General features: G+C 42.3%; 40 protein-coding genes, 1 tRNA gene and 3 pseudogenes (1 of these 44 cut by a window edge). 23 read left to right on the top strand and 21 right to left on the bottom strand.

Annotation, left to right across the window (positions count from 1 at the left end):
- The 8 genes from murD to QVP90_RS18250 all read left to right on the top strand — a co-directional run.
- On the top strand, nt 1-770 hold the 3' portion of the coding sequence (murD, locus tag QVP90_RS18285; RefSeq protein WP_021937215.1) for a UDP-N-acetylmuramoyl-L-alanine--D-glutamate ligase. 565 nt of this gene lie to the left of the window's left edge; only the last 770 of its 1335 coding nucleotides appear in the window; the start codon falls outside the window, past its left edge; the stop codon is at nt 768-770.
- 47 nt (nt 771-817) lie between these two features.
- A complete protein-coding gene (locus QVP90_RS18280; protein ID WP_007479194.1) occupies nt 818-2116 on the top strand; it encodes an FtsW/RodA/SpoVE family cell cycle protein in 1299 nt (432 codons plus the stop codon).
- 17 nt (nt 2117-2133) lie between these two features.
- Nucleotides 2134-3255: an undecaprenyldiphospho-muramoylpentapeptide beta-N-acetylglucosaminyltransferase gene (murG, locus tag QVP90_RS18275; protein WP_005927213.1), complete on the top strand. Its 1122-nt coding sequence runs from the start codon at nt 2134-2136 to the stop codon at nt 3253-3255.
- A 144-nt stretch (nt 3256-3399) separates the two neighbouring features.
- A complete protein-coding gene (murC, locus tag QVP90_RS18270) occupies nt 3400-4779 on the top strand; it encodes a UDP-N-acetylmuramate--L-alanine ligase (RefSeq protein ID WP_044093834.1) in 1380 nt (459 codons plus the stop codon).
- A 45-nt stretch (nt 4780-4824) separates the two neighbouring features.
- Nucleotides 4825-5559 (top strand): cell division protein FtsQ/DivIB, encoded by a 735-nt coding sequence (locus QVP90_RS18265; RefSeq protein ID WP_005927219.1) that lies wholly within the window; start codon nt 4825-4827, stop codon nt 5557-5559.
- 139 nt (nt 5560-5698) lie between these two features.
- Nucleotides 5699-7126, top strand: coding sequence for a cell division protein FtsA (gene ftsA, locus QVP90_RS18260; protein WP_021937214.1), 1428 nt, complete (start codon nt 5699-5701; stop codon nt 7124-7126).
- Between the two features lie 59 nt (nt 7127-7185).
- Nucleotides 7186-8484, top strand: coding sequence for a cell division protein FtsZ (gene ftsZ / locus QVP90_RS18255; protein WP_021937213.1), 1299 nt, complete (start codon nt 7186-7188; stop codon nt 8482-8484).
- A gap of 61 nt (nt 8485-8545) precedes the next feature.
- Nucleotides 8546-8995, top strand: coding sequence for a GatB/YqeY domain-containing protein (locus tag QVP90_RS18250; RefSeq protein WP_021937212.1), 450 nt, complete (start codon nt 8546-8548; stop codon nt 8993-8995).
- A gap of 374 nt (nt 8996-9369) precedes the next feature.
- Here the strand turns inward: QVP90_RS18250 and recO are convergent, their stop codons facing one another.
- On the bottom strand, nt 9370-10098 hold the full coding sequence (gene recO / locus QVP90_RS18245; RefSeq protein WP_005927232.1) for a DNA repair protein RecO: 729 nt from the start codon (nt 10096-10098) through the stop codon (nt 9370-9372).
- 288 nt (nt 10099-10386) lie between these two features.
- Between recO and QVP90_RS18240 the strand changes: the two genes are divergently transcribed.
- The 5 genes from QVP90_RS18240 (at nt 10387) to QVP90_RS18220 (ending at nt 14628) form a co-directional block, all read left to right on the top strand.
- Nucleotides 10387-10458, top strand: a tRNA-Glu gene (locus QVP90_RS18240).
- Between the two features lie 39 nt (nt 10459-10497).
- Entirely contained in the window at nt 10498-10752 is a 255-nt protein-coding gene (gene rpsT, locus QVP90_RS18235) for a 30S ribosomal protein S20 (RefSeq protein WP_005927235.1), read from the top strand.
- 203 nt (nt 10753-10955) lie between these two features.
- The gene (gene gyrB, locus QVP90_RS18230; RefSeq protein ID WP_007479204.1) at nt 10956-12923 is read left to right on the top strand and encodes a DNA topoisomerase (ATP-hydrolyzing) subunit B; all 1968 of its coding nucleotides are present in this window, start codon (nt 10956-10958) and stop codon (nt 12921-12923) included.
- Nucleotides 12924-13137: 214 nt separating this feature from the next.
- Nucleotides 13138-13575 carry a hypothetical protein gene (locus QVP90_RS18225; RefSeq protein WP_021937211.1) on the top strand — a complete coding sequence of 146 codons (438 nt, stop codon included), beginning with the start codon at nt 13138-13140 and terminating at the stop codon, nt 13573-13575.
- Between the two features lie 24 nt (nt 13576-13599).
- Complete coding sequence (locus QVP90_RS18220; protein WP_005927244.1) at nt 13600-14628, top strand: acyltransferase family protein; 1029 nt, start codon at nt 13600-13602, stop codon at nt 14626-14628.
- Nucleotides 14629-14914: 286 nt separating this feature from the next.
- On the opposite strand, the gene QVP90_RS18215 is transcribed toward QVP90_RS18220, so the two are convergent.
- From QVP90_RS18215 to gpmI, 3 genes are all read right to left on the bottom strand, one after another.
- The gene (locus QVP90_RS18215; RefSeq protein WP_007479209.1) at nt 14915-16954 is read right to left on the bottom strand and encodes a hypothetical protein; all 2040 of its coding nucleotides are present in this window, start codon (nt 16952-16954) and stop codon (nt 14915-14917) included.
- 163 nt (nt 16955-17117) lie between these two features.
- Nucleotides 17118-17699, bottom strand: a complete 582-nt coding sequence (locus QVP90_RS18210) for a DUF3109 family protein (RefSeq protein ID WP_007479211.1) — start codon at nt 17697-17699, stop codon at nt 17118-17120.
- Between the two features lie 61 nt (nt 17700-17760).
- Entirely contained in the window at nt 17761-19275 is a 1515-nt protein-coding gene (gpmI, locus tag QVP90_RS18205) for a 2,3-bisphosphoglycerate-independent phosphoglycerate mutase (RefSeq protein ID WP_021937210.1), read from the bottom strand.
- A 313-nt stretch (nt 19276-19588) separates the two neighbouring features.
- Between gpmI and QVP90_RS18200 the strand changes: the two genes are divergently transcribed.
- The 3 genes from QVP90_RS18200 to QVP90_RS18190 all read left to right on the top strand — a co-directional run bounded on the left by QVP90_RS18200 (nt 19589) and on the right by QVP90_RS18190 (nt 24110).
- Nucleotides 19589-20515, top strand: a complete 927-nt coding sequence (locus QVP90_RS18200; protein ID WP_005927257.1) for a magnesium transporter CorA family protein — start codon at nt 19589-19591, stop codon at nt 20513-20515.
- 318 nt (nt 20516-20833) lie between these two features.
- A complete protein-coding gene (locus tag QVP90_RS18195) occupies nt 20834-22606 on the top strand; it encodes a hypothetical protein (RefSeq protein WP_021937209.1) in 1773 nt (590 codons plus the stop codon).
- 28 nt (nt 22607-22634) lie between these two features.
- On the top strand, nt 22635-24110 hold the full coding sequence (locus tag QVP90_RS18190) for a DUF5723 family protein (protein ID WP_005927263.1): 1476 nt from the start codon (nt 22635-22637) through the stop codon (nt 24108-24110).
- On the opposite strand, the gene QVP90_RS18185 is transcribed toward QVP90_RS18190, so the two are convergent.
- The 3 genes from QVP90_RS18185 to QVP90_RS18175 all read right to left on the bottom strand — a co-directional run bounded on the left by QVP90_RS18185 (nt 24099) and on the right by QVP90_RS18175 (nt 27749).
- Nucleotides 24099-24701 carry a ribonuclease HII gene (locus tag QVP90_RS18185; RefSeq protein ID WP_055293628.1) on the bottom strand — a complete coding sequence of 201 codons (603 nt, stop codon included), beginning with the start codon at nt 24699-24701 and terminating at the stop codon, nt 24099-24101. The genes QVP90_RS18190 and QVP90_RS18185 overlap by 12 nt on opposite strands.
- Before the next feature lie 97 nt (nt 24702-24798).
- Nucleotides 24799-25218 carry a lipocalin family protein gene (locus QVP90_RS18180; RefSeq protein ID WP_005927269.1) on the bottom strand — a complete coding sequence of 140 codons (420 nt, stop codon included), beginning with the start codon at nt 25216-25218 and terminating at the stop codon, nt 24799-24801.
- Nucleotides 25219-25544: 326 nt separating this feature from the next.
- Complete coding sequence (locus tag QVP90_RS18175; RefSeq protein ID WP_007479222.1) at nt 25545-27749, bottom strand: sodium-translocating pyrophosphatase; 2205 nt, start codon at nt 27747-27749, stop codon at nt 25545-25547.
- A gap of 354 nt (nt 27750-28103) precedes the next feature.
- Here QVP90_RS18175 and QVP90_RS18170 point away from each other — a divergent pair.
- Together QVP90_RS18170 and QVP90_RS18165 are read left to right on the top strand one after the other, a co-directional pair.
- Nucleotides 28104-30058: pseudogene (locus QVP90_RS18170) on the top strand (heavy metal translocating P-type ATPase).
- Between the two features lie 86 nt (nt 30059-30144).
- Nucleotides 30145-30561, top strand: coding sequence for a Fur family transcriptional regulator (locus QVP90_RS18165; RefSeq protein ID WP_005927275.1), 417 nt, complete (start codon nt 30145-30147; stop codon nt 30559-30561).
- A gap of 134 nt (nt 30562-30695) precedes the next feature.
- On the opposite strand, the gene QVP90_RS18160 is transcribed toward QVP90_RS18165, so the two are convergent.
- The 11 genes and pseudogenes from QVP90_RS18160 to rimP form a co-directional block, all read right to left on the bottom strand.
- Complete coding sequence (locus QVP90_RS18160; protein ID WP_005927277.1) at nt 30696-31016, bottom strand: heavy metal-binding domain-containing protein; 321 nt, start codon at nt 31014-31016, stop codon at nt 30696-30698.
- A 49-nt stretch (nt 31017-31065) separates the two neighbouring features.
- The gene (locus tag QVP90_RS18155) at nt 31066-33303 is read right to left on the bottom strand and encodes a RagB/SusD family nutrient uptake outer membrane protein (protein ID WP_005927280.1); all 2238 of its coding nucleotides are present in this window, start codon (nt 33301-33303) and stop codon (nt 31066-31068) included.
- Between the two features lie 45 nt (nt 33304-33348).
- On the bottom strand, nt 33349-34560 hold the full coding sequence (locus tag QVP90_RS18150) for a cysteine desulfurase (protein ID WP_005927282.1): 1212 nt from the start codon (nt 34558-34560) through the stop codon (nt 33349-33351).
- A 47-nt stretch (nt 34561-34607) separates the two neighbouring features.
- Nucleotides 34608-35951, bottom strand: a complete 1344-nt coding sequence (gene sufD / locus QVP90_RS18145; RefSeq protein WP_005927285.1) for a Fe-S cluster assembly protein SufD — start codon at nt 35949-35951, stop codon at nt 34608-34610.
- 30 nt (nt 35952-35981) lie between these two features.
- Complete coding sequence (gene sufC / locus QVP90_RS18140) at nt 35982-36737, bottom strand: Fe-S cluster assembly ATPase SufC (RefSeq protein WP_007479224.1); 756 nt, start codon at nt 36735-36737, stop codon at nt 35982-35984.
- A gap of 111 nt (nt 36738-36848) precedes the next feature.
- Nucleotides 36849-38303 carry a Fe-S cluster assembly protein SufB gene (gene sufB, locus QVP90_RS18135; RefSeq protein ID WP_021937206.1) on the bottom strand — a complete coding sequence of 485 codons (1455 nt, stop codon included), beginning with the start codon at nt 38301-38303 and terminating at the stop codon, nt 36849-36851.
- A 3-nt stretch (nt 38304-38306) separates the two neighbouring features.
- Nucleotides 38307-38810 (bottom strand): CvpA family protein, encoded by a 504-nt coding sequence (locus QVP90_RS18130; protein ID WP_021937205.1) that lies wholly within the window; start codon nt 38808-38810, stop codon nt 38307-38309.
- 130 nt (nt 38811-38940) lie between these two features.
- Nucleotides 38941-41991, bottom strand: a complete 3051-nt coding sequence (gene infB, locus QVP90_RS18125) for a translation initiation factor IF-2 (RefSeq protein WP_005927298.1) — start codon at nt 41989-41991, stop codon at nt 38941-38943.
- Nucleotides 41992-42134: 143 nt separating this feature from the next.
- Nucleotides 42135-43328 (bottom strand): annotated as a pseudogene (gene nusA / locus QVP90_RS18120) (transcription termination factor NusA); the annotation flags it as partial.
- Nucleotides 43329-43343: 15 nt separating this feature from the next.
- Nucleotides 43344-43514 (bottom strand): annotated as a pseudogene (locus QVP90_RS19935) (NusA N-terminal domain-containing protein); the annotation flags it as partial.
- Between the two features lie 2 nt (nt 43515-43516).
- On the bottom strand, nt 43517-43984 hold the full coding sequence (gene rimP / locus QVP90_RS18115) for a ribosome assembly cofactor RimP (protein ID WP_021937203.1): 468 nt from the start codon (nt 43982-43984) through the stop codon (nt 43517-43519).
- 970 nt (nt 43985-44954) lie between these two features.
- Here rimP and QVP90_RS18110 point away from each other — a divergent pair.
- From QVP90_RS18110 to QVP90_RS18090, 5 genes are all read left to right on the top strand, one after another.
- Complete coding sequence (locus tag QVP90_RS18110; RefSeq protein ID WP_288204909.1) at nt 44955-47444, top strand: hypothetical protein; 2490 nt, start codon at nt 44955-44957, stop codon at nt 47442-47444.
- A gap of 85 nt (nt 47445-47529) precedes the next feature.
- Nucleotides 47530-50334, top strand: a complete 2805-nt coding sequence (locus QVP90_RS18105; protein ID WP_021937201.1) for a hypothetical protein — start codon at nt 47530-47532, stop codon at nt 50332-50334.
- 222 nt (nt 50335-50556) lie between these two features.
- On the top strand, nt 50557-52155 hold the full coding sequence (locus tag QVP90_RS18100) for a glycoside hydrolase family 2 protein (RefSeq protein ID WP_264380824.1): 1599 nt from the start codon (nt 50557-50559) through the stop codon (nt 52153-52155).
- A gap of 18 nt (nt 52156-52173) precedes the next feature.
- Nucleotides 52174-52566, top strand: coding sequence for a DUF4982 domain-containing protein (locus QVP90_RS18095; protein ID WP_021937199.1), 393 nt, complete (start codon nt 52174-52176; stop codon nt 52564-52566).
- A 46-nt stretch (nt 52567-52612) separates the two neighbouring features.
- Nucleotides 52613-54850, top strand: a complete 2238-nt coding sequence (locus QVP90_RS18090; RefSeq protein ID WP_005927316.1) for a GH92 family glycosyl hydrolase — start codon at nt 52613-52615, stop codon at nt 54848-54850.
- A 163-nt stretch (nt 54851-55013) separates the two neighbouring features.
- On the opposite strand, the gene QVP90_RS18085 is transcribed toward QVP90_RS18090, so the two are convergent.
- The 3 genes from QVP90_RS18085 to QVP90_RS18075 form a co-directional block, all read right to left on the bottom strand.
- Nucleotides 55014-56867 carry a discoidin domain-containing protein gene (locus tag QVP90_RS18085; RefSeq protein ID WP_229108883.1) on the bottom strand — a complete coding sequence of 618 codons (1854 nt, stop codon included), beginning with the start codon at nt 56865-56867 and terminating at the stop codon, nt 55014-55016.
- 128 nt (nt 56868-56995) lie between these two features.
- A complete protein-coding gene (locus QVP90_RS18080; RefSeq protein WP_021937197.1) occupies nt 56996-57358 on the bottom strand; it encodes a hypothetical protein in 363 nt (120 codons plus the stop codon).
- 78 nt (nt 57359-57436) lie between these two features.
- The coding region (locus QVP90_RS18075; protein ID WP_288204908.1) for a hypothetical protein at nt 57437-57671 on the bottom strand (235 nt) is incomplete at its 5' end.

Genomic DNA, 57671 nt, shown 5'->3' with positions numbered 1-57671 from the left:
GCATGCAAAACTATATAGATGCGAAATTCCGTATCACCCGGAACCAGACGCAGGACGACGCCTTCATCTTCTGGAACGATGACCCTATCATCAAACGGGAGTTGGAGAAACACGGACTGAAAGCACACCTATATCCATTTGCCGCAGTAAAAGAAGACGGAGTCATTGCCTATGTAGAAGATCATGAGGTAAAGATCAACGAACCGATTGCCTTCAATATGGAACAGGAGAAGCTGGCACTGACCGGACAGCACAATCTATACAACTCACTGGCAGCAGGTATCTCGGCCAATCTGGCGGGAATCACGAAAGATGATATCCGCAAAGCATTGTCCGACTTCAAAGGAGTGGAGCACCGTCTGGAGAAGGTGGCCCGTGTAGGAGGAATCGATTTCATTAACGATTCTAAAGCAACCAATGTCAACTCCTGCTGGTACGCCCTGCAAAGCATGACCACCAAGACAGTCCTCATCCTCGGTGGGAAGGACAAAGGCAACGACTATACGGAAATCGAAGACCTGGTACGCGAAAAATGCTCCGCATTGGTGTACTTAGGATTACATAACGAAAAGCTGCACGCATTCTTCGACCGTCTCGGATTGCCGGTAGCCGATATACAGACCGGCATGAAAGATGCAGTGGAAGCGGCGTACAAGCTGGCCAAGAAGGGCGAGACTGTCTTATTGAGCCCCTGTTGCGCCTCGTTCGACCTCTTTAAGAGCTACGAAGACCGGGGAGATCAATTTAAAGAGTATGTGAGAGAATTATGATTCATAAATCTTCTCTCATAATTCATAAATTATAATTCATAAATCAAGTGGACTTATTAAAAAACATATTCAAAGGCGACAAGGTAATCTGGATAATCTTCCTTTGTCTCTGCCTCATCTCGATTATCGAGGTGTTTTCGGCAGCGAGCACGCTTACCTATAAAAGCGGAGATCACTGGGGCCCTATCACACAACACTCCATCATACTGATGGTGGGAGCGGTGGTAGTGGTACTCATGCACAACATCCCTTACAAATGGTTTCAGGTGTTTCCGGTCTTCCTGTATCCTGTCTCGGTAGTGCTGTTGGCTTTCGTCACTCTGATGGGAGTTATCACGGGCGACCGTGTCAACGGTGCGGCGCGTTGGATGTCGTTTATGGGTTTACAGTTCCAGCCTTCCGAATTGGCAAAAATGGCGGTGGTCATTGCCGTCTCCTTTATCCTGTCGAAAAAACAGGATGACGAAGGAGCCAATCCGAAAGCATTCAAATACATCCTGATTATTACAGGAATCGTCTGCCTGCTGATTGCCCCGGAAAACCTTTCTACAGCCATGTTGTTATTCGGAGTAGTATTCCTGATGATGTTTATAGGCAGGGTGGCAGCCCGAAAGCTGCTGATGCTGGTAGGTTCACTCGGATTGGTGGGTGCGGTAGGTGTCGTATTCCTGTTGGCTATCCCGAAAGATTCGGACATTCCCTTCCTCCACCGTTTTGATACCTGGAAGAGCCGTATCGTCAACTTCACCGAAAAAGAAGAAGTGCCGGCTGCCAAATTCGACATAGACAAAGATGCCCAGATTGCTCACGCCCGCATTGCGATCGCCACGAGCAATGTCGTAGGGAAAGCACCGGGAAATTCCGTTCAACGTGATTTCCTGAGTCAGGCATTCTCCGACTTCATCTTCGCCATCATCATAGAAGAACTCGGACTGGTAGGAGGTATATTCGTGGTATGTCTCTATATATGGTTATTGGTACGTGCGGGGCGTATCGCGCAAAAATGCGAACGAACCTTTCCCGCTTTCCTCGTAATGGGGATTGCCTTAATGCTGGTATCGCAAGCCATCTTGAATATGATGGTGGCCGTCGGCCTGTTCCCGGTAACCGGGCAGCCTTTGCCACTGATCAGTAAAGGAGGTACTTCGACACTGATAAACTGTGCATATATCGGTATGATACTGAGTGTGAGCCGTTACACTGCCTACCTTGAAGAGCAGAAAGAGCGCAATGCCCAGCTACAAATGCAGACAGAAGCAACCGGCACAACAGAAGCGCAGACAGCCGCCGAACCGACTGCACAAGTACTGAACAGTGACGCAGAATTCGAAGAAGAAAAGAAATAGGAAAATTACGAGTTACAATGGAGAAAGAACTTAGAATCATTATCAGTGGCGGAGGTACGGGAGGACATATCTTTCCGGCCGTATCCATCGCCAATGCCATAAAAGAACAATGTCCGGATGCCAAAATATTGTTTGTAGGAGCCGAAGGACGGATGGAAATGCAACGTGTCCCCGATGCCGGTTATGAGATTATCGGATTGCCGGTAGCCGGATTCGACCGCAAGCATTTATGGAAAAACTTTGCAGTACTCGTAAAGCTGGCTCGCAGCCAATGGAAAGCAAAGAGTATCATCAAAAAGTTCCGTCCGCAGGCAGCAGTGGGAGTTGGCGGCTATGCCAGTGGTCCGACATTGAAAATGGCCGGTATGATGGGAGTTCCGACATTGATACAAGAACAGAATTCGTATGCCGGAGTGACGAATAAATTGTTGGCAAAGAAAGCGCAAAAGATATGTGTAGCCTATGACGGAATGGAAAAATTCTTTCCGGCAGAAAAGATTCTGATGACCGGCAATCCGGTACGTCAAAATTTACTTGACCATGCCCTGAGCCGCGAAGATGCGATACGCGCTTTCGGTCTGGATCCGAATAAGAAAACCATATTGATCTTGGGAGGCAGTTTGGGGGCACGTACTATCAACAACACGCTTATTGCCGGACTGCCGACTCTAAAAAAGAATAACGACATCCAATTTATATGGCAAACCGGTAAGATATACCATCAGCAGGTGATGGAGGCCGTCGGTAGTGCAGGAAGCATTCCGAACTTATACGTAGCGGACTTTATCAAAGACATGGCTACCGCCTATTCAGCTGCCGATCTGGTCATCTCACGCGCAGGCGCCGGTTCCATATCGGAATTCTGCCTATTGAGCAAACCGGTCATCCTGGTGCCTTCGCCTAACGTTGCGGAAGACCATCAAACTAAAAATGCACTTGCACTGGTAAATAAAGGGGCGGCCATCTACGTAAAAGATGCAGAAGCCGAAACAAAACTTTTGCCCGCAGCTTTGGAAACGATAGCCGATACGGCAAAGCTAAAAGACTTAAGCGATCGGATAGCCAAGCTGGCCTTGCCGGACTCGGCAACTATAATAGCGAAAGAGGTTATTAAATTAGCGGTGAGAGAGCAAGAGTAAGGGAGAAGGGAGAGGGGAGAAGTAAAAAAAGAGATGAGAAACGGGCGATGATATCTCGCTACTGCATAAAAGAAATGTGAACAAAAAATGGTGAACAGTTTAATGGTGAATAGTTTAATGTAAACAGTAAATAAGATGGTGAATATCAATATAGATAATATTAAATCGGTGTATTTTGTCGGTGCCGGAGGTATCGGAATGAGCGCACTCGTACGTTATTTCCTCTCTAAAGGGAAATTGGTGGCCGGTTATGACCGTACACCCAGTGAACTGACGGAATGCCTGATAGCTGAAGGGGCGCAGATACATTATGAGGAAGACGTTCATCTGATTCCGGAAGCGTGTAGAGACAGAGAGAATACGCTCGTCGTGTTGACTCCGGCCGTTCCACAAGAGCATGAAGAACTAACCTACTTCCGTGACAATGGTTTTGAAATTCAAAAACGGGCACAAGTGTTGGGTACAATCACGCACTCCAGCAAAGGACTTTGTGTAGCGGGCACGCATGGCAAAACCACCACTTCGTCTATGGCTGCCCATCTGCTATATCAGTCGCATGTCGGCTGTACGGCTTTTTTAGGAGGTATCTCCAAAAATTACGGAACCAACTTACTGCTTTCGCAGACAAGCCCTTATACCGTAATCGAAGCAGACGAATTCGACCGTTCTTTCCATTGGCTATCTCCTTATATGTCTGTTATCACAGCCACAGACCCCGATCATCTGGACATTTATGGAACAGCCGAAGCATATCTGGAAAGTTTTGAGCATTACACCACCCTTATCCAACCGGGCGGGGCACTGATTATCCGCAAAGGAATTTCCCTGCATCCTCAAGTGCAACCGGGTGTAAAGGTGTATACTTACTCTCGCGATGAGGGTGATTTTCACGCAGAAAACATCCGTATCGGAAACGGTGAGATCTTTATTGATTTTGTCGGGCCGGAGGTACGCATCGAGGATATCCGGTTGGGAGTTCCTGTAAGCATCAACATTGAGAACGGGGTGGCTGCTATGGCCTTGGCGCATCTGAACGGGGTGACGGATGAAGAGATCAAACAGGGAATGGCAAGTTTCCGGGGAGTGGACCGCCGTTTTGATTTTAAAATCAAAAATGACCGCATTGTGTTCCTCAGTGATTATGCCCATCATCCGTCGGAGATCAAACAAAGTGTACTGTCTATTCGCGAGTTATACCGGGATAAGAAAATAACAGCCATTTTCCAACCTCATCTTTATACCCGTACACGCGATTTTTACAAAGACTTTGCAGAGAGCTTGTCTTTACTGGACGAGGTAATCTTAGTAGATATCTATCCGGCACGTGAGCAACCGATACCCGGTGTGACCAGCCAACTGATTTATGACAACCTCCGTCCCGGTATTGAGAAAAGCATGTGTAAAAAGGAGGAGATACTCGATGTATTGAAAAATAAGAAAATAGAAGTTCTTATCACTCTCGGAGCCGGAGATATAGAAAACTATGTCCCTGCCATTACGGAAAAATTAAACACCATGGATTGAACAAATTCCGATTGTAATTTGTCAACCTATCGTAAATATCACATTATGCTGAAACGGATTCTTTTATCTATCGTTCTGTTGCTCATCACTGTCTACCTGGGTGTAGCTGTGACAGTATTCAATCGCAAACCCGCCGATCAGGTGTGCCGTGACGTAGAGCTGATTATCAAAGACACGGTGTATGCAGGCTTTGTCACCAAAGATGAAGTAACCGGTATATTGCAAAAGAAAGGCATCTATCCGGTAGGAAAAAAGATGGAGCGCATACATACGAAAACTCTGGAAAACGAGTTGGACAAGCATCCGCTTATCGATGAGACAGAGTGCTATAAGACCCCCAGTGGCAAGCTTTGCGTGGAGGTCAGACAGCGTATCCCGATCCTCCGTATCATGAGTAATAACGGTGAAAGCTACTATGTAGACAATAAAGGAACGATCATGCCGCCCGAAGCCAAATGCGTAGCCCGGCGAACAATTGTAACCGGAAACGTAGAAAAGTCGTTTGCAATGAGGGATTTATATAAGTTTGGTGTATTTTTGCAGAACAATCCGTTTTGGGATGCACAGATAGAACAGATTCATGTGCTTCCAAGCAAAGATGTAGAACTTGTGCCACGAGTAGGCGACCATATCGTCTATCTTGGAAAACTGGATCAATTTGAAGATAAGCTGGACCGCCTGAAAGTATTCTATAAAAAGGCGTTGAACGAAGTGGGATGGAATAAGTACTCACGTATCAGCCTGGAGTTCAATAACCAGATTATCTGCACAAAAAGATAATACATAATGGGCCAATGGGCTGATATGCCAATGAGCCAATTAAAGAATGAGAAAAGTACTAAATTGAATAATAACCAAATTAAAGCGCCAGCCAATCGGCATATCAGCCGATTGGCAGATTGGCACATTATTTAAATATATGGCAACAACAGAATTTATCGCCGCTATTGAACTGGGTTCATCAAAGGTAACCGGCATTGCCGGAAGAAAGAACAGTGACGGAAGTATGCAGGTGTTGGCTTATGCCAAAGAAGACTCCTCTTCGTTTATACGGAAAGGGGTTATCTATAATCTGAACAAGACAGCCCAAAGCCTCACTTCCATCATCAACAGACTGGAAGGCGATCTGAAAGAATCGATCGCCAAGGTATATGTAGGTATCAGCGGACAGTCACTCCGTACTGTACGGAATGTCGTAAGCCGCGACTTAAAAGAAGAAACACTCATCTCGCAAGAGTTAGTGGATGCCATCTGCGACGAAAATCTGGAAATTCCGTTGATAGACATGGATATACTGGACGTTGCCCCCCAGGAATTTAAAATAGACAATTTTCTTCCGGACACACCGGTAGGAGTGCTCGGCAATCATATTGAAGGACGCTTCCTCAATATCGTAGCCCGCGCCTCTATCAAAAACAACCTGGAACGTTGTTTTGAACAGGCAAAAATAAAAATTGCCGATCTCCTGATCGCACCATTGGTAACCGCCAATGCCGTATTGAGCGAAAGCGAACGCCGTTCCGGATGTGCTTTGGTAGATTTTGGTGCCGATACAACCACTATCTCCGTTTATAAAGGCAACATACTCCGTTTCATGACCGTACTTCCGTTGGGTGGTAACTGCATCACCCGTGACATCACCTCTTTGCGGATAGAAGAAGAGGAAGCGGAATCGCTGAAAATAACGTATGCCGATGCCACCTATGAAGAGGAAGGTGAAGAGAAAACGACCTGCCAACTGGAAGACGAGGAACGAACCATCGAACTGGGCATGCTGAACGACATCATCGGTGCACGTGTGGAAGAGATTATCGACAACGTATGGAATCAGATACAGTTATCCGGTTACGACGACAAGCTTCTGGCCGGTATCATCATTACAGGCGGAACAGCCAATCTGAAAAATCTGGATGAGGTGCTCCGCAAGAGGACCAAGATCGATAAAGTGCGAATAGCACGCAATATCCGTAACACCATATACGCTGACGGAGACCTGATAAAGAAGGACGGAACACAGAATACGCTGTTCGGCCTTTTGTTTGAAGGAAAAGAAAACTGCTGCCTTGTAGAGACACGCCCTGTCACCCCGCCACCTGCCGCAACCGAACCGGTAAATATGTTCGAAGAGGACGAAGCGCTGAAAGAACAGGAAGCCGCCGCCCGTGAAGCGAAGAAGAGAAGAGAAGAAGAGGACAAGCGCCGAAAGGAAGAAGAAAAACGCCGCAAAGAGGAGGAAAAGAAAAAGAAAGAAGAAGCCCGTAGAAAGAAGAAAGAAGGACCGAGCTGGTTTGAAAAAACCTTCAATAAAATCTCCAACGAAATTTTCTCTGATGACGACATGAAATAAGAGAATGAACGGTGGAAACGAACAAATAACAAATTGTAAATTATAAAACAGTAAATATTATGACGGACGAGATAGTACAATTCGATTATCCTCAAGACTCACCTAAGATCATCAAAGTGATTGGGGTAGGCGGAGGCGGAGGTAATGCCGTAAATCACATGTATAAAGAAGGTATACATGACGTAACATTCGTTCTCTGCAATACGGATCATCAGGCACTGGCTGACTCTCCGGTACCGGTCAAGCTACAGTTAGGTAAAGAAGGATTAGGAGCCGGTAACCGCCCGGCACGCGCACGCGAAGCAGCCGAAGAGAGCCTGGAAAGCATCAAAAGCATGCTGAATGACGGTACAAAAATGGTATTCATCACCGCCGGAATGGGAGGTGGTACGGGTACGGGTGCCGCGCCGATCATTGCCAAGACAGCCAAAGAAATGGATATTCTCACCATCGGTATCGTTACCATACCGTTCCGTTGGGAAGGTGACAAGAAAATCGACCAAGCATTAGACGGTGTCGAGGAAATCAGCAAGCACGTAGACGCATTGCTGGTGATCAACAACGAAAAGTTAAGCGAAATATATAATGACCTTTCCGTAGACGATGCTTTTGACAGAGCGGACGATACCCTCTCGATAGCCGCCAAGAGTATCTCGGAGATCATTACCCTGCACGGAAAAGTCAACCTCGACTTTAACGATGTAAAGACGGTGCTGAAAGACGGTGGCGTAGCCATCATGAGTACCGGATACGGGGAAGGGGAAGGACGCGTAAGCGCTGCCATACAGAATGCGCAACACTCACCGTTGCTAAACAACAACAATATATTCGACTCCAAGAAAGTATTGCTGAACGTCTCTTACAGTTCTCAGCACAAACTGATGATGAATGAGATGGACGAGGTAAAGGAATTTATGAACCGTTTCAGTCGTGATTTTGAGACCAAGTTTGGTATCGCTATTGATGACAGCTTGGGCGATCAAGTGAAAATCACCTTGCTGGCTACCGGATTCGGTATTCAGGACATTCATATGAAAGAAATGGATAACCGCATCTCGCAACGTAGCGTCGAAGAGCAACAACGTCTTGCAGAGCTGGAAGAAAAAGAGGAGGAAAGACGCAACCGCCGCGAAAGATTTTATGATGATAAAGGAGGAAGCAAACAGAGAAAGCGCCGCCATATTTATATCTTCAGCGCAGAAGATCTTGACAATGAAGACATCATCGCCATGGTAGAAAGTACCCCGACTTACCTGCGCAACAAGACAACCATAGATAAAATCAGAGGCAAAGCATCCTTGAAAGAGGAAATCACTCCTAAAGAAGCGGTGGATGAAAGCGGACTAATCACTTTTTAAGGGGAGAAGGAAAAAACAACTTAATCGCGAATAATAAACAGCTAAATAGTAATATAGAATCATGGATTTATTTGGAAGAGTCAGCGAAGACATTAAAAACGCAATGAAGGCGAAAGACAAAGTAGCCCTTGAAACATTGAGAAACGTAAAGAAATTCTTCCTTGAAGCTAAAACTGCTCCGGGGGCTAACGATACTTTGACAGATGATGCAGCACTGAAAATCATTCAGAAGCTCGTGAAACAAGGAAAAGATTCTGCGGAAATTTACATCGGACAAGGCCGTCAGGATCTTGCAGAAGGTGAATTGTCACAAGTGAGAGTAATGGAAGCTTATCTGCCCAAACAAATGACACCGGAAGAACTGGAAGCCGCACTAAAGGAAATTATTGCCGAAACGGGCGCCACCAGCGGTAAGGACATGGGCAAAGTTATGGGAGTAGCTTCTAAGAAACTCGCCGGCTTGGCCGAAGGTCGTGCCATCTCTGCAAAAGTAAAAGAGCTCCTGGGATAATCACATTTTCCGTACAGGAAGGCTCGGGAATCGAAAAAATAGAGAAAAACAGGGTATTCCTGTTGTTTTTACTCCCTTCACCTGCTTCACCTTTTTGGGCAATCGCCCTATCCATCGGCGATACAGGGTGAAGGGTCGTTACATTTTTATGCATAGTGCAAAATCTTCCCGGAAACGGTATCTATCACCTCTAAGCACCGTACATACAGACTGAATGGACAGTGCTTACGATTGCCGATATGCCGCCATACCTTTCTCCCGCAGACTTTTGGGGTAGGCCCTTCACCCTATATAGCCGATGAATAAGGCGTTTACCTCTAAAAGGTGAAGCGGGTGAAGGGGGCAAAAACAAACAGGATAAAACCGGAATAAAGTCAATCGAACAGCTCTTTTAATACATCTAAGGATTTTAGTACCGGAAAGTCGGGCAGATGGAGCCGGTAATATTCATTAATGATCGTAAGGCAACGCGCCCGTTCCAAACGGTTCATACCGAAAAGATGCATTGTGTCATAATTCATCCGCATCAGCACTATCAGCCGGGAAGCCTCCTGCGGAGTGATATAAGAAGAATGCAACTGTGGCCGCAACGAAGTAAAACAGGCATTCAGCATATCAAAATAATCTCCGTCATGATAATCCTCCAAATTAGGATATAATCCCAAAAAACGGGAAAGACGCATTAAAAACACCAAATGGAAATTAGCAAACCCCTCGCGGCATTCGTCCAGCCAAGTGATGGAATGTACCAGATAAGCAAACAACGGCCGATTCTCTGCCTCTTCACGAACCGCACGATAAAGGAACTCGGCCAAGAAAAGCGCAATAGACGATTTATAAGGATCGTAAGGTATCGAAGAGAAAGGGAAAAAAGACTTCGCTTCTTTTATTTTATAAAGAGTGGCATTGGGACGGAAATCGGCTTCAATCTCTATCAAGGAAAGAGGTTGAAACAATACGGACTTTACCGCCGATTTCCTTGAACGCGGCACCGGAACCAAAAAAGAAACACGCCCCGACAGTTCGGTATACATCTCAACAATATTGGATGTATCATTGTATTTTAGCGTATGAAGAACTATTCCAACCGTTTTTTGTAACATTTTTCTTTCGTTTCAATTGATCGCAAAACTACAAAAAAAAGACGAGAAGTAATCAAGGCTACGCTCTATAACCCCAAAAAGCAAAGAAAAAAAAGAAAATTTTTCCTTGCGTTATCTCACTGATAATCAAAACTAAAAAACGTACAAAGGGGAAAAGCGCTCCATTTCTATGAAAATTTTTCCAGTGAAATATTTGCTAATTCAAAAAAAGTATCTACCTTTGCATCCGCAATCGAGAAACAAACACTCGAAAAGCGAAAAAGAAATGGAAACGTTTCACCAAATGATGGCCCGTTCGTCTATCGGTTAGGACGCAAGATTTTCATTCTTGAAAGGGGGGTTCGATTCCCCCACGGGCTACAATTAAAAAAATAAACGAATTAAAAAAGATTAGTCGAGATGGCAAATCACAAATCATCACTTAAGAGAATCAGACAAGAAGAAACAAGAAGACTTCACAACAGATATTATGGTAAAACCATGAGAAACGCTGTTAGAAAGCTTCGCTCAACTACTGATAAAGCAGAAGCTACTGCTATGTATCCTGGTGTTACAAAAATGCTGGATAAGTTGGCTAAAGTGAATATTATTCACAAAAACAAAGCAAGCAATTTAAAATCTAAATTGGCGATTTATATCAATAAACTTGCTTAATACAAGAATTTAGCAATACTTCATACAACACAGAGACTGAGCTTTTTAGCTTGGTCTTTTGTGTATTACAACAAGTCCAAAACCATATTCTCACGGTTCTCCCCTCCCCCTTTCTCCAATTCTTGTTTTTTCACCCTTTATTCTTCCTCAATTCATTTTTTTTTGCTATTTTTGCTCTGTTATTATAACTTAGAAAGGTAATTATGAGCGAAGACTTAATTCCCCAAGTTCCCCAGAACGAAGGATCGTATTCTGCCGATAGCATCCAGGTATTAGAAGGCTTGGAAGCAGTGCGTAAGCGCCCCGCGATGTACATCGGCGACATCAGCGTAAAGGGACTTCATCACTTGGTATATGAAATCGTTGATAACTCTATTGATGAAGCATTAGCAGGTTATTGCGACCACATTGAAGTAACCATCAACGAAGACAATTCAATCACCGTACAGGACAATGGACGCGGTATCCCCGTAGATTTCCATGAAAAAGAACAGAAATCAGCATTGGAAGTAGCAATGACAGTGCTTCATGCCGGTGGTAAGTTCGACAAAGGTTCGTATAAAGTTTCCGGTGGTCTGCACGGTGTAGGTATGTCTTGTGTAAACGCACTGTCTACCCACATGGTTACCCAAGTCTACCGTAACGGTAAGGTTTATCAGCAAGAGTATGAAATAGGAAAACCGCTTTATCCTGTAAAGGAGGTAGGTGTATCGGAACATACCGGGACCAGACAGCAATTCTGGCCGGACAATACGATCTTTACCGAAACGGTCTACAAATATGAGATATTGGCAGGCCGCATGCGCGAACTTGCTTACCTGAACGCCGGTATCAAAATCACACTGACAGACCGTCGTACTGTAAATGATGAAGGACAGTTCAAACAGGAGGTATTCTATTCGGAAGAAGGTTTGAAGGAGTTCGTCCGTTATCTGGAATCATCACGTGATCACCTGATCAATGATGTCATCTATCTGAACACGGAAAAACAAGGTATCCCTATCGAAGTGGCTATCATGTATAATACCGGATTCTCCGAAAGCATCCATTCGTACGTAAACAACATCAATACCATTGAAGGAGGTACGCACTTGGCCGGTTTCCGCCGTGCGTTGACGCGTACGCTCAAAAAATATGCCGAAGACAGCAAAATGCTGGAAAAGGTAAAAGTGGAGATTGCCGGAGATGACTTCCGTGAAGGTTTGACAGGTGTCATTTCCGTGAAAGTAGCCGAACCGCAATTTGAAGGACAGACCAAAACGAAGTTAGGAAACAACGAAGTGATGGGAGCCGTAGACCAAGCTGTAGGTGAAGCTCTCTCCTACTATCTGGAAGAGCACCCGAAAGAAGCCAAACAAATTGTCGACAAAGTGATTCTTGCCGCAACCGCCCGTCATGCAGCTCGCAAGGCACGTGAAATGGTGCAGCGCAAATCACCGATGTCCGGTGGCGGACTTCCCGGTAAGCTGGCCGACTGTTCGGACAAAGATGCTACCAAATGCGAGTTGTTCCTTGTCGAGGGAGACTCGGCCGGCGGTACTGCCAAACAGGGCCGTAACCGTGCATTCCAAGCAATCCTGCCTTTACGCGGTAAGATTCTGAACGTAGAAAAAGCTATGTATCACAAAGCTCTTGAGAGCGAGGAAATACGTAATATCTACACAGCATTGGGGGTCACTATCGGAACAGAAGAAGACAGCAAAGCTGCCAATATCGATAAATTGCGTTATCACAAGATCATCATCATGACCGATGCCGACGTCGATGGTTCACACATCGACACGCTGATCATGACGTTCTTCTTCCGCTATATGCCACAAATCATACAGAACGGTTATCTGTACATCGCCACTCCTCCGCTCTACCTGTGCAAAAAAGGTAAAATAGAAGAGTATTGCTGGACAGACGCACAACGTCAGAAATTCATCGATACCTATGGCGGCGGTTCTGAAAACGCTGTTCACACCCAACGTTATAAAGGTTTGGGTGAAATGAACGCCCAGCAATTATGGGAAACAACCATGGATCCGGAAAACCGTATGCTGAAACAGGTAAATATCGAAAACGCAGCCGAAGCCGATTACATCTTCTCCATGTTGATGGGTGAAGACGTAGGTCCGCGCCGCGAATTCATAGAAGATAATGCAACGTATGCAAATATCGATGCATAATACGTTTTTATAAACCAACCTCACATCTTACAACGAAGAAGCGCCGGCAGCAAAGGAAAATCCTTTGAGCCGGCGCTTTTCTTTATAAGACACGGAAAAGCTAATCCATCCGAAAAAGAATCATTTATTTTTATTCTATAAAAATTTAGTACAAGCGGCACATATTCCCGTTTTTTTAGTATTTTTGTTTACAGTATTCAAAAAGGAGGTTCACATGAAAGCGACTACGGCATTCAAAAGTACATTTATCAGCTTGTTATTTTGCATCCCTGCTATTCCTGTATTTGCGCAATCCGTCCCAATAGTTGGAGAGCCATATGCTCCATCCCCAAAGCAGCTGAGCCCTGCCGATATAAATCTTCCCAACAATTTATTCCGTTGGGAACCTACATATCTACAGACATTAGCTAACCAAAAAGCTATGACAAACCAACACATTCCCTATTTAAGTTTAAATGAAATTAAAGAGAAGAAAGATGTATTCCCTAAAACCCGTCTTTCTTATCACTTAAACACATCTCCCATGACTTTTACAGACACCCTTTTAGGATTGATTAGTGTGGCAACCGAACTTTGGTGTAGCCATTATTACGGAAGAACCGGATTTGATATCTCCACCACTATTCCCACAACACAAAACAATACTTTTTAAACCAATCCTCAAATTAGTATTAAAATGCAATCCGACAATAAAAGAATCACCTTTTTAGACATTACAAAATGTTTCGCCATTTTTTGTGTTATACTTGGCCATGTCATTCAACAAACATTTCCGGGAGACCCATACCATGATAGTTGGCTATTTCAATTCATTTATTCATTTCATATGCCGCTTTTCATGGTAGTCAGCGGGTATTTCATGGAGAAGGCGTTCGCAATGTCTCCTCTATATTTTCTCAAAAGAAGGTCTATCCAATTATTACTCCCCACCTTAACCTTCTCTATATTATTCATCCTGTTTCACAATATCATATACACCCGTTTTACAGATAAAGACAGTATCAATTTCTTTGCATATTTATCCGGAGGTTGGATGTGGTTTTTGAAATATCTATTCATCTGCGCGGTTATTGCATATGCAAGTAAAAAGATATTCCGCAACGATATTTTAGCTGCATCTCTACCTACAATACTATTAATTATACTGACTCGTACCACCATATTCAGATTATTACCCTTCTTATGGCTTGGGTATTTCCTTCATAAATACAATGACAGGTTATTTAGGCGTCCCTTAGTCCCCCTCATAGGCAGTCTGATATTTTTCATATTCTTTTTAATCTTTTGGAAAGGAGATTATGACGCCGCTTATCGCATCATTTTCTTCAAAGATGCAGTCAGATTTGACATGCAGAATTTCATCATAACACTCATCCGTTTAGGAGTAGGAGCAGCCGGTAGCATATTCTTTATCGCATTATTCAAAATACTGCTGGAAAGAATAAAAGGTGGAAAACTATTGCAGTTATGTAGCGAAACAGGAAGAAACACATTGGGCATTTATTGTATACAAATCTATCTATTGGAGTTTGGTTTAGAACATATAGCATTCAGATTTAACTTTCCCGGAGCAGTAATCGCCCAATTAGTTTATGCCATCATCGTATTAATCCTTTGCGATGCCCTTGTCCGTCTCGTCAACAAGAACAAATGGACAGCACTGTTTATGCTGGGACGCTGGACTCATAAGTCACAGACGAATTAAAAAGTATTTAACTTAAAGAGTATATCTATTTTAAATCCAAACAAATCCATAGACACGACCCTTAAAACAGGAGAATGTATCGAGACTCAATCTCAGAGAAAATAAACTTTTAATCTAAAACTTGACAATCCTCATCCGCAATAAAAAGAGCCATATCTTTACTCAAAAATAGAGTATAATATGGCTCTTTTATATTCACCAGTTATAGCCTGCAACTTTTCTGAGGATTCCTTTTAGTTCTGACAACCTCTCACAAAAAACAATCCGACTAAAGATACCTTAAAAATCACTGCCTGAAAAAACGTTCTGTCCTTCCGGGCGAAAACAATTCCCAAAGAGAAGCAACCGTCCATCCCGGAGCAAAAATATCATTATAAAAACCTTTACCATTACGACCATAATCCCAATTGGTGTGTTGCACTACCTCCGGATAATATCCCGTTTTTGCAATGCCGCAAAAATGCCCCTTATGAGGAAGAAGTTGACGCATAGAGGTACTCATCACCGCAGCAAACTGAGAAAAACGGGGCTCGCCATATTCCTTCGAAAGCCAGTTGAGAATAGAAGCAAATTCAAAAACAAATACATCGATGTGATTATTTTCGACGGAGACATTGCCCCAACCACGAGTTTTAAACCCCAAGTCACCCAACATCTGCCCCGGTGCAAAGGGTACATCCCAAGTATAGTACCAGGAAAGGGCGAAATAGGCAGCTTTCTTAGCCAAAGCAGCATAATGCTCCCTTTCGGCTCCTTTGGAAACCAATGCCAGATAATAGGCAGCAGTAGAAGCATAAAGCGAAGCCTCCTTATCCTCACAGTTTGCATCCAGTGTAGACGAAAAGTAATCTGATTTTGAGATCAATTCTTTCTCCAGATAATTTACGGTACGCTTGGCACTCTCGAGATAACGTTTATCTTTGAAATATCGGGCCCCCATTACCAAAGGAAGTGTAGCCGATGGAGTACTCCCCCCACTCTTATCCGTAATGGTAAAGTCATCCTTAAACTTACGTGGAAAACTGCCATTCTCATTCTGGAGTTTCAAGAACATATCGAGCATCGTTTTCAAACGCTTTTCCCATTCGGGGTGTTTCCGCCCTCTCTCCTTTTCATATTGCAGATAATGCAACAAAGCATAAATCCCCTCTGACTGACGACGTATACTATGCATTTCACCAAAATCGCCCTGGTGATAGTCCACACGCTCATTGAAGAACCCAGACTCAGAGAAACCCTCCTCCAGATAGCTGTCGATAACTGCATTAGCATTTTGAACCAATTCTGCACGCTGATTTGCTTCTCCATATTCCAAAGCATTGAAGGCATTCAACAATGTGCGACCTACAAAACCGATTTCTGCCACAGAACCACTCTCACAAGTAGCCGTAAGCAAGCCTTCGCCAGAAAAGTAATTGGTAGCATTGCCACTTACATAACTCTCCACAAAGAAATTACTCATCACCTCTTTCATCTTATCCTCCGAATAGGGCGTCTCTACCGGCTGTGGTTTATAAGTGTCATAGCAATACTCCCAAGCCCGCTGTACAAACTGAGAAAAATCCTCACTTTTATCGTTGCGAAGTTCCCACACAAGGGAGATACTCTCCCCTTTAGCCAGTTTCTGAAAAGCCTCTACGGCAGATGCCAGCGTAAGTTTACGGATGTATGTTTTGGGAGCTTCCCGGAAAGGGAATCCGAAAGCGAGATAAGAGATACCACCTACATTCTCGAAACCCGTATATCCGACTGAAGTCTTTCCAGAGAGAATCACCTCTCCTTCTTTATGGGTAGTCAAAGCATCCGTATCGTAGGTTGCCAGACGAATCACCGACATCGATTCGCCGCTCTGTTCATTAAAAATAGCCGTCAAAGGAGAGCTCAACCGATCCTCACGTACCACCCAACTATCAGAGGTGTGAAAAGAGGGTGCTTCCTGGGGCGAACGCAAATTACGCCGATACCAAAAACCCGGTAAATAGAACTGACAGTCTTTATGATGAAATCCGGTTTTCACCTGCTGGCCGTAATTGAAATAAACGTCTTCCAATGCGGTTAAAAAGACAGTGATCCGTTCTCCATTATCACATTTTTCTACTTTCTGGAAAATATTCACCGGCAGTTTCTCCGTTCCAGCCAACTCGTAATCAAAGTAATTACCAACCAACCTCTGCATCTTGAGTGCATGAACTTCTGCCGAATTCCCAGGAACCTTTAATGCCAACGTAGCCGATACAGACTCCGGAGTATAATTGACTGCCCCCAACATTGCTATACCCGACAACGCTACCGCACAACAAAAAAATCGTTTAATCATTGCATTCATGTTCATTTATCTTTTTATTGAATATATACTTTGAAATAAACTTAATAAAGATAAGCTTAATGAATACAAAGATAAAGGCAATGAAGGCTTACAAATAAAACAAAAATTCCAATATATAAAACTATATAGTCAAATTCGCTTTTAAAAGAATATTTAAAGGGAATCAAATAATTCCTTGGGTCTCTAACTCCCGCGCTGTAAGTTCCAATTCTTCATACCATGCTTTTCCGAACTTACGAATCAACGGTTCTTTCAAGAATTTATAAACAGGCAGATTTTCTTTTCTACCAAGCAATACCGCCGCCTTGCAAACATCCCAACGATGATAGTTTACCGCTTTATAAGACCCATAATTTCCGACACGGATCGGGTATAAATGACATGAAACAGGTTTATAGAAATCAACCTTCCCAGCACGATAAGCTTTCTCTATTGCGCAATAGCAGCAACCTTTCTCATCATAACAGGTAAATACACAATCTTTATTATTCACGATGGAAGTTACCAAGTCTCCCTCTTGATCCGTATATACCACCCCCTGCTCTTCAATCACCTTACGCGCTTCAGGTGACAATTCGTCCCAAATCGCAGGAAGTGCTTCTTCCAGTTTGGCTACTTCTTCCAATTCTACCGGCGCCCCGGCATCTCCTTCAATACAACATTCGCCTTTACAAGCATCCAGATTGCAAAGGAACTTCTCGCGAAACACATCAAAACTTACTACAACGTTGTCGATCTGAATCATAATCTTATTCGAAAAAAAGGGCGGATAGAAACCCGCCCTCATTATAATATAAGGATCGTTCTTACTTAATCAATACCTTGCCATTCATTTCGGCAGGGACTTCAAGGCCCATAATTTTCAAAATAGTAGGCGCTACATCGGCCAAGCGTCCATTTTCTACCTTAGCGTCCTTATTCTCTGTAACATAAACACAAGGAACAGGATTCAAAGAGTGGGCTGTATTCGGAGTGCCATCTTCATTCAATGCATGATCGGCATTACCATGATCGGCAATAATGATGGCTTCATAACCTTGTGCTTTAGCAGCTTCGACCGTTTCTTTGACACAAGCATCTACTGCCACCACTGCCTTTTCGATTGCCTCATAAATACCGGTATGCCCTACCATATCACCGTTTGCATAGTTCACAACGATGAAATCATACTTATTCTCATTAATGGCAGCTACCAATTTATCTTTTACTTCATAAGCACTCATTTCCGGCTTCAAATCATAGGTTGCCACTTTCGGCGAAGGAACCAGAATACGGTCTTCGTTTTCATAAGGAGTTTCACGACCACCATTGAAGAAGAAAGTTACATGAGCGTACTTTTCTGTTTCAGCGATATGAAGCTGTTTCAAACCTTTGGTTGCCAGATATTCACCCAAAGTATTCATTACGTTCTCCTTATCAAACAATATATGAACTCCTTTGAAAGAAGCGTCATACGGAGTCATACAGTAGTATTGCAATCCGGGTATGGTATGCATTCCCGCTTCCGGCATATCCTGTTGGGTAAGAACCACGGTCAATTCTTTGGCACGGTCGTTACGATAATTAAAGAAAATAACCACATCACCTTCTTTGATCGTACCATCTACATTGGCATTTGCAATCGGTTTGATAAATTCATCGGTAATCCCTTCATCATAAGACTCCTGCATAGCTTGGACCATATCCGACGCCTTTTTTCCCACACCGTTCACCAACAGATCATAAGCTTCTTTTACACGCTCCCAACGTTTATCACGGTCCATAGCATAGTAACGTCCGATGATAGAAGCTATCTTACCGGCAGACTTTGCACAATGCGCTTCCAGTTGTTCGATAAAACCTTTACCGCTCTTAGGATCCGTATCACGACCATCCATGAAACAGTGTACATACGTATTCTCAATACCGTATTCTTTGGATATATCGCAAAGTTTGAAAAGATGGTCCAATGAACTATGCACACCACCGTCTGAAGTCAGCCCCATGAAATGAATATTCTTCCCGTTTTCTTTAGCATAAGTGAAAGCAGAAACGATTTCGGGATTCTTCATGATACTGTTGTCACGGCAAGCCAGATTGATTTTCACCAAATCCTGGTAAACCACACGTCCGGCACCAATATTAAGATGACCGACTTCCGAGTTCCCCATTTGTCCATCCGGCAAACCAACATTCTCACCGCTTGCCTGTAACTGAGAATGAGGATATGTTTTTACTAAATAATCCCAATAAGGAGTAGGAGTATTGAAAATTACATCATCTTTCCCCTGGTCGCCTATTCCCCAACCATCAAGGATCATTAAAAGGGCTTTCTTACTCATAATATCTATAAATTAAATTGATTTTTATACTCATTCTTAATTTCGGGCGCAAAGTTACAAAAAAACAGCTGTTAACAGACTCTGTTTATCTATAAATTACCTAATATTCGATACTTTACGCAAAAAGAAAAAGGAAAATACAGGCAGTACAGAATAAAATCCGTACTTTTGCCTCGCTTAAAAAATAGATGAATATAAATATGGACGATTCAAACCCGCGAACGTGCAACAGTATTAACTAAAGCGAACAGAGCCATACAAGTGTCATGATGCCTCTGTTCGGATTAAAAAACAAACGAAAGGAGGCAATAAGATGAGAAAGTATCTTTATTGTGAGGCTGGCTTTGTGGAAAAATCACAATGGCTCCCCAATAGTTGGGTAAATGTAGTATGCCCCGATGCTAATGATTTTGAATTCCTGACCAAAGAACTACAAGTTCCCGAGTCTTTTCTAAATGACATCGCCGATACCGATGAACGTCCCCGTACAGACACTGAAGGCAATTGGCTATTGACAATCTTACGTATTCCCGTACAGAATAATCAAAACGGTATCCCATTCAGTACAGTACCTATCGGTATTATCACCAACAACGAAATCATCGTTTCCGTATGCTATCATAACACGGAATTACTTCCGGACTTCATAGAGCATACCCGTCGGAAAGGTATCGTTGTACGCAATAAACTGGATTTGATCTTGAGATTAATCTATTCCTCTGCCGTATGGTTTCTGAAATATCTGAAACAGATCAATGTAGATATCACTGCTGCAGAAAAAGAATTGGAAAAGAGTATTCGCAATGAAGACTTGCTCCGCCTGATGAAACTGCAAAAAACACTTGTATATTTCAATACATCCATCCGTGGTAATGAAGTGATGATCGGTAAATTGAAGAGCATTTTTCAGGACACAGACTATCTGGATCAGGAACTGGTAGAAGACGTTATCATTGAATTAAAACAGGCATTTAATACAGTCAACATCTACAGTGATATTCTTACAGGTACAATGGACGCTTTTGCTTCCATTATTTCCAACAATGTGAATGCCATCATGAAACGCATGACAAGCTTGTCTATTACGTTGATGATACCAACGTTGATAGCAAGTTTTTACGGTATGAATGTCGATATCCATATTGACGAAATCCCTCATGCTTTCGTCTGGATAGTACTGGCTTCTGCCATATTATCTGCACTGACATTCATTGTTTTCAGAAAAATTAAATGGTTCTGAATAACTTTCAGCACAAATACAAGCATCTTACCACACTATTATTTTAACTAAACGAAGCAAACGTTTCCACAGATAATAAAATCGTCCGGATGAAAAAGGCAATCAATTTCATCCGGACACTAAAAAATAGAAAAATAACGTCTAAGCGGTCTAAAATCATGTCTAAACATAAATAAGAAGTGCCTAACTATAACATATTGTCTTCTTACCCAATAAATTATAAAACACTTTTTAACCCCAAAATTTGCCACATTCAGTAATATTGTCTATTATTGCAAATAAAATTATATTAGCGTTAAAAACCCAAAGCAAACATTTATGGAAAAAAGACACTTAAGACTCATACCTATCGTCCTTTCCGCTTCATTATTTACATTTTCCTGTGTAGATAATGATTACGATCTGACCGATGACATTGATCTCACGATTCAAGTAGGAGGCAGTGAATTCGCTATTCCCGGAGGAGAAACAGAACCGATTCTGCTTAGTAAAATTCTGGACATAGAGGAAGATGGCGTTGTCAAGACAGATGAATACGGCAATTATTACTTATGGCAAGAAGGCTCAGAAACGACTACCGATATTTCAGTAGATGATTTTGAGATAAACAGTCCCGACATCAATCCAATAAATCAAGTGTTGAATTTCAACCTTCCATCTATAGGCGGTGTTCAGGAAAATCTTCCTCCTATCACTTTGGATGAAATGACTACAAATTTCAAACTTGACGGAACAGAACTTCCCAAAGAAATCAAATCTCTGTCTCTTATCAGTATGGACATGGAAGCCGTCGTTCATTTTTCATTTGAACCAGCTATTGCTGAAAACTTATACTTAGAAGTCATTAACCTGCAATTCCCGGAGTTCATACAATCATCTCGATTAACTCATGGACTTTTACAACTTGAAAATGAAAAAGCCAACAGGATAGATGGACTGTCTGTCACAGTACCTATTGATGGAATAGATTGCAGGCAAGATGGCGTCAGATTCGAAGGAGGCAATATCCTTATTGAGGGAAATATTTCTTTGACAGGTGAGGTAACTATTAATACCGGAGAAATCCTTGTAGGTGAGGGGCCTGCTTCCGTTACATTGAAAGTTGATATCACCCTGCAAGATAAACAGACTAAAAAACAAATCATCAAAATAAAAAGTATAGTAGGTAAAGTGGAACCGGATATCGACATCACTATTGACCCGGTAACTATATCCGGATTGCCCGATTTCTTGGATGACGAAAGAGTTACCCTGTCGGTAGAAAAGCCCATGATATTCTTCACAGCCAATAATAATACACCTGTAGCAGCCCAAGTAAAAGGTGAAATCACTTCTTATATCACTAAAGATAATCAAAAGGAACAACTTGGAGATCCTGTGAATCATCCTGTTAAATTCGATTTTACAATAAATAAGGAAACAGAAGAAAAGTTCTGTCTTTTGCCACCGGATGTACCGACAGATATTGAAGGAGTTACTACTTTTGTCGAAGTGGAAAATTTACCTACCTTGATTTCAAGAATACCGGATTTATTTGAATTCGAAGTAACCGCTGAAGCAATCCAGGCCGAAACGGAAATCCAACTAAACCATACTTATGGCATTACCACCGATTATGATGTCAATGTACCTTTTGTTTTCGGTAAAGACGTTACTCAAATTGTTTATAAAGACAGCGTAGACGGATGGTATGAAGACCTAAAAGACTATGAAATAAAACAAGTAAACGCAACAGCCACAGCTGTTAATAAAATACCGTTAGGATTGAACTTTACAGCGAAAGCACTGACTGCAGATGCTCAAGGTAATCCGGAAGAATTAAAAGGCGTAACAGTCACTGTAAAAGTTGACGGAGAGAAGGACGGTATCATCAAAGCCGGTAAAAACAATGTAGCCGCCGAAAGCGCATTAGTCATCGAAATAAAAGAAACAACCGCCGGTGCAGTTAAGAAATTAGACGGATTGGCTTTCGAGATCGTTGCAGCCTCAGGAACAGACGCCCAAGGACAACAACTAAACGAAAATCAAACGTTACAGTTAAAAAATGTCCGATTGAAAGTACCTGGCGGTGCAATTGTTGATTTGAATTAATTTGAAGATGTATAAAAACGATAAAACAATGAAACACTATAAATTAAAAGCTATACTGGCCTCATTCTTCATTCTTTATACCACAGGTGTAGGAGCACAGAATCTCAATTCAAGCTACTTCATGGAAGGTATGACTTATCGCCATCAGCTCAATCCGGCATTCATGGGTGAAAGCAACTATATAAACATGCCGCTTTTCGTATTGGGTAATTTTAATGTCGGCGTCCAGGGAAATATCGGCGTTAACGATTTCCTTTATAAATACAATCAGAATGGATATAAGCTGACTACATTTATGAATCCAAGCGTCAGCAATAGTGAGTTCTTAAGCAACCTACACACCAACAATCATCTAAGCATGAATTTGAGCATGCCGATCATTGCATTCGGCTTCCGGGGCTTTGGTGGTTTTAATACATTTGAAATAGGATTCCGCTCCAATACTTCTATCAATCTGCCTTATGGACTCTTTGATTTCATGAAGACAGGAATGAGCAATGAAGCCGGTAGTCACTACACTGTAGAAGATCTGACCGTACGCTCTAATAACTATGCAGAGGTAGCCTTAGGGCATTCTCACGAAATCATCAAAGACCGCTTAACGATCGGTGCTAAAGTCAAATTTTTGGTAGGAGGTGCCAATGCAGAAGCCAAAATTAAAAAGATGGATATCACCATGGGACAAGATGAATGGCTCATCGATGCAGAGGGACAATTAGAAGGATCACTAAAGGGTGGTTATTTTGAAAGCAAAGAGCCGGACGAAAATGGCAAGCCCGGTGAAATTGACGGTTTCGATATTGATGGTCCCGGCATAGGCGGTTTTGGTGTCGGATTCGATCTGGGTGCTGTATACAAAATGGATGACTTTGTAGAAGGATTGACGCTATCTGCAGCTTTGCTGGATTTGGGTTTCATCAAATGGAATAACGGATTAAAGGCTAAAATGATACATAGTTACACTTTTAAAGGATTTGAAAACCCGATTGCCGTAAAACCGGACGAAGGCCAGCCAGGTGATATCGACGACGAATTAGATAACTTGGGAGACCAATTCGAAGAATTCATCAAATTCCGCGATGAAGGTACAGTTAGCAGCCGTACTACTAAATTGGCAACAACAATGAATATCGGAGCAGAATACGTTCTTCCTTATTATAAAAACTTGAAATTCGGTTTGCTTTCATCCACTCACTTTAACAAACCGTTCACATGGTCGGAAGCACGCCTTTCTGCCAATGTTGCTCCGGTAAGATGGTTTGAAGCTTCCGTCAACTATGCAATAAGCAGCTTTGGTTCATCGTTAGGATGGGTATTGAATTTCCATCCGAACGGATTCAACTTCTTCATTGGAACAGACCATATGATTACCAAAGTTACACCGCAATATGTACCTGTAGGCAATGCTAATGCAAATGTAAGTTTGGGATTCAATATTACTTGGGGAAAGAAGAAGGCCAAAAAAGTTGTAAAGACTACTACAACTACAATATCAGAATTCTAAAGACAACTGACCATCTCCTAAGAGATTAAAAGTCATTCGATGATAAGGAGAGACACCGTGTTCTGCAATAGCAGCACGGTGTTTTTTCGTAGGATATCCTTTATTATGATCCCAATCATAGTAAGGAAACTCTTGGTGCAACCGGTTCATGTAATCATCACGATAGGTCTTGGCTAAAATGGATGCTGCTGCAATAGAAAGATATTTTCCATCCCCTTTTACCACCGTCGTATGAGGGATTTCCAGATATTTCTTGAAACGATTCCCATCAATCAGCAAATGTTCAGGACGTACCTTCAACTGATCTATCGCCCGATGCATAGCAAGAAAAGAAGCATTAAGAATATTTATCTCATCAACTTCTTCGGGAGAAACAACTCCTACCGCCCAAGCAACAGCCTCTTTCTCTATCACCTCACGCAATGTATAACGTTGCTTTTCGGTGAGTTGCTTAGAATCATTCAACAGTTCATTCCTAAAGTCTTGTGGAAGAATAACAGCAGCAGCATAGACAGAACCGGCCAAACACCCCCGACCAGCCTCATCACAACCGGCTTCTATTGTATCTCCATTCAAATACGGTAATAACATAATCGTTTTATTATAACTTAAAAACCGTACAAAGATAAGAGAATAAAAAAAGGATGCCGAGAAAAAGCATCCTTTTATATTGAACATAGTTCTAAAATTATATTTTTTGGAAAGTAGATTTGTCATAGTATTCATAGTCGGAATCTTTCTCTGATGACTCCAATATCAATTCAGAATCAGTCAGTTTCAGAACTGTGTAAACTTCATTATCTTCAGAATCATCATCATAGGCATAAATTATAGTCAACTTATCACCTTCCAATTTCCATTTTCCGGTATCACCATCAGCAACTACCGTACCATCTTCATTGAATGTAACTGTAAAATCCCCTTCTTCATTCCATTCATCATTATACTCTGGATTATTTGCATACTTTTCATATCCTTCCGACCAAGTGCATTGCCATTTACCTACCAAAGTATCTCTTCCTCCTATCTCATCATCATCGCCACAAGAAATAAGACTTACACTCATAATAGCAAACAACATAAAAGATAAAAACTTCAAGTTTTTCATATATAACAACTATTTTTCGCTTATGGCTCTCACTTTCAGCATTCATTAATAAAACATAGCACAAGAGCCTTTAAAGAGAATATTTCTCTCTAACATGCCATTAAATAAATTATAATTCACAAAGATAAAGCTATTATAAACAACCAAAAAATACAAAAATAGCTAAACAAGAATATTTTGCAAAATAACGTGATTATTCAACATAAAAAAGTGATTATCTTGCAAAAAAAATCAGTGACCGATTATTATCAGATGAAACGATATAATAAAATAGTGGCGACTAAATGTATTTTCATTCAGCCGCCACTACCCTATATTTTTTAATTTTAGAATATGCTCCAAGCAACTGTTAAGCCTGCCATTACAATGGCTACCATACTCATAAGCTTGATTAAAATATTCAGACTCGGTCCGGAAGTATCTTTAAATGGATCACCCACCGTATCCCCCACGACAGTTGCCTTATGAACCTCACTCCCTTTACCGCCAAAGTTACCTTCTTCCACATACTTTTTGGCATTGTCCCAAGCTCCTCCGGCATTAGCCATGAAGATAGCCAACACAAAACCACTGCTCAAACCACCAATCAACAACCCAACGACTCCGGTTACCCCAAAGACAACTCCGGTTAGAATAGGGGCTATAATTGCAATAAGTGACGGGATAACCATTTCCCGTTGAGCACCTTTGGTAGAGATAGCTACGCAACGTTCATAATCCGGTTCTGCTTCTCCGGTCAAAATTCCTTTTATTTCACGAAATTGACGGCGAACCTCATCAACCATATGCCCGGCAGCTCGTCCAACGGCATTCATTGTTAATCCACAGAAGAGAAAAGCCATCATAGAACCAATAAAAATGCCGGAAAGTACCTTAGGATTCATCAAGGTAACATCGTAATAGTTCATGAAATCGACAAAAGTAGCATTAGCTGTTGCAATAATATCACCATTTGGCATCGTTAATTCTATGGCACCGAGACGGGTTAATCCGATGCGTATCTCTTCTATATAAGAAGCAAGCAAAGCAAGTCCGGTCAAAGCAGCAGATCCGATAGCAAAGCCCTTGCCGGTAGCTGCGGTCGTATTACCCAACGAATCAAGGGCGTCCGTCCGTTTACGGACTTCCTCACCGAGAGCAGACATCTCGGCATTACCACCCGCATTATCTGCAATAGGACCATAAGCGTCGGTAGCGAGGGTGATTCCTAAAGTGGAAAGCATGCCGACAGCTGCTATACCGATCCCATAAAGCCCCATGCCGACATTGTCGAAATCAAAACCGGAAGCAAACAGGAAAGAAGCAATAATACCTACCACCACTGCCAAAACCGGAATAGCCGTGGAAAGCATACCTAAACCAATGCCGGAAATAATAACGGTAGCAGGCCCTGTCTTACCGCTTTCACTCAATTTCTGTGTCGGACGATAGGATTGTGATGTGTAATATTCGGTAGAACGCCCGATAACAATACCGACGATCAATCCCACCACTACAGCACAGGAAATCCACATCCAGTTATCGAGTTGCAACAACCAGAGAATAAAGAAAGTGGCCACAACGATTAAAACAGAACTGAGATTTGTTCCGAAAGCAAGAGAATTCAAGAGGTCTTTCATTTTGGCATCTTCCTTCGTGCGGACAGAAAAGATACCGATAATGGAAAGTAAAATCCCTACAGCCGCAATCAACATAGGCGCAATAACTGCTTTGAACTGCATGACTGTATCTCCTGTATGCATAAAAGCGGCGGCTCCCAAAGCAGCAGTAGCCAAAATGGATCCGCAATAGGATTCATAAAGATCGGCACCCATGCCGGCTACATCACCCACATTATCACCTACATTATCAGCAATTGTAGCCGGATTACGCGGGTCGTCCTCAGGAATACCAGCCTCGACTTTACCTACCAGATCAGCCCCCACATCGGCTGCTTTGGTGTAAATACCGCCACCCACACGGGCAAACAATGCCTGAGTAGAAGCACCCATACCAAAAGTAAGCATAGTGGTAGTAATAATGCATAGTTTATGAGTAGGAGTCAATACATCCGCAGGAATGGCCCAATTCAACAGCAGATACCAGAAAGATATATCAAGAAGGCCGAGACCTACCACCACCAATCCCATCACTGCCCCGCTACGAAATGCAATCCGCAACCCGGCATTCAAAGATTTACGAGCCGCATTTGCCGTACGGGCAGAGGCATAAGTAGCTGTCTTCATCCCCAAGAATCCCGACAATCCGGAGAAAAAACCTCCTGTAAGAAAAGCAATAGGTACCCACGCATTCTGTACTTGAAAGCCATAGGCCATAATTGAAAACAATATTACCAAACCGAAGAACACCCACCCCACAATCTTATACTGTTGTTTCAGATAAGACATGGCACCTTTGCGCACAGCAGCAGCAATCTTAATCATTTGAGGAGTACCTTCACTCTCTTTCATCATCTGCTTATGAAAATAATAAGCAAAGCAGAGAGCCAATACAGAGGCGGCCGGAACCAACCAGAAAAGCAAGCTATCCATAGAATAAATATTAGAGGTTTAACGAAAGGATAAAAGTATTGATTCTAAATGAAATAGGCAAATAAAAATTAAAGAAATTTCGATGGTCACACTCTGCTTTCTTTTCGAACGGACTACAATGAAATCATTTCGAACGAGAGAGAGCCTCTCCCTTGACAATCCGTATTCAACTTGGATACGATATAACTTTTATTCCACATAGTTTCCCTATCTTCCAAAAAGCGATGTAGCATCATGATTATATCGAACTGAGGCTATATAGAGACGGCAATCAATAAATTCGTCCTTGTACTGGTTTGCAACACAGTTGCACCACAAATCTCCTACCTTTGCATCAACAAAAGAAAAAAAGTCATGGGATGTAATTGTAATCATCACTCCGGTTGCCATACACAGGAGGAAAAGAAGAAGAAAAGTAAAAACCTACCCGTCATTATCAGTCTTATAATGTTGGGAACGGGAATGGGAATGAATCATTTCGGTTGGTTCACCCTGCCGGGTAGTGCATTGGTATGGTATGCGATCGCCTACCTCATCGCAGGCTGGCCTGTATTGCGGGAAGCTTTCGAACAGCTCCGTCAAGGAGATTTTTTCAACGAATTCATGCTGATGGGAATTGCTACCATCGGTGCATTTTGTATCGGCGAATATCCTGAAGGAGTAGCCGTAATGCTCTTTTACTCCATAGGTGAGGCTTTTCAAGACCGTGCGGTAGGGAATGCACAACGAAATATTAAAGCCCTGTTGGATGTACGCCCGGAGACAGCTACCGTGATACGTAACGGGCAGCCCGAAACAGTACATCCAGAAACAGTAAACGTAAATGAACTCATTGAAATAAAAGCCGGAGAACGCGTCCCTCTTGACGGAACAATGCAAAACGAACAAGCCTCATTCAATACTGCTGCTTTAACAGGTGAAAGCCGCCCGCGCACCATCCGCAAGGGAGAACCGGTACTTGCCGGTATGATTGCCACCGACCGTGTGATACAGCTCATTGTAAGTAAACCATATAATGAAAGTACACTTGCACGAATACTTGTCATGGTACAGGAAGCAAACGAACGGAAAGCTCCCGTAGAACTGTTCATCCGGAAATTCGCACGCATTTATACACCCATTGTAACCGGATTGGCCGTACTGATTGTTCTGATTCCTTTCTTGTACTCACTGGGCATGCCGGCATTCGATTATATATTTAGAGACTGGCTCTATAGAAGTCTGGTATTTCTGGTAATCTCTTGTCCTTGTGCACTCGTTGTCAGTATCCCGTTAGGATACTTCGGAGGAATCGGAGCCGCTTCTCGCGCGGGTATCCTATTTAAAGGTGGCAACTACCTGGATGCCATCACACAAATAAACACAGTGGTATTCGACAAAACAGGTACGCTGACAAAAGGAGTTTTCGAAGTACAACACGTAGAAAGCGTCTTATCTACCCAAGAAGAATTATTACGATACATCGTCTCTGCCGAACAACAGAGCACCCACCCGATAGCCCGCGCCATCAGTGAATATGCCTATAAGAAAGAAATCCCCCTACTCCCGTCTTCCGCCACAACGGAAATCCCCGGGCATGGGCTGGAAGTATATCTGGACGGACACAAAGTATTGGTAGGAAATCCACGACTGCTCTCCCGTTATCAAATAGCCTATCCTATGGAATTGAACACGATAGCAGATACCATTGTTGTCTGTGCTGTCGATGGTGTCTATGCCGGTTATCTGCTGTTATCGGATACTCCGAAAGAAGATGCCATAACCGCCGTCAAAGAGCTAAAAACATTAAATATTGATAATATACAGATCTTATCTGGAGACAAACAAGCAATTGTTTCTAAATTAGGGACGGAATTAGGGATATCACAGGCATACGGCGATCTATTACCGGAAGGAAAAGTTGCTCATATTGAAGCATTAAAAACCAATCCCTCCAATCGTATCGCCTTCGTGGGAGACGGTATCAATGATGCACCTGTACTTGCCATGAGTAATGTCGGCATAGCGATGGGAGGGTTGGGAAGTGACGCGGCTATCGAAACTGCAGATATCGTTATACAAAACGACCAACCCGCCAAAGTAGCTACCGCCATTCGTATCGGCCGGGGGAACCTCCCGCCATTCGTATCGGCCGTGCAACGAGACGCATTGTATGGGAGAATATCATTCTCGCTTTCGGGGTTAAGTTCGCAGTGCTGCTATTAGGCGCTATCGGCATAGCCACCATGTGGGAAGCGGTCTTCGCCGATGTCGGAGTTGCTTTAATCGCGATCCTTAATGCCATACGGATACAGAAAAAGAAATTCTGACCTCCTGTGGAAAGATGGAAATTGTTCTATCGGGGAAAGAAAGGTATTCGGGAAAAGTAAAATACCGTAAAAAAGGAACACTTATTATGGAAGAAGATATTTATTTGAAAAAACTGGCGCAACGGAACATCAAGCCGACTGCCATGCGGTTGCTTATCCTTCGCGCCATGATGCAGTTTGACCGTGCTTTCAGCCTGCTCGACCTGGAAACATACTTGGATACAGTGGATAAATCCACACTATCACGTACCATCAACCTCTTTCTGAAACATCATCTGATACATGGTATAGACGACGGTTCCGGTTCACTGAAATATGCAGTCTGCGGCAATGAATGTAATTGTGATATTGACGATTTACATGTACACTTTTATTGTACAAACTGTCATCGGACATATTGTTTGCGGAATATCCATATACCCACCGTAAGTCTTCCCCAGCACTTTACAGCAGAAAGTATCAATTATGTGATAAAAGGATTGTGCGACCATTGCTCACACTAAATAAAACAAAAAGGTCACACAAAGAGACTAAAACTCCCCCGATACCGGCTTTTGAACCGCACTCCAAAAGTTAACCACGAAACTTTTGGAGTGCAGTTTGATTTCCTGCCTGACAATCGGGGGAGTTTTATATTCTATTCGATGGTTACCGCAGTTCCGGTAGCTGTTACCATTAGCATGCTTCCGCTACCTCCTACGGTTTCATAATCCAGATCGACACCGATAACGGCATTGGCTCCCAAACGGGCAGCTTGTTCTTCCATCTCTCTAATTGCCGTATCTTTCGCCTGTCTCAGCACCTCCTCATATGCTCCGGAACGTCCGCCTACAAAATCGCGGATACCCGCCAAAAAATCACGAAACACATTGGCACCGATAATCGTCTCACCGGAAACGATACCATAATAACGAATTATTCTTTTCCCTTCAATAATGGGAGTGGTTGTTACTAACATACTCTTTTCTTTTTTAGTTTACTTGTACCAAATTAGACGTACAAACGACCTAAAAAGTTGCAGTTTCTTCCTGTTTTTTTCCCCATCCGGGATTCTGGATAAGTTTCGAATCCGGATAATCTATCTCTTGCTGAGGGATAGGCAGAAGCTGCTGATAGCTCTCTATCTTCAACTGTCCGGTAGCAAGATCATTACGACGCAAGAAAGCGAAGTAACTGCCAAAGCCTTTCAACTCACTTTGCCAGGTAGAACGCAAAGATTCAATAAAATCGGCTCCACTGACCGGCGGTAAATTACGGGCTTGCCGTACACGATTCAGATAATCCATAGCTTCGCCTTGATTACCCAAACGATAAGCACACTCGGATGCAGACAGCAGTACCTCAGTGTAAGTAACGAAAGGCACATAATCATTCTCTTTCAATACATTTTCATACGATTCCGGTTGTGCGCTGGTCAACAACCCCCAAATAAGTTCTCTTGAATTTCGGGTAAGAGAAGCACTCGAAGACAGTTCCAAAGCATATACACCGCTATCAATGATTCGTTTTAAATGAGCATAAGCTTGATCATAAGACTTTTGATGCAGATACATCTTTGCCAATAAAGCCAACGAAGCGCCTTGTGATGGATATAAGAAACTTTCCGAAGAGTCAAATTTACCCGGTTCCAGTTTGCTGTGTTCCACACAATAATTCAAATCCTCCACTAAATTCGCGAACAAGTCTCTACTAACCAACTGCTTGGTGACAGCAAACGAATTATCATAACTTATCACATAAGGAACGTTCTCCCACCAAGATGCCAACTGAAAATACTGAACGGCAGCCAATTGATGGATGTAAGCCATAAAAGGCGGAATCTCAGTCACTCCACTCCTTTCAAGCAAACTATCAAATATTTTAATTCTGCTAATGGTACTATACACATTGCCCCAAACACTATAAAGTTTACTGTCAGAAGGTGTCAATGTATGTTCGTAAATAAAACGATAAGCCGTACTTCTACCGTCAAAACTTTGTGTATAGTAGCCATCCAAATTAGAGAAATCCTGCATAGAAGTTGCCATCATAAGAGCTATGCCGGTAATCACTTTCTGACCATCCTCTCCAAATTCCACCGGTTTAGACGGATCTCCTTTTTGCGTAAGTCTAAGATCTACCGAAAGCCTTCCACTCGTAGTATAAACCGTAATCGTTTTATCTCTCACCAAAGCACCGGCAGCCGGTTGAACCACAATCTCCAACTCATTTTCCTGAATGGTTCCCGTATAATCGATATCGGAAAACTTAAAAATCTTCAAGGTTTCCACTGATATAGACTCTCCGGGTATACCCGCCGGTTTTTCCAAAGTAACCGGCACCTTACAATCTATCTTAACACGGAAAGTCCCGCCCTCAGCAGGGATTTCCAATTCTTCCTTATCAAGAGTCAGTGTCACATCACCACCGGCATCCGGTTCATTGCCGGCAATACCGTCTCCATCCCAATCAATGAAATAATTCAAATTGGGAACAGTAACTTCCACACCTAAATCTTTATAGCGTCTAATGATATTATCCGAAATCTCATTTACTTTCAATAACATGGAACTCTCTCGGATTTTCTCTTTAGTATCATCCATAAACCTACCTTCCGCTTTGAATTCGGAACTCAACATAGCAAGGTATTCCGTCAATTCGGCATCACTACGATCTTTCAACAAAGCAGATGAAACGACAATCAACGCACCGGCCTCCTCTGTTCCGGAAGCAATAGAGAAATTACAAACATCCTGATCGGCATAGCGCTCCAAACCAAAATTTCTCAAAACCTCCTTCTGTACTTTCGCATCAGCCTCATCAAAATCCATGATATTGTTTCTGATAAGCTGCATCATACGTTGCGTCTTCAGGTGAGTAAGGATATTAACATTAGCCTGTTTATTATCAGTCAAATTTACAATCGATTGCATGGATATCTGACCATCAGACAATTCACCGTACACCTCATTAAAGTAATACCCGTCAGCCGTAAGCAACACATATGGAGAATTCAAATTAATCTCACCGAAATCAAAGGAACCGTCATTATCAGTAATAACGCCTTGATAGACTTCACCGGTCAGATTATAATTCTTATCCAACGCCTGTGCAGTAATCTTAGAACCATTAATAAAAGGCCCTTTTTCTACCTTACCCGATACATTATATGTTTTCGGAGTAAAAATATCCTCCTTATCTTCACATCCGGCAACGAATGCCAAAATAAAAAACAAACAAAAATAGTTTAGCAGTTTATGTTTCATAGTCTATGTTATTTACGCCTTACGGCCATATTTTACCGATCCAAATCAGAACATCTTACTCACTCTCTCTATACCGGCTACAAGTGCATCTACCTCTTTCTTCGTATTGTAAATGGCAAACGAAGCACGCACTGTACCCTCTATACCGAGACGCTGCATCAAAGGCTGTGCACAATGATGCCCGGTACGCACGGCAATACCCAGCCTATCAAGTAAAGTTCCCATATCAAAATGGTGAATATCCCCCACAAGAAAGGAGATAACACTGCTTTTATGTTCTGCTTGCCCAAAGATACGGATATTGGGTATCTCCTCCAATAATTTCGTACCATAAACCGTCAGCTCGTGCTCATGGGCCGCAATATTTTCGATACCGAGCCCAGTGACGTAGTCGAGTGCTTTTGCCAATCCGGTCGTACCTATATAATCGGGTGTACCGGCTTCAAACTTAAAAGGAAGTTCATTGAAAGTTGTTTTCTCAAAAGAGACATGTTGTATCATCTCCCCTCCACCCTGATAAGGAGGCAGACGATCGAGCCATTCCTCTTTTCCGTAAAGAACACCGACACCGGTAGGTCCATATACTTTATGAGCAGAAAAAACAAGAAAGTCCGCATCGAGTTCCTGTACATCCACTTTCAGGTGAGGAACAGACTGAGCCGCATCCACCAAGAAAGGCACCCCGTGTGCATGGGCTGTAGCAATCATCTCTTTAATAGGATTGACCGTTCCCAACACATTGGAAACTTGGGTTACACTGACAATCTTCGTCCTTTCCGAAAACAGTTTTTCATATTCATCCAGCAGTAGCTCACCTTTATCGTTCATCGGAATCACCTTGATGGTAATACCCTTGCGTGCAGCCAGCAATTGCCAAGGCACGATATTACTATGATGTTCCATGACAGAAACAATCACCTCATCCCCCTCCTGCATAAATTCCTCACCAAAGCTGGAAACAAGTAAGTTTATGCTCTCTGTCGTACCACGGGTAAAAACGATTTCGTTCGTACTCCGGGCATTGATAAACCGACGGACAGTCTCACGGGAGGACTCATGCAACTCCGTAGCCTGTTGGGAGAGATAATGCACTCCACGATGCACATTTGCATTGACGGAGTAGTATTCGTCAACAATAGAATCAATCACCAAACGAGGTTTCTGCGTAGTTGCCGCATTATCGAAATAAACCAAAGGTTTCCCATAAACCGTACGGTCAAGAATAGGAAAATCTTCACGTATCTTTTGTATATCCATAATGGTAATGATTAGTGAGTTGTGATAAATAATTAGTTACCACCAATTTACTTGCATATTGCACATCCCTGGCATTTGTTCAGTTCACCCCGGAAACGTTTTTCCACCAACAGGTGTAAACGATCTTTCAAGGCATCCAGACGGATCGTATCTATTACCTCATTCACAAAAGCAAACATCAGCAACAGGCGGGCCTCCTTTTCCGAGATACCACGCGCACGCATATAGAAAAGGGCACCCTCATCCAACTGACCTACCGTAGCGCCATGAGAACACTTCACATCATCGGCATAGATCTCCAACTGCGGTTGTGTATACATACGGGCATCACGTGTAGCACACAGATTACGGTTAGTCTGCTGTGAATTTGTATGTTGTGCATCCGGACGTACCAATACCAATCCGGCAAAAGCACCGACAGCCTGATCGTCAAGTACATACTTAAACAGTTCATTGCTGGTACAATTAGGAACTGCATGGTCTATCATGGTGTTATTATCCACATGCTCGTTCTTGTCTGCAATGGCCATACCGCAAAGATTTATTTCCGCTCCCTCTCCGGCAAGGGTCACTTCAGTAGTGTTACGGGTAGTACCGTTGTGCAATGTCATACCATTCAACAGTACATTACTGTTTGCTTCCTGCCGTACATAAAGGTTACTGATACGTACCGTACTTGTATGCGTCTCTTCCAGTTCATACAGATCGAATACAGAGTTCTCTCCGGCAAACACCTCGATAACCTGTGTTGACAGGAAATTTACATTATCCATAGCATGGTCACAAATCAGCAGACGTGCCTGCGCTCCATCTTCAAGGATTATCAGCACACGACGGTTTACCATGAAATTAACATCGGCACGCAAAATATTTACCAACTGAACAGGTCTTTCAACGATCACATTTTTAGGCACATACATCAATATTCCGTCCTGAGCGAAAGCTGTATTGAAAGCCGTCACTCCGTCTTTTGAAGTATCAGCAAGTTTGCTATAATATTTCTTCACCAACTCAGGGTGCTGTTCCGCCATTTCTTTCAATCCACCGAACAATACTCCCTCTGGTAAGTGAGATTTAGGCAGCTTCCTGCTATAGAACGCATCGTTCACCACAAAGAACAAAGACGTACTCATGTTCGGCACATCGCATTTGAACACCTCATAAGGATTCACCGGAATCTCCAACCGGTTCAAATTAAGTCCGTAATCGGGTTCAAAGAATTTGCTGATATCCGTGTATTTATATTTCTCCTGCTTGCGTGTCGGAAACCCCAACCGCTCGAAATCGGCAAAAGCCGCAGCACGCGGTGCATTCATCACCTCAGCACTATGCCGGCAAATCATAGCTTCCGTTTGAGAAAATAAATCTATATATTGTTGTTCTACAGTCATCTTATTGATTTATGAGTTATAGATTATGATTTATAAATCATCAACCTCTTTCTTAATCCAATCGTATCCTTTCTCTTCCAACTCAAGCGCCAGTTCCGGGCCGCCGGTCTTCACGATACGTCCTTTATAAAGCACATGTACGACATCCGGTTTGATATAATCCAACAGACGCTGGTAGTGAGTGATAACGATACAACTCGTATCGGGAGTTTTCAATTTATTAACCCCTTCAGCTACGATACGAAGTGCATCGATATCCAAACCGGAATCTGTTTCGTCAAGGATACTGAGACGCGGTTCGAGCATAGCCATCTGAAATATTTCGTTACGTTTCTTCTCGCCACCGGAAAAGCCTTCATTCACCGAACGGTTGGCAAGCTTGTTATCCAATTCTACCACCGCCCGTTTCTCACGCATCAGTTTCAAGAATTCACTGGCCGTCAGGGCAGGAAGTCCCTTATACTTACGTTGTTCATTCACAGCCGCACGCATGAAATTCACCATACTCACTCCCGGAATTTCTACCGGATACTGGAAACTAAGGAAAATGCCTTCATGGCTACGGTCTTCCGGACTCAACTCCAGCAGATTCTTACCATAAAAAGTCACACTCCCCTTCGTCACCTCAAACGCCGGGTTGCCCACCAGCACGGAAGAAAGCGTACTCTTACCCGAACCATTGGGCCCCATGATAGCATGTACTTCTCCTGCATTCACAGTCAGGTTGATGCCTTTCAATATCTCTTTGCCATTAATACTGGCATGTAAGTCTTTTATCTCTAACATGATTATATTTACGATTTTACAATTTACGATTTACGATTGGTAATACTTCTAAGACGATCCGCATTTACAATCCAGTTTCAATTGTAAATCGTAAATCGTCTGCCCGTCCAATCATCCTACGCTGCCTTCCAACGATATCGTCAGTAGCTTTTGTGCCTCCACGGCAAACTCCATCGGAAGCTTGTTAAGCACCTCTTTGGCATATCCGTTTACAATAAGCCCGATAGCATCCTCAGTCGGGATACCGCGCTGATTACAATAGAATATCTGGTCTTCACTGATTTTACTGGTTGTAGCTTCATGTTCCACTACAGCCGTCTCATTACGAATATCCATATAAGGGAAAGTATGGGCGCCGCATTTATCGCCCAACAGCAGTGAGTCGCATTGACTATAATTACGAGCATTATCCGCTTTCTCGGATACGCGGACAAGACCACGATAGGAGTTCTCACTCTTTCCGGCCGAAATTCCCTTACTTACAATCGTACTGCGGGTATTCTTTCCAAGATGTATCATCTTCGTACCGGTATCTGCCTGTTGATAATTGTTTGTCACTGCCACCGAATAAAACTCGGCTGTAGAGTTATCACCGGAAAGAATGCAGGAAGGGTATTTCCAGGTAATCGCCGAACCGGTCTCTACCTGTGTCCACGAAAGTTTGCTATTTACTCCCTTACAGTTACCGCGCTTCGTCACAAAGTTATAAACACCTCCTTTTCCTTCGGCATCACCCGGATACCAGTTCTGAACAGTAGAATATTTCACTTCAGCCCGATCATGCACCATGATTTCCACAATGGCGGCATGCAACTGATTTTCATCACGCATCGGTGCGGTACATCCTTCCAGATAAGAGACATACGAATCTTCATCGGCCACGATCAAAGTACGTTCAAACTGCCCTGTATTTGCCGCATTGATACGGAAATAAGTCGAAAGTTCCATCGGACAGCGAACGCCTTTCGGTATATAGACAAATGAACCGTCGGAGAATACAGCCGAATTCAAAGCTGCAAAGAAATTATCACGATAACCAACCACCGAGCCAAGATATTTCTTCACCAAGTCGGGATGTTCACGAACCGCCTCACTGAATGAGCAGAAAATAATTCCCTTCTCCATCAATGTCTCCTTAAAAGTAGTCTTTACAGAAACAGAGTCCATCACAGCATCCACCGCCATCCCGCTCAGCGCCATCTGCTCTTCCAACGGGATACCTAATTTATTGAACGTTTTTATCAACTCCGGATCTACCTCATCCATACTTTTCGGCCCTTCTTTCTTCTTTGTCGGGTCGGCATAATAAGATATTGCCTGATAATCTATTTCAGGAATTCGGAGATGCGCCCAAGTAGGCATCTCTAACGTCAGCCAATGGCGATACGCTTTCAAACGGAACTCCAGTAACCATTCCGGCTCCTCCTTTTTGGAAGAAATGAGACGGATAACGTCTTCATTGAGTCCTTTCTCAATGATATCCGTATGTACCTCCGTAGTGAAGCCATATTTATACTTCTCCTGCGTAAGTTCCTTTACATATTTATTGGGTTCTTCTTGTTGCATCATTTAATTGAGTATATATTGTTGTGTCACTTCTTTTGCCACAGGGAAGAATATTCCCGCAAATTTTTCCATAGGATAATATAACACAGATTCCTCCTTCTTTGTTTTACTAATCAATGTGTTATCTGCATCGATAAATTCTATTACACAAATTATCAGACTGGTAAGCAACAGAAACTTCAATGCTCCCAAACCACTGCCAAGCCAACGGTTCAGCCATCCCAAAGAAACAGCCTCCATCGCTTTTGTCAACAAAGATGCCACTAAAGTAAAAGTTAGTGGCACAGCAATCCAGATGATAACAAAAGCAAGAATCTGCGCAACCGTCATCGAATCGGTTATCGTAGGACAAAACTTCTCAGCCAATGACGCATACAATGCCTTTGCCGCCAGCAATCCCACGATTAGTCCCAATATGGAAGCAAGCTGCCTAATGAAACCCTTCATAAAGCCAACAACCACACCGGCACCAACAATAACCAAAATCACAATATCGATAGTTGCCATAAATACAGTTGAAAATTGAAAGTTGAAAGTCTGAATACAGTTAAGAGTTGAGAGTTAAAAACCAACAGTGCTGCTATCACACTGCAAGTAACTTTCAACTTTCAACTCTCAACTTTCAACTAAATAAGGCTTATAGCGTTTGTTTTACCTCTACCTCTTCATAAGTTTCGATCATATCGCCTATCTTCAGGTCGTTTGTACCTACCAGACTAATACCGCACTCGAAATTCGTGCCGACTTCTTTCACATCGTCTTTGAAACGTTTCAATGCGTTGATAGCACCCGAGAAGATAACGATACCGTCGCGAATCAAGCGCGCCTTGTCGCTGCGTTTCACTTTTCCGGTCTTTACCATCGCCCCGGCAACCGTACCGACTTTCGTTATATTGAACACCTCACGAACCTCGATAGTGGCAGTAACCACCTCTTTCACTTCCGGAGCCAACATACCTTCCATAGCCGCTTTCACCTCTTCGATAGCATCGTAAATAACCGAGTATTTGCGAATATCCACACCTTCTTTGTCAGCCATTCTTTCAGCAGAACCGGAAGGACGAACCTGGAATCCGATAATGATAGCATCAGAAGCAGCAGCCAAAGATACATCCGATTCGGAAATCTGTCCCACACCCTTATGGATCACATTCACCTGGATCTGCGGAGTGGAAAGTTTGATCAGTGAGTCGCTCAGAGCTTCTACAGAACCGTCCACGTCACCTTTCACGATAATATTCAATTCCTGGAAGTTGCCCAACGCAATACGACGGCCCAACTCATCCAATGTAAGAATCTTCTGCGTACGCAAGCCCTGTTCACGTTGCAACTGCTCACGCTTATTGGTAATTTCACGTGCTTCCTGATCGGACTCTACCACGTGGAAAGTATCACCGGCAGCCGGCGCACCATTCAATCCCAAAATCAATGCAGGCTCCGAAGGACCGGCCGACTTAATACGCTGGTTACGTTCATTGAACATGGCTTTCACACGCCCGTAGCTTGTTCCTGCCAACACGATATCCCCCACTTTCAACGTACCGTTGGATACAAGTACCGTAGCCACATAGCCACGCCCTTTATCCAAAGTAGATTCAATGATAGATCCCGTAGCATTACGGTTCGGATTAGCTTTCAGCTCCAGCATTTCAGCTTCAAGCAACACTTTTTCCATCAACTCGCTAACGCCCTGACCTTTCTTGGCAGAGATATCCTGTGACTGATACTTACCACCCCATTCTTCCACAAGGTAATTCATAGCAGCCAATTCTTCTTTTATCTTATCCGGATTAGCCGTCGGCTTATCCACTTTATTAATGGCAAATACGATAGGAACACCGGCAGCCATTGCATGGTTGATAGCCTCCTTCGTTTGCGGCATCACATTATCGTCAGCCGCAACAATGATGATGGCGATATCCGTCACTTTCGCACCACGGGCACGCATAGCCGTAAATGCCTCATGACCTGGAGTATCCAGGAAAGTAATCTTACGTCCGTCCTCCATTGTCACGTGGTAGGCACCGATATGCTGTGTGATACCACCCGCCTCACCGGCGATAACATTCGCCTTACGGATATAGTCGAGCAATGAAGTCTTACCATGGTCTACGTGTCCCATCACAGTTACAATCGGCGCACGCGGTTCCAGATCTTCCTCCGCATCTTCTTCTTCGACGATAGCCTGTGCCACTTCCGCACTTACATATTCCGTCTTAAAGCCGAACTCTTCTGCCACCAGATTAATCGTTTCCGCATCCAGACGCTGGTTGATAGAAACCATTATACCGATACTCATACAAGTAGCGATAACCTGATTAACAGATACATCCATCATACTCGCCAACTCATTGGCTGTTACGAACTCCGTCAGCTTCAACACTTTGCTTTCTTCCATCTCCTGGTTTTCCAGTTCCTGCATACGGTTGGAAACCATCTCCCGTTTTTCCTTACGGTATTTGGAAGCCTTGTTTTTACCTTTCGTTGTCAGACGAGCTAATGTTTCTTTTACCTGCTTAGCTACATCTTCTTCGCTCACTTCCTGTTTTACAACCGGCTTTTTGAAGCGATCTTTATTATTGTTACGGTTACGGTTTTGTCCCCCGCCTTGTCCGCCATGTCCGGCAGGTTTCTGACTGTTAGGAGTAGGATGTGTAAAGTTGGAAGCCACATTGTTGACGTCCACCTTCTCCTTATTGATGCGGATGCGTTTTTTCTTTCCATTTGCATCGGCATTTTCTTTAGGAGCACTTTTAGCAACCTTACTGTCGTCTTTACGGATCTCCTTGATAATAGCATCTTTCATCTGCTTTCTCTGATCCTGACGCTGTTTTTCCTTTTCTTCGCGTTCTTTCCGTTTCTCCTCTTTCGATTTTTTCTTCGGACGGGTCGACTGGTTCAAAGCAGCCAAGTCAATCTGGCCGATCACATTAATCTTGGATACAAATTCCGGCTGACGAATCTTGAAAACATCCTCCTCTTGCTTCTCGGTTGCAACCGTCTCCGGAGTTTCCACTTTAGGCTCTGCCTTTTCTTCTTTTGTCACTTCCGGCATCACCTCCACCTTCGGTTCTTCCTTTTTCACTTCTTCCACTACTTTTTCTTCTACTACCGCCGGCTTCGGTTGTTCTATCACTACAGGCTCCACCTTTTCTTTCACAGGTTCCGTCTGTACGACCGGTGCTACGATTTCTTCTTTCTTCACCTCGGCGACAACAGGTTTCGTTGCCTCCTCTTTTTTCTTCTCTTCAGTTACCACCGGAGCGGGCTGTTGAGTTTGAGGTTGCGACTGTTGTTTAGATTCGCTTACCGGTTCTTTTTCTACTTTCCGGTTGAATTTATTCAAATCAATTTTTCCGACAGGTTTAAACTTCGGACGTGCATCTTCGGGAACGACTGTCTTGATAACATCATCCGCCTTAGACTTCTCCGGCTGCTTTTCGTAACCATCGATAGACACCGATGCCTTATTACGATCCTTGTTCTGACGTTCCTGGATAAAACGTTCTGATTCAAGCCGAAGATTCTTATCCGTGCTAAACTCTTTCACGAGTATAGCATACTGTTCCTCGGTAATTTTTGTATTCGGGTTTGCCTCAACGGTATACCCTTTCTTTTGCAGGAACTCAACTACCGTTGCGATTCCTACATTCAAATCTCTTGTTACTTTGTTTAACCTTATCGTCATACTTTAAATTAAAAGAATAATGGAGCGAAGATATTTACGATTTCACGATTGACGATCAGACATTTAATTTCCTTTCATCTACAACCCACAATATAGAGAGCAGCTCCAATCGCAAATCGTAAACAGTCTAATCGTAAATGAAATTATTCATTGTCTTCAAACTCCGATTTCAAAATACGTAATACCTCGTCCACAGTTTCCTCTTCCAGGTCCGTCTTTTCGATCAACATCTCACGAGGTGCATTCAATACTGCCTTAGCCGTATCGATTCCGATAGCTTTGATAGCATCGATTACCCATCCGTCGATTTCATCTTTGAACTCTTCCAGATAGATATCTTCATCCTGCGCACTCTCATCCAGTTCACGGAACACGTCGATAGTGTACTCGGTCAACATACTGGCAAGTTTGATATTCAAACCGCCTTTACCAATAGCCAGCGAAACCTCTTCCGGGCGAAGGAAAACCTCAGCCTTGCGTTCTTCTTCATTCAATCGTATAGAAGAAATCTTTGCCGGGCTCAAGGCACGCTGAATAAACAAGGAGATATTCGATGTATAGTTAATCACATCGATGTTCTCATTGCGAAGTTCACGAACGATGCCATGAATACGACTTCCTTTTACACCTACACAGGCTCCTACCGGGTCGATTCTGTCATCATAAGACTCTACCGCAATTTTGGCACGTTCGCCGGGGATGCGGGCAATCTTTTTAATGGTGATCAGGCCATCGTTAATTTCCGGTACTTCCATTTCGAACAGACGCTGCAGGAAAACAGGAGATGTACGCGAAAGGATAATTTTCGGATTATTGTTTTTGTTATCCACACGGGCCACCACTGCACGTGCCGTTTCTCCTTTACGATAAAAATCCGCCGGAATCTGTTCTGTCTTTGGCAGCAACAGTTCGTTTCCTTCGTCATCCAGCAGCAGCATCTCTTTTTTCCAAATCTGATATACTTCTGCATTAATGATCGTACCTACTTTATCAATATATTTATTATAAATACTGTCTTTCTCAAGCTCAAGAATCTTAGAAGCTAACGTCTGGCGGAGATTCAGAATAGCACGACGGCCGAACTTTGCAAAAATCACTTCATCAGTAACCTCTTCACCGACTTCATATGAAGCATCTATCTTCTGTGCTTCCGTCAAGGAAATCTGCATATTCGGGTTTGTTAAATCTTCGTCTGCCACTACCTCCCGGTTACGCCATATTTCAAAGTCCCCCTTGTCCGGGTTCACGATTACGTCGTAATTTTCATCAGTGCCAAACATTTTCGCGATAACACTACGGAACGACTCTTCGAGCACGCTTACCATCGTTGTTCTATCGACGAAGTCGCCCTTGTCCGGGTTCACAATTACGTCGTAATTCTCATCGGTGCCGAACATCTTCGCGATCACACTACGGAACGACTCTTCGAGCACGCTCACCATGGTGGTTCTATCGATATTTTTCAGTTCCTTAAATTCCGAAAATGTATCAATCAAGCTGATTGTTTCTTCTTTCTTGGCCATAATTATTTAAAACTAATTAAGTATTTAGTGTATTTTATCTCATCATAACGGAAGGTTTCGTCTTCTTCCATCAATTTAGGACGTTTTGCTCCTTCTACTTTCACTTTCTTTTGTACAGCCACCACAAACTTTTCCTCATCGGCATCTTTCAATACACCGGTCAGCTTGCGGCCATCTTTCGTCAAAACCTCCACATCGCTACCGACATGGTTGTAATACTGTTGCAACACTTTAAAAGGCTGCCCGATTCCAGCCGAACCTACTTCCAGTTCATAATCTTCCTCTTCACGGTTCAGCTTCGATTCGATAAAGCGGCTCAGCTCCACGCAATCTTCAATCCAAACACCTTCTGCATGGTCTATCTCGACCACAATCTTGTCGTCCGGGCTTACGGTCACTTCCACCAGAAAGTAGTCTTTTCCCTCCAGCCACTCTTCAACAATCTGACTAACAGTTTTCTTTTCTATCATTGATTAGCTATATAAGAACAAAAAAAGGAGCTTAATCGCCCCTCCACCTTTCATCCATTTCGGGTGCAAAGATATAAATAATCTGTTCGACTACAAAATATTAGAGAAAAAAAGTTTATTATAACATTGCCCATAAAGAGCATGATGAAATTTTGCGTAATCAACGAAGAGAGTACTATTCGCATCAATTTTGACTATTTCGGTACATTATCCACATCGTTTTTACCCCCTTCACTCTCTTCACCTTTTTCGCTTAACCGCTCTATTCATCGGTAATACAGGGTGAAGGTGCAATCTGGTTTTCCAAGCATAATGCGCACCGTCCATATGCATGGTGCCTACGAGTAGTATCCACGGTGCTTACAAGCCGTAAACACAGTACTTGGAAGACATTTGCATAGAGACTGGAGAACGGGAGCAGCCCTTCACCCTGTATTACCGATGAATAAAGCGATTAAGCGAAAAAGGTGAAGGGAGTGAAGGCAGTAAAAATATCATAGGGCAGGTATTCTGAAGAATAAAAAACACCTGCCGAAAAACAATATTGTACTTTTTCTTAAAACCTACCACTTCTTCTCCCGGCCTCTCCCCCAGTTAACGTACATGTAATCCTTTTACCCAACCCATGCAAAACAAATGACAGAAAGGACAGTGTAAACATCAAAACAGACATGACACCCCACATACAATTCGGCTACTTTTGTAAAATCAATTGAACAAATTTCATTCAATCACAGCAAGCAAGTTAGTGAAACCCAATTTACTATCACACTAACCTGCATGCACTTTTTAATATTATATGAAAACATGCATCTATTTAATATTTTCTTTATATGCCATATGCATTCAAGCTCAAGATATCTACAATAATTTAAACCAAAAGTTCACTCAATATTTAATCAAGACGCTCCCCGAAAACATTTATGTACAAACTGACAAGCCCTATTATGTAGTAGAAGACACCATCTGGATGAAAGCTTTTGTAGTGAATGCACAATTACTTCAACCCTCACCCAGCAACTTTGTTTATGTAGAACTCATAAATCAGCAAAATGAAATACTAAACAGAATAAAGCTAAAAAAAGATTCTGCCGGATTTCAAGGATATATCAAATTAAACGAGCACATCCTCGCCGGAGAGTATGCACTCCGTGCCTATACAAATTGGATGAGAAACGAAGTGCCGGAATACTTCTTCCAAAAAAATATTACTATTGAACGAGTGAAGCAAACACCCCAGCTACTCACTATAAAATATATTCCTATCGAAAAAGACAGATTACAAGCCGTTGCCAAATATACATATAGCGACGGTTCAGCTATCAAAGGACGAAGAATAGATTTTACATACACCAAAGACGGACGTAAATATAGAAAAAACTATTCTGTCACTAATAATGAGGGAGAAATACGATTCAACATTCGGTTGAATGAAGAAAAACCTGATAAGCAGAAGCTGACAGCAACCATTTTCGATCAGAAATGGATCATCTCGCACGAACAGAATTTCGTTATTCCTAACCTCAAAAAAGATTTTGATGTACAGTTCTTCCCGGAAAGCGGCACATTATTAACAGAGACATGGCAATTTGTAGCTTTCAAAGCAATCGGTCCAGACGGACTATGTGAACACATCTCGGGAAAAGTGATCAGCGAAGGAGGAAATGAAATAGCCCAAATACACACCCAGCATGACGGTATGGGAAAGTTTGCACTGTGGCCTCACAAAGATAGTATATATTATGCTGTGGTAACTAACCGGGAGGGTGTTGAGAAAAAGCTCAAACTTCCCGAAGCACGAATTGAGGGAATGACACTCCGGCTTAACATTAAAGAGGAAAATTGCCTCTACTCTATTGAGAATCATACGGCATACTCAACGGATAGTTTATTTCTAATTGCCCATACACGTGGAATGATTTCCGTAACCAGACAACTGACCGAAGAGAAAAGAAGCGGAAAGTTTTCTTTAAGCCAATGCCCTGAAGGTATCTTGAATGTTGCCGTCGTCGACCGGATAGGAAACGTATTCTGCGAACGAATGTTATATGTCAAGAAAGCACATAGCCCGGCTGTACAAATTAAAACCAATTCACAGGAATACGGAAAACGAGAGAGAGTGGAAATGCTACTAAATACCGGACAGAAAGGAGAATTTTCCCTGTCTGTTACTGATGCGAAAGTTGTGAAATGGGATTCTCTGAATAACCATATCATCAGCCAATTATTACTGAAATCAGAAATCAAAGGACACATCGAAAAACCCGGATATTATTTCACAAGTGATAACAAGGTAGTCAACGAGCATTTAGATCTCCTAATGCTTACGCAAGGATGGAGACGCTATAATTTACCGAACATCTTACAACAACAAGTACCGGAAATGAAAATACCTTTAGAGCGGGGACAGGCTTTGAGTGGAAGAGTAAAACCTTTTCTCCGAAAGAAAATTAAGGGGGCAGAAGTAGTAGGATTCACTGATAAGTTGAAAGCCATACATGCAAAAGTAGATACCTCCGGAAATTATGTTTTCGAAGGAATTGAATTTCCGGATAGTACGGCATTCACAATCAATGCAGTTAATAAGAAAGGAAAAGCAAAAGGAATCATGATTTATCCGTCACCGGAGATATTTCCCGACACAAGAAACCTATTTATCCCAAATTCACACCACTTTGAGGAAGTGGAGGCACACCTTAGGCTATACAAAGAAACATATATACAAAACGATATAAGTAAAGAGATTGTATTAGATGACATCGTTGTGACACAAAAATATATCAGTCAGACCGGTAAGTTGGCAGGTGAATTTGCCGCTTATGCGGATTATGTTGTAACAGACAAAACGATCGAGGAAGAATATAAGAATAAATCCGTGGCAGACATAATACATACTGCCATCATGCAACGTTTCCCTGGCATCACTATGGTAGAGGAAGACCATTTTTGGTATAGAGGAAAGCCACTACGATTTGCTGTTGACATGAAACTGATTCAATACGATGAATTACGATTCTATATGGCTGAAGAGATTGCATCAATCTCCTTCTTTAAAGAAGCCTCTGAGGTGCCTCTATATGTACCCATGCATGACGAATTCATAACGGCTCAAATGAACAAATATAGAGGAGTGATCCTTATCGAATTAAAAAAAGGGGGTACAGCTCACTACTTCCGCCCCTCACTCGGTCTGGCTACTCTCTATCCGTTAGGCTACCAAAAGCCGGCAGAGTTTTATTCACCCAAATACGATGTGCCCGATTCGTTACAAGCCGATAAAACTGATTTCAGAACCACCGTTTATTGGAATCCCAAGATACAAACCGATTCTACCGGACATGCCAAAGTATCTTTCTACACCACGGATATGAAACATGATATGGAATACATATTGGAAGGTATTACCGAGAACGGAATACCTTGCCGGGCGACAGGACGGATAAAAGTGAAGAAAGAATAGGGTAAATACCTAAAAAGAGTAGGGAAGTCCCTTTCCTTCGGGGATTTTCCTTTCTTACTTTTGAAAAATCAAAATCTTATTATGTATGAAACACATCATTTCTATTTTATTCATTTGTTTGTCAAATATGACTTCTCAAGCACAAAATAGTCCAAGTGATCTCAACCGGAAATTTGTCAATTATCTGACTTCCTCCCTCTCTGAAAGCATTTATTTACAAACTGATAAGCCCTATTATACGACAGAAGATACAATCTGGTTAAAAGCTTACGTAGTTAATGCACAAATTTACCAACCATCGCCCAGTAATTTTGTATATATAGAATTGATCAATCAACTCGACAGCGTGGAAAGGAGGATAAAAATCCGAAAAGAAAACAATGCTTTTTCCGGATATTTAGCCCTTGATAAAAAGCTTATTCCCGGAGAATATGCCTTACGCGCATATACCAATTGGATGCGAAATGATTCACCAGATTACTTTTTCCAAAAGAATATCTCAATCAGTAAAGTCATACAAAACCCTAAAATACTGACCGCCAAATTCTATCCGGCAAAGGAGAATAAACAACAAGCCCTTATTCAATATACTTATAGTGACGGTTCCCCGATTAAAAATTGCCGGATCGATTTTGCTTATAACAGGAATGGTAAGAAATATCGGAAAAGATATGCCTTAACCGATTCTAAAGGAGAAATCGAATTACAAATACAGCAGCAAGATCGTCCCACAGAAAAACAACAATTATCAGCTACTGTCTTTGATAATAAAGGAGGAATCATCTATGAACAAAAGTTTGCCATACCCGAAAGAGGAGAAGATTTTGACGTCCAATTTTTTCCCGAAAGCGGAATATTATTGGCAGGCACTCCTCAAACAGTCGCATTCAAAGCCATAGGAGCAGACGGGTTGAGTACCTCTGTATCCGGAAAAGTGTTCAGCGCGGGAGGAACATTTATGGCTGACATAATGACCCTGCACAATGGCATGGGAAAGTTTCCGCTATTAGCACAAAAGGATAGTATCTATTTAGCAATTATCACCGACAATAAAGGGATTGAAAAGCAATTCCGACTCCCCAAAGTACAAGAGAAAGGAATAACGTTACAACTCCGCCAACAGGGAGAGACTTGTATTTACATGCTCGAAAACAATACGAACTTCCCAACGGACAGCTTACTGATAATTGCCCATACTCGGGGGATACCTTCAATAGTCAAGCCACTAACTACAAACAACAAAACCGGTAAGTTCTCTCTAAGCCAAGTACCCGAAGGTATTCTTAACGTAGCAATCACCAACCAAACGGGTCGGGTATTCTGCGAACGAATGATGTACATAAAAAAGGAAACTCATATTACCCCCCGGATACAAACCGACCAAGCTGCATATGGGCAAAGAGAAAAAGTAGAAATGCAAATAAGTCTACCCGGCAATGGAGACTTCGCCCTTTCTGTCACTGATGCCCAACTTATAAAATGGGATTCATTGGAAAACAATATTAGTACTCAGCTTTTAATGAAGTCAGAATTAAGAGGGCATATAGAAAGCCCTAACTACTACTTCACTGCAAACACAACACAGATAAACGAACATCTGGACCTGTTGATGCTAACCCAAGGATGGAAAAAATACGATTTGTCATCTATCTTACAGGAACATGTACCTCAACCCCAACATCCGATGGAGATAGGACAATCACTTACCGGAAAGGTTAAGCCGCTCTTCTGGAAAAGCATGAACGGAATAGAGGTTGTCGGCTTCAGTAATCACTGGAAAGCCGTACACGCACAAGTAGACAGCGTAGGGAACTACTTTTTCAACGGAATTGAGTTTCCGGATAGTACCGCATTCACCATTAACGCCATTAATAAAAGAGGAAAAGCGAAAGGGGTAATGATTTACCCGGACGCAGAGGTATTTCCGGATTCCAAAACATTCATCCCCGCCCCCAAAGGAGTCATACAAGAAAGAACTCAAAATGCGATGGACGAATACCATCAAATTTATCGGCAGAATAATATCTGGAAAGAGATTATGTTGGATGAGATAAACGTTACAGCCAAATATATCAGCAAGACAGGAAAATTAGCAGGGGAGTTTGCCGGATATGCCGATTATGTAATAACCGACAGGATGATAGAAGCAGAATACAAAAATAAGAGTGTGTGGGATATTGTCTATGAAAACATTATACTCAAAACACCGGGAATCGGAAAATTAACAGAAGACCAATATATATACCGAGGAAAAGAGCTGCGTTTTGTTGTAGATATGAACCTGGTAGAATCTACTGACTTGCAATACTATATGGCAAGTGAGATCGCATCTATCTCTTTTTTCCGGGATGCTCAAAGCGTACCGGTTTATGTCCCGAATGCACCTTTCCTGAAAGGAGCCGAATGGCAGGTAGGCCCCAAACTGAAAGAGAGTAACACGATCACCGGAGGAGTAAGCTTTAAGGAAAAAATAGAAGAAGGGTGGAAAAACGATGCAAACGAGAATACCGGATGGAAGAATACAGACTTTCAGAAGCATACCGCCGAAATGGACAAATACAAAGGTGTCATTCTCATCGAATTGAAGAATGGAGGCTCCGCCCATTATTATCGCCCATCGCTGGGATTGGCTACCCTTTATCCGTTAGGTTACCAGAAGCCAGCAGAGTTTTATTCACCCCAATACGATGTACCCGATTCGCTACAAACCGACAAGACCGATTTTAGGACAACTATTTATTGGAATCCCCAAATACAAACCGATTCTACCGGACGTACCAAAGTATCTTTCTATACCACAGATATGAATCACGATATGGAATACGTACTGGAAGGGATTACTGAAAATGGAGTACCCTGCAGAGTTACAGGACGGATAAAGACTAAATAGGACTTGCATCCAAGTAGAGTGATATTACTTAATTCAAGGTTTCAAAAAATAGAATATCCGTATCAAACGTTTTTTTTCAAACCGAATTATTGTCGGAATAATACATATTTGCTATAAAATGAGTGCTTCGTTACTATAGAATCAGGATTTTCTACGCTAAATTTGCCATATCATCCTTATCAATATTGTTATCTTAAATTTTATGCACTCATGTACATACGAATGAAATTTATTATTGTTGTTGTTTTATGTTTATTCCCTTTTTTGCAATCTTCCGCCCAATTGCGCCAAAAACTTCTATTGGATCAAGAATGGGAGTTCCGTTCAGACAAAGACGGAAATAATTTAACTTGGGAAAAAGTAACAGTCCCGCATACCTGGAATGCAACAGATGGCCTGACTCCCGACTACTATCGGGGAACGGGCGAATACCGCTATCATCTGAACATATTGCCGGAGATGTTAAAACAACGTGCTTTCCTACGTTTTGAAGCAGTCAGCCAAGTAGCTGATGTCTTTGTGAACGGCATCCCGGTGGGGAACCATAAAGGTTCATTTAATGCTTTCTGTTTTGAGATAACTTCTTCATTAAAAAAGGGAGACAACCTTATAGAAGTAAAGGTTTCCAATCGTTTAGACAACGATATCGCTCCCCTATCCGGCGATTTTACTGTTTTTGGCGGTATCTACCGACCGGTATCTCTACTTGTACTGCCCAAGACTTGTGTCACTCCATTAGATTACGCTTCTTCGGGAGTCTATATACATCAAAACAAAGTAGATTCCAAGCAGGCAGAATTATCTGTCGTAACCAAAGTGAATAGCAGCAAGGCAGAAAAAGATTTATCTGTAAAAACCAGTGTGTTTAATGCGAAAGGACAACTTGTAGGCAACTGTATCACCCGGAAAGCATCCGGAAAAGACGAGACCGTTGAATTTGTTAACAAGCTGAACATAAAACAACCTGTTTTGTGGAACGGAAAAAAATCCCCTCATCTGTATCGTGTTTTTATAGAAGTAATGAAAGGAAATACCGTAGTAGACACTTTATCTCAGTACACTGGGTTAAGATACTACTCCGTCGATGCTCAAAAAGGTTTCTTCCTAAACGGTAATCCCTATAAAATAAAAGGTGTAAACAGACATCAAGACCGGGCCGGAAAAGGATGGGCAATAACAAACAAGGAGCATAATGAAGACATGGAATTGATCAAAGAGATAGGAGCCAACGGAATAAGACTGGCCCACTATCCACATTCTGACTTTTTCTATTCGCTATGCGACCGGGAAGGTATGCTGGTATGGGCAGAGATTCCTCTTATAGGCAAAGCATCTCCTACCCCTGCCTTCACCGAAAATATAAAACTGCAATTAACCGAGTTAATCCGGCAGAACTTTAATCATCCTTCTATCTTTTGCTGGAGCTTGTTCAATGAACTGTGCGAAGGAGATGTAAAAAAACTGATACAGGAATTGAATGAAGTAGCCCATAAAGAAGATCCGGGACGTCTGACAGTTGCTGCCGCCAACGTAGAAAACCGACCGGAAAATGTAATTACAGATATCATGGCGTACAATACTTACCCGGGATGGTATTGGGCACAACCTTCCACTATGAAATCGTCCGTAGCACACTGGAACCGTCTGGTGGGAAACAAAGGTATCTGTGTCAGTGAATATGGTGCAGGAGCCAATATCTGGCATCACCAACAAGACGTTCAATCAGCCCCCAAAACAGATGGAATCTTTCATCCGGAAGAGTGGCAGGCCATTGTTCACGAGCAGAATTACCGGGGAATAAGTAGCAGCGATTTCGTATAGGGATCTTTTGTATGGAATATGTTCGACTTTGCAAGTGCCTCCAGAAACGAAGGAGATATACTGGGACTAAATGATAAAGGGCTGGTTACTTATGACAGAAAAGTCAAAAAAGATGCTTTCTACTTTTATCAATCGGCATGGTCCGAGTCACCGGTTCTACATATCACCAGCAAAAGAGATATTGCCAGAAGAGAACCCGCCACCGATATCAAAATTTATTCTAACTGTGATCACATTCACCTAAAAGTGAACGGACAAGACTGTGGACATCCTGACAGAGAGGATAATATCCTTATCTGGAAAAACGTATCACTCAAAAAAGGAGAAAACCGGATCGAAGCATCCGGAAAGAAAGGTACTGTCGATCTGACAGACCAGTGTAAATGGGTTCTTTTAGATAAGAAAAAGTAAACATAGCCCGCTATCTTATTAATGTATAACACCCCAAATAAACACCATGAAGAAAATACTTTTTTTGTTTCTATGTTTCTATACAAGTCTCACCTATTCTCAACCCCCAAAAGAGGTTGTGGACTATGTAAATCCTTTCATCGGCACTGCCCTCAAAGGTGAAGGAGGCACAGTACCCTACGTCGGTACGCCTTTTGCCATGACCAGTTTTCTCCCGCAGACGAGAGAGAACAAGATGGGAGGTATGGCATACGTCTATGATGATGAACACATTATGGGATTTTTAGGTTCCCATCAACCCACCATCTGGATGGGAGATTACGGTTATGTATCGGTTATGCCCCAAGTAGGAGAAACGGTGAAAGTTCTTCCGGAAGACAGAAAGATGAGTTTCAATCACAAAGATGAAAAAGCCTCTCCCCATTATTATTCCGTCACTCTAACCGATAAACAGAAGAACCGCATTTTTACAGAATTGACAGCATCCAGCCGGTGCGCAATGCTCAACTTCCGTTTCCCCAAGAATCAGAAACCCCGGTTAATCATCCAAGGCATTAATCTAAACCCTGCCCTGAACGATTGGTGCAATCATCTGAGCCATCGCCTGAACACCATAAAAGGCTGGGTGAAAATAGATACGGAAAACAACGAGATTATCGGTTACAATCCGGACAGGCAATCGGCACAAATAGGACCGGACCTCCCCAATTTTAAAGGATACTTCATCATCCGCTTCAACCGGGATATAAAAGATTTCGGTTGCTGGAACGATTCCACCCTTTATCCGGGAGAGAAAGAGTTATACGGCACCCGGATGGGAGCCTATATAGACTTCGACAAAAGCTCCCCGCAAATACAAGTGCAGATCGCAACCTCTTTCATAAGCATCGAACAGGCACGTATGAATCTGGAACATGAGGTTCCCGAATGGGACTTCAAACAATTATGCAATAATACCAAAAAGGCATGGAACGACAAGCTCTCCAAATTCCACATCAAAGGAAACAATAAAGATGATGCACCGATATTTTACACAGCACTTTATCATTGTTATCTGTTTCCCCGTGAGTTCTCGGAATACGGAAAATATTACAGCGCCTTTGATGATAAAATCCACGATGGATTCTCGTACAATGACTACTCCCTTTGGGATACATTCCGTGCATTCCATCCCTTAATGACCCTTATAGAGCCCGACTTGACCAGCGACTGGATTACTGCATTGCTACAAATGTATAAGGAGGGCGGCTGGCTGCCTATGTGGCCCAATCCCAGCTATACCAATATTATGATAGGTACTCATGCAGATGCCGTGATAGCCGATGCCTACATGAAAGGGATTCGCAACTACGATATCGGTCTGGCCTATGAAGCCCTACGCAAAAACGCAATGGTCCCTCCTGATTGCGACACACAAAGAAGATACGGAGACCGTGACTATTGGACCTCTTTTGAAGGACGTGCAGGAGCCAGCTATTACCACTCCCTCGGATATGTAGCCGATGACAAGACAGCAGAGTCCGTTTCCAGAACTTTAGAATATGCATACGATGACTGGTGCGTGGCACAAATGGCAAAAGACTTAGGAAAAACCGAAGACTACAACCGCCTGATGCAGTTCAGCCAGAATTACAGAAATCAATACAATGCCGAAAAAGGATTCTTCCTGCCACGTAATTACGACGGAAGCTGGATAGATTTGGACGATCACTCACGGCACGGATTAACAGAGGGTTCCAAGTGGACCTATCTATTCTGTGTTCTTCAAGATATCCCCGGCATGATCGACATGATGGGAGGAGAAAAGGCATTCTCCGCCAAACTGGACCGTAACTTCGAAGAAGACCACTACCGGCACGACAACGAACCGGGACATCATTACATCTACCTGTACAACTACTGCAACGAACCGTGGAAAACACAGGAACTGGCTCGTAAACACGTGAGAATAAACTATAAGAATTCTCCCGACGGCGTAAATGGTAATGACGATTGCGGTCAAATGTCCGCCTGGTATCTTTTCTCGGCAATGGGATTCTATCCGGTAACTCCCGGAAGTAATGAATTTGCCATAGGAGCTCCCCAATTACCGGAAATCAAAATCCAATTGAAAGATCACGAATTAACGATAAAAGCAGACAACCTTTCAGAAGAAAACCAATATGTACAATCCGTATTTCTGGATGGGAAAAAACTTCTAAAGCCTTTTATCAACTATTTCGACTTGATCGGCGCTAAAGAACTACGCTTCATTATGGGAAACAAACAAACCGTCTACAAATAAACCAAATTACAACACGACTTTACTATTATTTATCAAAGTATAAGAGGGTACTTCACAAACAAAAAAGTACCCTCTTATCTGTTTGTGAAAAAACTGATATATTGTCCAATACTGATAATCAGAGAATTTTACAACTAACTTGACGATTCATCTTGAACTTCTCTTACCAGAACACCTGCTCTCCATCTACATACGTAAAAATTCGTTCTTCTTTTCCTCTCGTTAGGTTTCTTAAAAAATACAGTCCGCCAGAAGGCACTTCGGTATATTCCAACTTTATAGTAGTAGCAATTTGTTTTCCTAAAGAGGCCCAATGATGGTCTGTCCAATAGAACAATTCATATTCATCTCCAATACCGATTGTATTACCGTCGCCTCTCGGTGTATAAATAATTTTTTCTATATCCACCGGATGTCCAAAATCCATACCTACCCAACCACCGGCAGGAAGTGCCGAATCGAAAAAAGTAAGTAAATCTCCATCGAAAGCTGCCTCCTTATACGTATTCGGATCATTATTCCACGAGCGTGGAAGACCTATCACCTTACCTTGATTCCTCAGATGAGAGTCCCGTTCTACAAAGGTTATTTCAGCAACATTACAATGCGACCATTCCGGCTGAAACAATCGCCAATACCTATATTTATTACCTAAGGGGGGGATATTGATCTCTTCTCCTCTCGTACCCCATTTGTCTATTCTATATATAGATACAGAATCTTCAAAAGTAGGTTTATTTGCCGCTTGAAATTTGGCTCCCAGTATTCGATATGCTATATCCTGAACATGTTTAAACAATGGATACTTTCTGTAAAGAGTCATTGATTGCAATACCTTTTTATTGGGGATAATTGTTGTTACTTTGCCTTTAGAAGTTAGAATAAAAGGATTCCCCACTGGTTGTATTCCATACTCCGTATAACTAACCGGAAGATATAAAACATTCTTTCCCAATTTCTTGAATTGTGCAATATGGTTCTTGACTTTCGCAAATGCGATAGGAATCCAAGAAGGATTGTTAAAAACGGCCAAATAAACATATTTACTGTGTTCGCTGTCTATTTTGATATCCACATCACAAGTTGCCATATATTCAGCTGTCACATCCTTTATGAAAGGAGTTCGAAAAGTTTCAGGGACATATCTTTCACTTCCCAGCAAATCCTGCATTTCGGCATTCCTTGCATAGGTTCTCCTATAAACTTTTGCCATTTTCTCACCTAATTTGTGCGGTTCTCCCGGATTACTCTCCGCTCCGCTAAATGGGATGTTCTTTCCATTATTAGCTAATAAAACATTCCAAGAATGCCCCAAGTCAAGAAAAGGCCACTGAGGAGTAAAATCCATCATAACAGGAATACCGTTACTCCGCATAACCGAAGTTGCCATTTCAACATAATCTTCACAAACACCAAAAGGCAGTTTCGTTTTCGTCCTTAAACGATGAATCGGATACATATTATAATCAAGCAGATAAGGATGGACATCTTCCCTCAATTGATTATTCACACGATGAGTGGCCCAAACAGCCGACCCTCTATATGCCTCGCAGTACTGTAACTCATCAAGGCCCTTACTATACTTAATCCCCGCAGAATCTCTCCAACTATCAAAAGGCTGTAATTCCACTGCCTTATAAGGAAGCAGATATTCGCAGAAATCCTGAAAAGAGACATGAGTGGCCCATTCTCCCTCTTTCCATTGACTAAAAGCTTTTTCAATGTTTGCAATCAGAAAATCAGATCTGATAATCTCCACATCCGGAATGGTATAATAGTTCATAGCAAAATGCTGGGATACCTTCTCCAAAGTATCCCGTATCTCCTCCCTTGAACATTGCACATACTTTAATACAGAATCTACAGCATCATAATATTTCTCAACGCTATCCACCTCTCTATAAGAGTAATGTCCGGGCATATTCTTTATTAAAAACTTCGCAGCTTCCAGTTTCAATGAATCCTTTTCATAAAAGGCCAATGCCTTCTCCAGTTCTCCCCGATTTTCTTTTGCCAAAATTAATGCTTCTTCTAATTGAGAATCATATCTTTGACAACTCGAAAAACAAGATAAAAAACAAGAAAAACATAAGATAATACATTGTTTCATAAATGTGCCTTTCATTAAATTCAATACAATAGAATTTACTTTTCAGATTGACTCCGAGTTCCAGCATTAGGAAGTAATCTAAACACTAAATACCCAACAACTATAGCAACCAGAATACCTACAAAAATACGAAACGAACCTAATGTTTCTGTAAAATAACGAATTCTTATATATAAATCAATAATCGAACTACCAATAAGTATCGTAACAAATAACTGCCAAAGTTTTACCCTTCCACACAACCTGCCTATTACAACAGTTGTAAATGCTTGAAAAATCACACAAGTGATGATTGCAGCACTTTCGGTTTGTATCATCAACAAAGGACTAGTAACTATAAATAGCAATACAGATGCAATAAAAACGCCAATAAGAATCTTCACACTATTCCCATGCATAACTCATATAATTAGAAGTCAAACAGTTCAAATTCGCAACTAAACGTCTATACCCAACCAAGCACATTTCAAGAAACCTCACCTTAACATATCCACTAAACAAACTATCATCATTAAAATAGTAATAATGATAGGAAAATAATCTACGGACTGTTCTTTCTTATTTCCTTTTATTATAAGCACTTTTCTTATTTCAATAAAAAACAGAGTTCCCCATGTCGAAAAATACATAACATTATTCAATAGATACTCTTTTCCCCCTATAGGATATACTCTATTTATTAATGAAAATAGTATAGATAAAAAACAGACA

Source organism: Bacteroides sp. CAG:189, assembly GCF_000432295.1.
In the GTDB taxonomy this organism is placed as follows: domain Bacteria; phylum Bacteroidota; class Bacteroidia; order Bacteroidales; family Bacteroidaceae; genus Bacteroides; species Bacteroides salyersiae.
This window is presented reverse-complemented; position numbering and strand designations above follow the sequence as displayed.

Coding starts and splice junctions, on each gene's coding strand:
- QVP90_RS18150 (WP_005927282.1), bottom strand. CDS start 34,560: ATGGATATACAAAAGATACGTGAAGATTTTCCTATTCTTGACCGTACG.
- QVP90_RS18090 (WP_005927316.1), top strand. CDS start 52,613: ATGAAGAAAATACTTTTTTTGTTTCTATGTTTCTATACAAGTCTCACC.
- QVP90_RS18165 (WP_005927275.1), top strand. CDS start 30,145: ATGGAAGAAGATATTTATTTGAAAAAACTGGCGCAACGGAACATCAAG.
- sufB (WP_021937206.1), bottom strand. CDS start 38,303: ATGCAACAAGAAGAACCCAATAAATATGTAAAGGAACTTACGCAGGAG.
- rimP (WP_021937203.1), bottom strand. CDS start 43,984: ATGATAGAAAAGAAAACTGTTAGTCAGATTGTTGAAGAGTGGCTGGAG.
- rpsT (WP_005927235.1), top strand. CDS start 10,498: ATGGCAAATCACAAATCATCACTTAAGAGAATCAGACAAGAAGAAACA.
- QVP90_RS18210 (WP_007479211.1), bottom strand. CDS start 17,699: ATGATTCAGATCGACAACGTTGTAGTAAGTTTTGATGTGTTTCGCGAG.
- QVP90_RS18155 (WP_005927280.1), bottom strand. CDS start 33,303: ATGAAACATAAACTGCTAAACTATTTTTGTTTGTTTTTTATTTTGGCA.
- QVP90_RS18265 (WP_005927219.1), top strand. CDS start 4,825: ATGCTGAAACGGATTCTTTTATCTATCGTTCTGTTGCTCATCACTGTC.
- ftsZ (WP_021937213.1), top strand. CDS start 7,186: ATGACGGACGAGATAGTACAATTCGATTATCCTCAAGACTCACCTAAG.
- QVP90_RS18200 (WP_005927257.1), top strand. CDS start 19,589: ATGAGAAAGTATCTTTATTGTGAGGCTGGCTTTGTGGAAAAATCACAA.
- QVP90_RS18100 (WP_264380824.1), top strand. CDS start 50,557: ATGAAATTTATTATTGTTGTTGTTTTATGTTTATTCCCTTTTTTGCAA.
- recO (WP_005927232.1), bottom strand. CDS start 10,098: ATGTTACAAAAAACGGTTGGAATAGTTCTTCATACGCTAAAATACAAT.
- QVP90_RS18250 (WP_021937212.1), top strand. CDS start 8,546: ATGGATTTATTTGGAAGAGTCAGCGAAGACATTAAAAACGCAATGAAG.
- gpmI (WP_021937210.1), bottom strand. CDS start 19,275: ATGAGTAAGAAAGCCCTTTTAATGATCCTTGATGGTTGGGGAATAGGC.
- QVP90_RS18175 (WP_007479222.1), bottom strand. CDS start 27,749: ATGGATAGCTTGCTTTTCTGGTTGGTTCCGGCCGCCTCTGTATTGGCT.
- QVP90_RS18225 (WP_021937211.1), top strand. CDS start 13,138: ATGAAAGCGACTACGGCATTCAAAAGTACATTTATCAGCTTGTTATTT.
- murG (WP_005927213.1), top strand. CDS start 2,134: ATGGAGAAAGAACTTAGAATCATTATCAGTGGCGGAGGTACGGGAGGA.
- QVP90_RS18215 (WP_007479209.1), bottom strand. CDS start 16,954: ATGAATGCAATGATTAAACGATTTTTTTGTTGTGCGGTAGCGTTGTCG.
- sufD (WP_005927285.1), bottom strand. CDS start 35,951: ATGACTGTAGAACAACAATATATAGATTTATTTTCTCAAACGGAAGCT.
- QVP90_RS18105 (WP_021937201.1), top strand. CDS start 47,530: ATGAAACACATCATTTCTATTTTATTCATTTGTTTGTCAAATATGACT.
- ftsA (WP_021937214.1), top strand. CDS start 5,699: ATGGCAACAACAGAATTTATCGCCGCTATTGAACTGGGTTCATCAAAG.
- QVP90_RS18110 (WP_288204909.1), top strand. CDS start 44,955: ATGAAAGCTTTTGTAGTGAATGCACAATTACTTCAACCCTCACCCAGC.
- QVP90_RS18190 (WP_005927263.1), top strand. CDS start 22,635: ATGAAACACTATAAATTAAAAGCTATACTGGCCTCATTCTTCATTCTT.
- QVP90_RS18095 (WP_021937199.1), top strand. CDS start 52,174: ATGTTCGACTTTGCAAGTGCCTCCAGAAACGAAGGAGATATACTGGGA.
- QVP90_RS18080 (WP_021937197.1), bottom strand. CDS start 57,358: ATGCATGGGAATAGTGTGAAGATTCTTATTGGCGTTTTTATTGCATCT.
- QVP90_RS18220 (WP_005927244.1), top strand. CDS start 13,600: ATGCAATCCGACAATAAAAGAATCACCTTTTTAGACATTACAAAATGT.
- QVP90_RS18160 (WP_005927277.1), bottom strand. CDS start 31,016: ATGTTAGTAACAACCACTCCCATTATTGAAGGGAAAAGAATAATTCGT.
- sufC (WP_007479224.1), bottom strand. CDS start 36,737: ATGTTAGAGATAAAAGACTTACATGCCAGTATTAATGGCAAAGAGATA.
- infB (WP_005927298.1), bottom strand. CDS start 41,991: ATGACGATAAGGTTAAACAAAGTAACAAGAGATTTGAATGTAGGAATC.
- gyrB (WP_007479204.1), top strand. CDS start 10,956: ATGAGCGAAGACTTAATTCCCCAAGTTCCCCAGAACGAAGGATCGTAT.
- QVP90_RS18180 (WP_005927269.1), bottom strand. CDS start 25,218: ATGAAAAACTTGAAGTTTTTATCTTTTATGTTGTTTGCTATTATGAGT.
- QVP90_RS18195 (WP_021937209.1), top strand. CDS start 20,834: ATGGAAAAAAGACACTTAAGACTCATACCTATCGTCCTTTCCGCTTCA.
- QVP90_RS18130 (WP_021937205.1), bottom strand. CDS start 38,810: ATGGCAACTATCGATATTGTGATTTTGGTTATTGTTGGTGCCGGTGTG.
- QVP90_RS18185 (WP_055293628.1), bottom strand. CDS start 24,701: ATGTTATTACCGTATTTGAATGGAGATACAATAGAAGCCGGTTGTGAT.